Source organism: Dactylosporangium maewongense (assembly GCF_039531485.1).
Taxonomy (GTDB): domain Bacteria; phylum Actinomycetota; class Actinomycetes; order Mycobacteriales; family Micromonosporaceae; genus Dactylosporangium; species Dactylosporangium maewongense.
The window spans coordinates 1-55969 of sequence record NZ_BAAAQD010000049.1 but is presented as its reverse complement, the minus strand read 5'-3'; the positions used below and the strand labels follow the sequence as shown (position 1 = coordinate 55969).

Genomic DNA, 55969 nt, shown 5'->3' with positions numbered 1-55969 from the left:
CCGGCTGTCGCTGCTGGACACCGCATACACCGTCGTGCTCGGCGGCGGCGTGCTGACCGCCCGCCACCCGCAGCTGCACGGCGACATCCTGGCGCGGCTCGCCGCGCTGTCGCCGCACGCGACGGTGACGGTGCTGTCCTCCCTGCCGGTCGCGGGCGCGGCGCTGCTCGCCCTGGACGACCTGCACGGCGGCCACGTCCCCGCAACCGTGGAGGCCGCCGTCCGGCAGGGCCTCTGACCGTTCAGGGTCTGCCACTATCGTGTCCCGCGAAACGGGGGAACGAGCATGCGGGCCTGGACAAGGATCGTGACACTGGTGCTGATCGCGGGCGCGGTCGTGGCGGTGGCATGGGTGCTGAGCGCCCCGTCCACGACCCGGACCCCGATCGGTGGTGCCGTGCCCGACGAGCACGGCCTGCGGGTGAGCCTGACGTTCTCCAGCTGCGAGGCACTGGACCGCATCGACGTCGCCGAGGACTCCCGGCAGGTCCGGCTGACCGCGTACCTGCGCGGCCGAGGCAGCTGCGGCCAGGACCCGATGACCACGCAGACGGTGCCGGTGCCGCTGAAGACGCCGCTGCGGGACCGCGAGGTCGTGGACGGCGCGACCGGCCGGCGCCTAACCCTGTAGCCCGGGATCGCCCCGCCGATGGGGATGTGAGGTCAGGCACAAAACTGGCCGATCGGTCAGGTTCTGACCGATCGGTCAGGCATGCTGACCGACGGAGGTGACCCCCATGGCCCGCAGCAAGACCCGCGACGAGATCCTGGCCGCCGCCACGCGCCAGTTCGCCGAGTCCGGCTACAAGGGCACGTCACTGCAGGACATCGCGGCCGAGGTCGGCTGCTCCAAGGCCACGCTGCTGTACCACTTCGACGGCAAGGACGCGATCCTCACCGAGCTGTGCGCGCCCGCCATCGCCGAGCTCGCCGACCTGGACGCCCGGGTCGCCGCCACAACCGCGCCCGCCCTGGCCCGCGAGATCGCGATCGAGGGCTTCGTCGACCTCGCGATGCGATACCGCAAAGAGATCCAGGTCATCTACGGCGACCTGCCGGCCCTGCTGCAACAGCCCGCGCTGCGACCCGTACACGAGCTGACGGAACAGCTCGTCGTCACCCTCGCCGGCGGGTCCGCCGCGCCCACCGCGCTGCTCGCCGCGAAGTTCGTGCTCGCCGGGCTGCCGGCGGTGGTCTTCGCGTGCACCGAGTACGACGACGCGACCCTGCGGGCGGCGCTCATCGCCACCGCCGCGCGGGTGCTGGAACCCCTCACCTAACCGACAGGAAGACGACCGACATGGCAACCGTGCTCTACCGGCTGGGGCGGGCATCGTTCCGGCACCGCTGGCTCGTGCTGATCATCTGGGTGGTGATCCTCGGCGGGCTCGGTGGTGCGGCGGCCGCGTTCCGCGGCGCCACCTCGAGCGACTTCACCATGCCGGGCACCGAGTCGCAGCGGGCGATCGACGCGCTGAAGTCGCAGTTCCCGGAGGCCAGCGGCGCGACCGGCACCATCGTGATCGCCGCGCCGAAGGGGCAGAACCTGCAGGCGTCCAAGGACGCGGTGCAGGGGCTCGTCGCCGAGGCGTCGAAGCTGCCCGGCGTCATCGGCGCACTCGACCCGTTCCAGACCGGCGCCGTGTCGCCGCAGGGCGACTACGCGCTGGTCACCGTCCAGTTCGCCGAGCGGGCCGACAAGGTCACCGACGAGCAGCGCACCGCCTATGAGGCGAGCGGCGCCGCGGCGGAGCAGGCCGGGCTGCGGGTCGAGCACGGCGGCGAGGTCATGAACAGCGAGCCGGAGGTCGGCGGCACCGAGGGCATCGGCGTCGTCATTGCCCTCGTCGTGCTCGTCGTGACGTTCGGCGCGCTGGTCGCGGCCGGCATGACGATGCTCAACGCGCTCATCGGCGTCGGCGCCGGCATGGCCGGGCTGTACGCGCTCAGCGGCGCCATCCAGCTCACCAGCACCGCGCCGGTCCTCGCCCTGATGCTGGGCCTGGCGGTCGGCATCGACTACTCGCTGTTCATCACGTCCCGGCACCGGCAGCACCTCGTCGAGGGCATCGCGCCGGAGGAGGCCGCCGGGCGCGCGGTCGGCACCGCCGGCTCCGCGGTCGTGTTCGCCGGCGCCACCGTCGTCATCGCCCTCGCGGGCCTCGCCGTGGTCAACATCCCGTTCCTGACCGTCATGGGCCTGGCCGCGGCCGGTACCGTCGCCGTCGCGGTGCTCGTCGCCATCACCCTGCAGCCGGCGCTGCTCGGCTTCGCCGGCACCCGCATCCTGCCGCGGCGGCTGCGCAAGGCCGGGCCGGACCTCGCCGACCACACCGACGCCCTCGGGTTCCGGTGGGCGCGGGCGATCACCCGCTTCCGCATCCCCGTGCTCATCATCGGCGTCCTCGGGCTCGGCGCCCTGGCGATCCCGTCGGCGGACATGCGCATCGCGCTGCCCGGCGCCAGCGCCGGCCCCACCGACTCCCCCGCCCGCAAGGCCGCCGACCTCATCGAGGAGGGCTTCGGCCCCGGGTTCAACGGCCGCCTCGCGCTGGTCGTGTCGACCGGCTCCGCCGACACCACGAAGGCGAAGGCGCAGGAGGCGCTCGGCGTCCTGCAGGGCACCCCGAACCTCCTCGCCGCGACCCCGCCCAACTTCAGCCGCGACGGCAAGACCGCGCTCCTCGCCGTCATCCCGAAGACCGGCCCCACCGACGAGGCGACCGAGACCCTCGTCCACGACGTCCGGGCCCGCGTCAAGCAGGTCCAGGGCGCCGACATCGCCCTGACCGGCCAGACCGCCGTCGGCATCGACGTGTCGGAGAAGCTGTCCGACGCGATGCCGCGCTACCTGTCGCTGGTCGTCGGGCTGTCCGTGCTGCTGCTGATGCTCGTGTTCCGGTCGGTCCTCGTGCCGCTGAAGGCCGCCGCCGGGTTCCTGCTCACCGTCGGCGCCACGTTCGGCGTCACCGTCCTGGTCTTCCAGAAGGGGCACCTGGCCTCGCTCGTCGGCCTCGACACGCCCGGCCCGCTGGTCAGCTTCCTGCCGATCCTGCTGATCGGCATCCTGTTCGGCCTCGCCATGGACTACGAGGTGTTCCTCGTGTCCCGGATGCGGGAGGACTACGTGCACGGCGCCGGCCCGCAGGAGGCGACGATCAGCGGCATGGGCCACGGCGCCCGGGTCGTCACCGCGGCGGCGCTCATCATGACGTCGGTCTTCGCCGGCTTCATCCTGCTCGACGACCCCGTCATCAAGTCGATGGGCTTCGCCCTCGCGATCGGCGTCGCCATCGACGCGTTCGTGGTGCGCATGACCATCGTCCCGGCGGTCGTGTCGCTGCTCGGCCGGTCCGCGTGGTGGCTGCCGGGCTGGCTGTCGAAGATCCTGCCGAACGTCGACATCGAGGGCGAGAAGCTCCGCGAGCACCTCGCCGCCACCCCGGACCCGGAGCCCGTCCGCGTCTGAGCGCTAACCGGTCGCGGTGGCACGGCGGCCTCGGCAGACTGGCCCGATGACTCAGGTGAGCATCGAGCTCGACGGCCGGGGCCGCTACCTCGACGACGCGGCGCAGGTGTGGGCCGAAGGCACCGCCGCCCGCGACGGCACCGAGGTCGCGCCGCTGGAGCTGGCGAGGGTGCCGTTGCGGACGGTGCTGTCGAGCTCGCCCAGGACGATGCTGGTCGTCGCCCTGGGCGAGCGCGTCGTCGGCTTCTCCCTCATCGCACCCCACACCGAGCGGACCGCCGCCGTCCGCTACCTCGGGGTGCGCCCCGACGGCTGGGGCGCGGGCGTCGGCCGGCACCTCATGACGGCGCTGCCACCCCTGCTCGCCGCAGCCGGGTTCGCCGACGCCGAGCTGGACGTCTACGTCGACAACCCGCGGGCGGTCCGGCTGTACGAGAGCCTCGGCTGGCAGCCCCTCGGCGACCCCGCCCCGCATCCGCGCAACGGGCGCGTCGAGCAGCGGTACCGCCTCGACCTGCCCTCGTGACCCACGGCCCCGCACGGCTGCGCGCCGTCGTCCACCACGCCCCTTCCTGCCGGGTGCTGCGGCCCCGCTCGCCCGTGGCGCTCACGGTCCGCTCCCCGCTCGCCCGGCACGGCGAAGGGCGGCTCGCCGGGTCCCGGGCCGCGCTCGTCCTGTTCGGCGCGTGGTGCCGGGTCGCCGCGGTCAGCCCGCACAGCGTCGTGCACCTGCCGCTTGAAGGGCTCGACCTGGTCCTCGCCCGCTCGGACACCGGCCTGCGCCCGTCAGCGTGGAAGGGGATTCGGGCGGCGCTCTCCCCCGGCCGGCCCGCGACCCTCCGCTCCCCGGCGCCGCGCCCCTCGCCCGGCGACGACGGCGCCCTCGCGGTGACCGAGCACGCGGCGACGCTGTTCCTGCTCGGCCCGCCGCGCGCCCTGTTCCAGCTCGGCGACGCCGTCACCGACGCCACCGCCGACGTGCCCCACCTTCGCGACGTCCGCCGTTACGGCGAGGCTTTCCTGCTCGGCCTCGCCGACCTCGACATGGACGTGCTGGTCAGGGACGAGCGGTACCGCCGCCGCCACTGAACAGCTCCGCGTGCTCTTCCAGCCAGTCCCGCAGGGTCAACGCCGGCCGCCCGACCACCCGCGGCACCGTGTCGGCCACCGTGTGGTCCCACGCGCCCGACTGCCGTTTGAGCTCCAGCAGCGCCTCCAGCCGGGGCCCACCCCAGCCGCGGCGCTCGAACACGTTCCGGGTCTCCGCGACGGTACGCACGGCCAGCCGCACCGGTTCGCCGATCACCTCGCCGACGATCTCCGCCTGCCGCCGGGGCGACAGCGCCTCGGGCCCGGTGATCGTGTACCCGAACCGAGTTTCCGGCCCGGCCCTGCCCGCCGACGCGTTCACGTCTCCGGCTGTGCCCGCGATGCCGGAGCCGGCTCCGCCCGCGGCGCGCCGGGGCGTAGGACGAACCTCCCGGTCATCGAGGTCCCCGCCAGGTAGGCGCCGTAGGCCGCGACCAGCGCCCCGACGAGCCACGCCGCGAGGTTCCCGGGTGCCGGCCCCTCGTCGACGAGCGGCTTCAGGCCCAGAACCAGTGCCAGACCGGGCACCCCGCCGAACAGCAGCAGGTTCGGGTGCGACCACCGGGGAAACGGGAACGGGTACGGAACCTGCTGCCGGTACCTCTCCCACCCGAGCCCTTCGGCCGCGGGCTCCAGCACGTCACGGATGTACCCGACGATGGCGGCGATCGCCGTGGCCTGCGCAACGGACGCGAGGCACAGCAGAAAGCTGCTGAACGGCACCATCAGCAGCCACGGCGCCCACGACGCATGCCAGAACGCGATGACGAACAAGGCGCCGGATGTCAGCACCTGCACGACGAGGATCTGCTGCTGAGCGACCGCGCGACGGTCGACCTCCCGCCGCAGCGCAGCGAACTCGGCCAATGGGCCGTCAAGGTGGTCCGGCATGCCCAAAGAGTAGGTCAGCCGTCAATGTTCCGCGGCCCCCTCGGTCGGCTCCCACGCAGGCCCTGTTGATCATCAACCGGCCAGGACGCTACGGTGCGGCGGTGGGAAGTTGCGTCAACTACGTCCTGGTCCGCGACGGTGAGCACACCGTGTATTCGCAGGGCGGCGGTGCGGGCCATGGGATCGACTACATCTTCGCGGCAGGCCCGGAGGTGATCCTGCGCTTCCTGGACAACCTGGGTGACTCCGCGGGCCGGGAATGGTTCGACGACATCTATTGCGAGGGCGGTGTCCTGGTCGATGTCGACCGCCGGGTCCTGCTGCTGTTCAACACCGTGTACAACCAGGTGGTGTATCGGGCGGCGATGCTGGAGGCGTACGCGGCGACGTGGCCCGGCTGGGAGATCCGGTGGGCCTACGACGGCATCGCGGACCTGATGGTGTACGTCGGGGTCGACCCGGCAGGTGCGCACCGCGACCGCGAGCCGAAGCGGACCGAGCGCAACGAGTTCGGGCCGGACGACCGGGTCGCGGCCGTCGTCACCGTCCGGGGCGCCGACGGCCGGGTGCGCCTGTACGGACTGAACCCCGACATGGCGTGGCGGCGTTGGTTCATGGGGCCTGACCTGGTCGAGTGGGTCTGCGCCGGGCCCGAGCTTCCTGAGTCCGCCGAGGACATGCCGACCGCCGGCCTCGATCTCGATCCGGCCGCGCGGCGGGCCGGGCTGTGGACCGTGCAGCCGTTGCGTGGGCTGCGCCAGCGGTGGGCGGAGCTGTGGCCGGGGTGGACGCTCGAGTTCTGGGGCGATGACATGGCCCGTCAGGCGGTCCATGACCCGGACCGGCTCTACGACTCGATCAGGCCGAGCTCCATCGCCCGGGACCGTGAAGAGCTCGCCAAGCGGCTGCGGACCTGCTGGTCCGTCCGCTCGACGATCCTGGCGAGAGGAACGAGCGCGGAGGAGCTGCAGAGCTGGTACGACATGAACTTCGGACTGATCCGCAACTACCTGGACGCCGACGTCAGCGCGCAGGAGCTCGAGCGGCTCGCCGGGCTGCTGCGGGGCGCGTGAGTCCGGCCGACGCGGACGGGGTCGCCTCCGTGAGGCGGCCCCGTCCGGGTGCGGAGCGGGACTACGGGGCCAGGGTGCGCCAGAGGAACTCGAAGGCTAGGGCCCACTTGAAGGCCATCTGCGCGTTGTCGGCGGCGCCGCCGTGGCCGCCCTCGATGTTCTCGTAGTAGTGGACGTCGTGGGCGTGGTCGGTGAGGCGGGCGACCATCTTCCGGGCGTGGCCGGGGTGGACGCGGTCGTCGCGGGTGGAGGTGGTGATCAGGGTCGGCGGGTAGGGGACGCCCTGGCGGACGTTCTGGTAGGGCGAGAACAGGCGCAGGTACTCCCAGTCCGACGCGTCGTCGGGGTCGCCGTACTCGGCCATCCATGAGGCGCCCGCCAGCAGCAGGTGGTAGCGGCGCATGTCCAGCAGCGGGACCGCGCACACGATCGCGCCGAAGAGGTCGGGGTAGCGGGTCAGCATGACGCCCATGAGGAGGCCGCCGTTGGAGCCGCCCTCGATGCCGAGCTGGGCGCGGGTGGTGATGCCGCGCTCGACGAGGTCGGCGGCGACGGCGGAGAAGTCCTCGTAGGCGCGCGGACGCTTCTCCCGCAGGGCGGAGCGGTGCCACTGCGGGCCGTACTCGCCGCCGCCGCGGATGTTGGCCACCACGTAGGTGCCGCCGCGGGCGAGCCAGCCGCGGCCGATGATCGCGCTGTACGAGGGGACCCGCGACACCTCGAAGCCGCCGTAGCCGCTCATCAGCGTCGGGCCGGGGCCGGCAGACGGGTCGCCGACGACGAAGTACGGGACCTGGGTGCCGTCGGCGGACGTGGCGAAGAACTGCCGGGTGGTGATCCGGTCGGCGGGGAAGTAGGACGGGCCCTGCTTGAGGACGGTCGGCGGGTCGCCGCCGAGGACGCCGTGGCGCAGGGTCGGCGGCAGCGCGAAGCCGCTGGACAGCAGCAGGTACTGCTCGTCGGCGTCGGCGTTGGTGTCCCACACGTCGGTCTGGCCGAGCTCGGCGCCGCCGAGGACGGTGCGCTGCCATGCGCCGTCGACATACCGGACGGCCTCGAGGCGGCTCTGCACGTCGGAGAGCAGCACCAGGACGAGCCCGTCGCGGGTCCAGTCGCTGTACGACAGCGAGGTGTGCGGGTCGGGCGTGAACAGGGTCGTGAGGTCCCGGTCTCCGGCGAGGAACGCGGCGAGGTCGACGATGAGCAGCGACCCGGCCGGGTGGGTGACGTCGCCGACCTCCCAGTCGGTGCGGACCCGGATGAGCAGCCAGTCGCGGTGCAGGTCGACGCCCGCGTCGTCGGGCACGTCGAGCTTGGTGAGGGTGCCGTCGACGAGCAGGTGCCGCTCGGCGTGGAAGAAGTCCAGGGAGCGGCGGACCACGGCGCGTTCGGTGGCGGCGGTCGGGTCGCTGGACGCGCGGACCGACACGTCCTCGGCGGCACCCTCGAACACGACGGGCGCCTCCGCGACGGGCGTGCCGCGGCGCCACCGCCGCACCTGCCGCGGGTAGCCGGAGGCCGTCATCGAGTCCGGGCCGGTGTCGGTGCCGACGAAGATCTCGTCGATCGTGATCCAGCTGACGTCGCTCTTCGCCTCCGGCAGGGTGAACCCGTCGGGCACGAACCGCAGCTGGTCCAGGTCGAACTCGCGCACGACCGCCGCGTCGGCGCCGCCGCGCGACAGGGACACCAGCGCGCGGTGGTCGCCGGCGAGGGGGCCGCGGCGCAGGTACGTGACGCCCTGCCACACCCAGTTCTCGTCCTCGGCGGTGGCGAGGGCGTCGAGGTCCAGGACGGTCTCCCAGGCGGGTTCGCCGGCCCGGTAGTCCTCGAGGGTGGTGCGCCGCCACAGGCCGCGCGGGTGGTCGGCGTCCTTCCACAGGTTGTAGACCCGTTCGCCGTGCCAGGCGATCATCGGGATCCGGTCGTCGGCGTCCAGGACGGTGCGGATCTCGTCGCGCAGCTCCGCGAAGCGCGCCCCGCCGGTCAGGGCGGCGACGGTCTCGGCGTTGCGGTCCCGGACCCAGGCCATCGCCTCGGCCCCGTCGACCTCCTCCAGCCAGAGGTGGGCGTCCTCAGCGGTGATCGTCTCGGTCATCGGTTCAGTTTGACCGAACGGCGCCGGTCGTCGCCACGCGGACCGCCCACGTGGCGGCGAACGTGGCGGGGTCGACCGCCTTGCCCCACAGCCAGCCCTGCGCCAGCGGCACCCCCAGCGCGACGAGGACCTCACGCTGGGCCCGGGTCTCGACGCCCTCGGCGACGACGGCGAGGTGCAGGGCGCTGCTCATCGCCACGACCGCACGGACGATCTCCTCGTCCTCGGCGCTGGTGCCGAGCCCGTTGACGAACGACCGGTCGATCTTCACCCCGGTGACGGGGTGGCGGCGCAGGTAGCCGAGCGCGGAGAACCCGGTGCCGAAGTCGTCGACGGAGATCCGTACACCCAGCGCCCGCAGCTCGACGAGGACCCGTTCGGTGAGGTCGCTGCCCTCGACCATCACCGACTCGGTGATCTCCAGGACCAGGTTGGCGGCGGGCACTCTCGCCTGGCGCAGGGTGGCGCCGAGGCGCTCCGCGAACGCCGGGTCGCCGAGCTGCCGCGGCGACACGTTCACCGACATCCAGAAGTCGTCGTCGACGACGCCGTCGGCACGCCAGGCGGCGAGCTGCCGCACGGACTCGCGCAGCACCCACGCGCCGAGCGCGGAGATCAGGTTGGAGTCCTCGGCGACGGCGATGAACATGTTGGGCCCGATCCAGCCGCGGACGGGGTGCTGCCAGCGGCACAGCGCCTCGGCGCCGGCGGGCCGGTCGGTGTCCATCGCGATGATCGGCTGGTAGGCGATGCTGAGCTGCTCCTGGGCGACGGCGGCGCGCAGCGCGACCTCGATCTCGACCCGCTCGCGGACCGCGTCGCGCATCGAAGCGTCGAACACGGTCCACCGGTTGCGGCCGGCCGCCTTCGCCCGGTACATGGCGGTGTCGGCGTCCCGCATGAGCGTGTCGGCCTGGTCCGAGCCCCTGGTGGACTGCACGATCCCCATCGACGCGCCGATGACGACGTCCGCGGTGCCGCCGTCGGCGGTCACCACGACGAGCGGCCGCTCCACGCACTCCATGATCCGCCGGGCGTTGGCCATCGCCTCCGGCTCGCTGCAGCGCTGCACGACGACGAACTCGTCGCCGCCGACCCGCGCGACCGTCGCCGCCGGCAGCGCCAGCCGCAGCCGGGTGCCGACGTCGACGATGAGCCGGTCCCCGGCCGGGTGCCCCCACGAGTCGTTGACCAGCTTGAACCCGTCGAGGTCGAGGTAGAACATCCACACGCCGGCGCCGCGCTCCGGCCGCTCCTCGCTGAGCAGCCGCTCGACCATGAGGGTGAGCATCCGCCGGTTGGGCAGGCCGGTGAGCGGGTCGTGGGTCGCCTGGTGCTCGAAGCTGCGCTGCGCGGCGGCGTGGCTGTGCACCGCGTCGGCCGCCCGCACCAGCAGCAGCGCGACGATCGCGGCGCCGCCGAGGCCGAGCGTCCAGCGCAGCACGGTGGTGTCGGCGCCGAGGGTGACGGTGAGGATGAACGGCGCCGCCACCGCCGGCCCGATGACCAGCATCCGAGGCAGCGACCACGCCTGGATCGGCAGCGGTGTCGCCCGGGAGAGGGCCCGCGCGGTCGGGTGCAGCGCGGCGGCGCCGCCGATCGTGAACGCGAGCAGGAACGGCAGGTCCATCAGCGGCGGCCCGGTCACCTCGCCGTGCCGGCCGATGATCGCGAAGCCGAGGTCGCCGCAGAACATCAGCACCATCATGCCGCCGAGCAGGACGAACGCCGGCTGGCGCACGGCCGTGGTGAACGCCAGGTTGGTGACGAGCAGGACCGTGACGGTGTCCAGCAGCGGGTACAGCCCGGCGATCAGGGTCACGACGAGCGGCCGGCCCGGGATCGTCGCGGCGGGCACGACGAACAGCAGCGTCGAGGTGAGCGCCGCGCCGATGCACACGATGAGCCCGTCGAGCAGCGCCCGCCGGTCCATGCCCCACCGGTTGAGGAACGTGACGAGGGCCGCGATGAAGAACCCGAACCCGCAGACGGTGAGCGCGTCGCCGATCTGGGCGACCGGCGCCGGCTGCTCGACCAGCATCGACCGCAGGAGGATCCCGCTGATGAAGAACACCGCGGCGGCCGTCATCATCCGCCACGGCCGCCGGGGGCGCACGTCGTGCAGCCGGGGGCCGAGCCCCCACGCCAGGACGCACGCCACGCCGATGACCGCGGAGGCGAGGTCGGGTGTGACCCCGGCGGCGAACAGGGTGGTGCACAGCAGGCCGAGACCGAGGAACACCAGCCAGAGCCGGTCGCGGCGAAGGCTCACCCTGCCCCCTCCAGCCAAGTCGTGGTGCGCGTCCTATCGGCCGCCGCGACTGCCGGTTGAGGAGATCCGCACAGGCCGCGCGGGCAGGACCGCCGGTCGGGGAGGTCAGCGCAGGTCGCGCAGGGCGTCCTCGATGCCGCGGTGGAAGGTCGGGTAAGCGTAGATCATGTGGCGGAGGGCGTCGACCGGGACCTGGGCGTGGACGGCGACCGCGAGGGCGGACAGGACCTCGCCGCCGACCGGGCCGGCGGAGGTGGCGCCGACGAGGACCCCGCGGTCGGCGTCCTCGACGAGCTTGATGAAGCCCTCGTTGCCGAGCTTGTGGATCCAGCCGCGGGACGACGACGGGACCTGGCCGGTGCCGACCCTGACCCGCAGTCCGGACTCGCGGGCCTGGGCGACGGTGAGGCCGACGGCGCCGATCTCCGGGTCGGTGAACGTGACCCGCGGCGTCGCGCGGTAGTCGGCGGGCGGGCCGTCCTGGCCGAGGATGTCGCGCACGGCGATGCCCGCCTGGTACATCGCCATGTGGGTGAACGCGCCGTGGCCGGTCACGTCGCCGACGGCCCAGACGCGATCGGCGGCGCGCATCCGGTCGTCGACGGTGACGGCGCGGGCGGTGGGGTCGAGGCCGAGCCTGTCGACGCCGAGCCTGGCCAGGTCGACCTTCCGGCCGGTCGCGACGAGGAGCTTCGCCGCGGTGACCGTGGAGCCGTCGCCGAGGGTCACCGTGAATCCGGCGTCGTCGTGGCGTACCGACGACGCCTTCGCGCCGACGTGGACGGTGACGCCGTCGCGGGTGAGCGCGTCGCGGGCGAGGTCGGAGGACTCCGGCTCCTCGAGGGCGAGGAGGCGGTCGACGGCCTCGACGACGGTGACCGTCACGCCGAAGCGGGCGAAGACCTGGGCGAGCTCGACGCCGATCGCGCCGCCGCCCAGCACGATCAGCGACTCGGGCAGCGTGGCGGCCTCGATCGCCTCGCGGTTGGTCCACAGCGGGGTGCCGGCGAGGCCGTCGATCGGCGGGATCGCCGGCTCGGTCCCGGTGCCGATCACGATGCCGCGGGTCGCGTGGAACACCCGGTCGCCGACCGTGACCTCGTCCGGACCCGTCACGGACGCCCAGCCGCGGACGAAGGTGACGCCCTTGCCGACCAGGCGGTCGACGGCGACCTTGTCGTCCCACGAGTCGGTGGCCTCCTCGCGGATCCGGCGGGCGACCGGCGCCCAGTCCGCACGCACCTCTGACGTGCCGGCGAGGCCGGGCACGCGGCGGGCCTCGGCGAGCGCGTTGCCGGCCCGGATCATCATCTTGCTCGGCACGCAGCCCCAGTACGGGCACTCGCCGCCGACGAGCCGCCCCTCGATCCCCACCACGGTCAGTCCCGCCTCGGCGAGCCGGCCGGCGACCTCCTCGCCGCCGACTCCGAGCCCGACCACGATCACGTCCACGGTTTCCGCCATGGTCCTCACCCTAGGGCGCATCGCCCGCCGGAACCCTTACAAAGCCGTGTCGGGTGACCGGAGCGTGCCGTGCCGAGAGGTATGACAGCAGGTCAGAAACCCTGTCGGGCGATCGGGGCATTCTGGTGATGGGCCAGTGACTTTCGGTGTATGACACCTCATCGTGGTGAATCGAACGCATGGAGTGAGTGCGTTCGTGCTCCATGGATGGGGAGATGCAGATGATGAAGCCGATGACGGGCCGCCGTCGACTGCGCGCTGGCGCGTCGGGGCTGGTGGCCGTCGCGACGTCGTTGGGGCTGCTCGGGGTCGGCGGTCCCGCCGCCGCCGTGACCAGCCCGGAGCCGACCGGCGGGAGCCGGTTGGGCGGTGGCTGGTCAGCCGACGAGTGGCCGGCCGGCGCAGGCACCACGGTCAAGAGCGTACGGTCGATCATCAAGGCCGACAGCGGCGCCGCGGCGTCGCTGACCGGCCAGGGGGTCGGCATCGCGCTGATCGACACGGGGGTCGCCCCGGTCGCCGGGCTGCCGGCGGCGCAGGTCGTCAACGGCCCGGACCTGTCGTTCGAGTCGCAGTCGGGCCAGCTGCGCTACCTGGACACGTTCGGCCACGGCACGCACATGGCCGGCATCATGGTCGGCAACGACGCGGCGTCCGGCACGATCGGCCTGGCCCCGAAGGCGAAGGTGACCTCCGTCAAGGTCGGCACCGCGACCGGCGCCAACGACGTGTCGCAGATGATCGCCGCGATCGACTGGGTCGTGCAGAACCGCAACCACGACCCGGCGAGCCCGATCCGGGTGCTCAACCTCAGCTACGGCACCAGCGGCATGTCGGCCTCGACCGTGGACCCGCTGATGTACGCCGTCGAGCAGGCCTGGCAGGCCGGCATCGTGGTCGTCGTCGCCGCCGGCAACGACGGCAACACCACCACCGCGCTCACGAACCCGGCGATGGACCCGTTCGTGCTCGCCGTCGGCGCGTCGACCACGAACAACACCATCGCCACGAGCGATGACGACCTCGCCTCGTACACCAACAACTCCAACGCGGCCCGCAAGCTCGACATCCTGGCGCCGGGCACGTCGATCGTCTCCCTGCGCGACCCGGGCTCCAACATCGACCGGCAGTACACGTCGGCGCGGGTCGGCGACACGGGCTTCAAGGGCAGCGGCACGTCGCAGGCCGCGGCCGTCACCGCCTCCGCCGTGGCGCTGCTGCTGCAGCAGCGGCCGTCGCTGACCCCCGACCAGGTGAAGAAGCTGCTGACGTCCACCGCGACGACACTGACGACCGGCACCGCCGCGGCCAAGGGCCTGAAGGAGCTCAACGTCTCCGCCGCCGTCGCCGCGGCCACCCCGTCGGCCACGCAGAGCCTCACCAAGGGCACCGGCACCGGCTCGCTGGAGACCACCCGGGGCGGCAACCACCTGTCGTTCAACAACATCGAGCTCAAGGGCGAGCAGTCGATCTTCGGCCCGTTCAACGGCACCGCGTGGGCCAGCCTCGCCGCGCAGAAGACGTCCTGGAACGGCGGCATGTGGATGGGGTACCGCATGGCCGGCGACACCTGGACGGGTGCGGGCGGCACGGGCGGCACCGGCCAGGTCACCGGCTACGCGGGCAAGTGCATCGACGTGCAGAACCGGCAGAGCATCAACGGCACGCCGGTCCAGCTGTACGACTGCAACAACACGCCGGCGCAGTACTGGGTCCTGGCCGCGGACGGCAGCGCGCAGGCGCTCGGCAAGTGCCTGGACGTCACGGGCGCCGGCACCGCCAACGGCACGAAGGTCCAGCTCTACGACTGCAACGGCACGCCGGCCCAGCAGTGGCGGGTCAACACCGCCCGCCAGCTGGTCAACGTCAACGCGAGCAAGTGCCTCGACGTGACCGAGTGGAACTCCGCCAACGGCACCCAGCTGCAGATCTGGGACTGCGGTGACCAGGACAACCAGCGCTGGGTCCCGCCGTCGACGTCGCGCACCTGGGCCGCGGCCTCGTGGCAGGGCTCGCCGTGGACCGGCACCGGCTCCTGGAGCGACCCGGAGTGGTCCGAGCAGTACTGGACCGGTCACTACTGGTCCGGGCACTACTGGAGCGGCCACTACTGGTCCGCCGACGACTGGGCGACGTCCAGCTGGTCGTAGCCTCCCGAAAAACGAAGGGCGCCCCCACCCACGGGGGCGCCCTTCGTGCTGCTATCCGAGTGCTGCTATCCGAGTGCCGCTACCCGAGGACGGCGTCCGACAGCACGGGCCACACCTCGGCGGACCACTCGCCGAAGTCGCGGTCGGTCAGGCAGGCGCAGGCGAGGCCGGCGACCGGGTCGACCCACAGGAACGTGCCGGAGCGGCCGAAGTGACCGAACGTGGCGGGCGAGTTGCGCGACCCCGTCCAGTGCGGCGACTTGCCGTCGCGGATCTCGAAGCCCAGCCCCCAGTCGTTCGGGTCCTGACGGCCGAAGCCCGGCAGTACACCGGAGACCCCCGGGAACTGGACGGTGACGGCCTCCGGCATCAGGTCCGGGACCAGCGCCGGGTCCAGGAGCTCCTGGCCGAGCAGGGCCAGGTCCGACAGCGGCCCCCGGGCCCCGGCGGCGGGCGAGCCTTCGAGGGTGGTGCCGCCCATGCCGAGCGGTCGCAGCACGGACTCGGTGAGCAGCTCCGCGAACGTGCCGCCGGTGCGGGTCAGCACGAAGTCGGCGAGCAGCTCGAACCCGCGGTTGGAGTAGATCCGCTTCCGGCCGGGCGCGGCGACCTGCGTGTCGTCGTCGAACGCGACCCCGGAGGTGTGGGCCAGCAGGTGCCGGACCGTGGCGCCCTCCGGGCCGGCGGGCTCGTCGAGCAGGACGTCGCCCTTGTCGACCGCGACGAGCACCGTGAGCGCCGTCAGCAGTTTCGTGACGGACGCCCACGGCAGGGGGTCGTCCGGACCGGTGCGGTCGCGGATCCCTTCGGGACCCACGACCGCGACCGATGCGGTGGTGACTGGCCAGGTGCTGACGAGATCAAGTGCGCTCACGCTCTCGAACCTACGGCAGCGCGGCCCGGGCTCTACGGCAGGGCGTTCAGGAACGGTTCCTGGGTGTTCATGAACTCCCAGGAGTAGTACCGGTCCCAGTTGATCGACCAGGTCATCAGGCCGCGGAAGTTGGGCGAGGTGCCGCCGCGCAGGGTGTACCCGCCGCAGCCGGTGCCCTTGACGAGGCAGTTCACGGCCGCCTGGACGACCGCGGGGGCGACGTAGCCGTTGCCCGCGCTGACCGCCGCCGGCACGCCGAAGGCGATCTGGTCCTCGCGCAGCCCCGGGAACGTCTGACCGGTGTTGGCGACCGGGAAGCCGGCCTTCATCATGTCGGTCATCGCGATGTGGAAGTCGGCGCCGCCCATCTGGTGGTACTGGTTGTCCAGGCCGGTGATCGGGCCGGAGTTGTAGTCCTGGACGTGCAGCACGGTGAGGAAGTCCCGCACCGCGTGGATGACCGGCAGGTAGGACCCGGCCCGGTTGTCGCCCTGGGTCGTGCCGCCGTAGAACTGGTAGCCGAGCTGCACGAAGAACGTCTCCGGCGCCATCGTCAGCACGAACTTCGTGCCGTACTTCGCCTTCAGCGACTTGAGCGCGGAGATCAGGTTCACCACGACCGGGGTCGTCGGGTTGCGGAAGTCGGCGTCACCGGCGTTCAGGTAGAGCGAGTGGCCCTCGAAGTCGATGTCGAGGCCGTCCAGGCCCCACCGGTCGATGATCGCGCTGACCGAGTTGACGAACGCGTCGCGGGCGCCGGCGGTGGTGAGCTGCACCTGGCCGTTCTGACCGCCGATGGAGATCAGGACCTTCTTGCCCTGGGCCTGCTTCGCCTTGATCGCGGCGAGGAACTCCGCGTCGGACTCGACGTTCGGGCACTCGGCGACCGGGCAGCGGTTGAACCGGATGTCGCCGGACGTCACCGAGGTCGGCTCGCCGAACGACAGGTTGATGATGTCCCAGGCGGCCGGGATGTCGGCCATCCGCACGTAACCGGAGCCGTTGGCGAAGCTGGCGTGCAGGTAGCCGATGAGCGCGTGCTTCGGCAGCCCGGTGACCGGCGGCTGGGACGTGGACGGCGACGGCGACGTGGACGGGGACTTCGAGGGCGACTTCGACGGCGACGGGCTGGCGCTCGGGCTCTTGCTCGCCGTGGGCGACGCGGTCGTCGGGCTCGGCTGACCGCCGGGGCCGTCGAGGGAGATGTCGTCGGCCTGGTACGCGCCGGTGCCGTACCAGCCGTGGATGAACACCTGCACCGACGTCTGGCCGGCGGCGGTGGTGAACGGCACGGTGAGCTTGCTGTAGGCGGTCCCGCTGGTCCACGTGGACGCGCCGCCGGTGATGCCGAGGTACACGTAGGAGCCGCGGACCCAGCCGGTGAGCGTGTAGGCGGTGCTCGGCTGGACGGCGACGGTCTGCGTGCACTGGGCGGTGTCGGACGCGGTGGCGTTGCCGTTGAGCGCGTAGGACCCGGAGTGGACCGGGCTGGTCACGGCCCCGGACCCGGTGCCGGTACAGGACCACCCGGACAGGTTTCCGCTCTCGAACCCGGGGTTGGTCAGCAGGTTGGCGGCGTAGGCGTTGGTCGTGACGAGCAAACCGGTCACCAGCAGGGTCGCGGCGCCGAGGATGAGCGCTATGCGCTTGCGCTTCATGGGGGTGTCCTCCATCGACGGTGCTCGCCATTATTAGGTTTCTTTACTGTTCCTGTCCAGTGGTGAAATGATCGGCATGGACAACCTGTTCCACGACAACATGCTCTGGCCGACGGTCGTGGTGCTGCCGAAACGCACCGGATGGTCGCTGTGGGGCGGCAACGCGGACGACGGCAGCGACTTCCTGCTGCCGGTCGGGCCGCGGTACGCGCTGTTCGACACCGCCGACGGGCTCTGCGACCACGTGCGCCGCGACGGGTCCGCGCACGTGCTCTCCCAGACCTTCGGCTGGGCCGGACTCCGCAAGGGGCTGCGCGGTCCGACCCCGGACGTCTCGGAAGCCTGCGAGTTCCGGCTGGACCGCCTGGCGAAGTGGTCACCACACGAGGAGGAGAGCGCCGGCGGGCTCGTCGACTGCCTCGACCTCATCCGCGACCTGGGCCGCCAGTTCGACGACGCCCTGCTGACCGACCTCAGCGAACCGGGCGGCGCACTACGCCAGCTCTACGACAACCTGTGGGGCGAGCTGTGGGGCGACGCACCGAAGCTGCACCCCGAGCGGATCGCGAAGGCCGCGAAGCAGGCGGTCGCCCGGGTAGCCACCCTCGCCACCTGGAACCCGGCCGCCTGACCCGGCGCTCGACCGGCCTTTGCGCTGTTCATCTGCCGTTTACCTCAAACCCGCGCGGGTAGCTGCGTGCTCAGAACCTGGGCCTAAGGAGGTCGCCATGACCACGCAGACCAAGGCCGCTCCCCGCACCCGGCGGACCCGCAAGGACGATGCGACGGCCCAGCCGAAGGGCGCTGAAGCCGCCACGGCGGAGCCCACGCAGACCAAGGCCGCTCCCCGCGCCCGGCGGACGCGTCGCACCGAAGTGACGGCACGGCCGCACGGCACCGACGGCGCGGCCGCCCACCCCATGCGGACGGCCGCCCATCAGGTCACCGACCACAACAGCACCCACCTGAGCGTGCCGAAGCTGGGCACCGTCCAGCTGCCCCCGGCCGACGAGCTCGCCTTCCTGGGCGGCATCGGCGTCCTGGCCGTGCTGGGCGCCATCGAATGGCCGGTGGCCGTCGTCGTAGCGGCCGGCCACACGCTGGCGACGAACCGGCGCAACAAGGTCGTGCACGAATTCGGCGAGGCGCTGGAAAAGGTCTAGCCAGGTGGCGCTGCTCGACCTGGTGCGGACCCCGTCCCGGCTGGTGGCCGGGGCGGCCCGCGCCGCCGCCGGCCGGTCCCCGGGCGGGCCGGTGACCACCGACCGCGTCGCCGTCGACGCCCCGGGCGTCGGCCGCCCGGACGCGGCCGAATACCGGACGGCGCTGAGCACCGCGCTGCGGCAGGTGCCCGGCGTCTCGTGGGCGGTGGTCAACGCCCCGTTGCAGCGGGTCGTGCTGGGCATCACCCGGCCCGCGCCCACCCGCGCGCAGCTCACCGCGGCGGTGCGGGCGGTGCGGGAGCGGTACCCCGGCATCCACGACGGGCCGGCCGACCGTGCGCCGGCACCGGATCACCCCGCGGCACTGGAGCGGGCCGCCACGGCCCTGGTCGCCGACGCCGCCGGCCTGGTGGTCGCCACCTTCGGCCGCATCGCCCGGCACGTGCCCGGCGCCGTCGAGGCCGCCTCCCTCGTCCCCTTCGTCGACACCCAGCCGAAGCTGCGGGCCGTCCTCGAACGGGCGCTCGGCCGTGACCGGACCGACTCCGTGCTCGCGCTCAGCAACGCCGCGGCGCAGGGCCTGGTCGGCGGCGTCTCCGGGCTGGGCGTGGACGCGGCCGTGCGCGTCGGCCAGCTGGCCGAGGCCCGGGCCAGGCGCGACGCCTGGCGCGCCGAGCCGGCGCTGCTGCGCACGCCCCAGCGGGCCGCCGCCGACCCGGTCGTCACCGAACGGCCCAGCCCCCTGCCCGACGGGATCGTCGAGCACTACGCGCCGCGCAGCGTCGCCGTCGGCGCCGGGGCGGCCGGCGTCGCGCTGGCCGCCGGTGGCGCCGGGCGGGCGGCCGCGATCGCGGTGGCCGGCCTGCCCAAGGCCCCCGGGGCCGGGCGGGAGTCCTTCGCCGCGCAGCTGGGCCGCACGCTCGCCGGCCGCCGCGCGCACGTGATGGACCCGCGCGTCCTGCGCCTGCTCGACCGCGTCGACACGGTGATCCTCGACCCGGCCGTCCTGACCACGGGCCGGCTCATGGTCCAGGAGGTGCATCCCCTGCCCGGCGCCGACCCGGAGGGGGTCCGCCTCCAGGCCCAACGGCTGTTCAGCGCCGAGGCGACCGACCAGCCGGTGGAGCAGGACGGCTGGCTGCTCGGACCGGTCGACCAGTTGCGGCTGCGCGGCCGGACCGGCGTCCGGACGCGGCAGCGCCTGCACCGTGACGGCGCCGCGCACGTGCTCGGGCTCGCACACGGCACCCGGCTCGAGGCGCTGGTGAGCCTCGTGCCCCAACCGGCCGCCAGCGCCGACGCGCTCATCGCGGCGGCCCGGCGCAGCGGCACCAGGCTGATCTTCGCCGGCGGCCGCCCCCGCGGGGCCGAGCGGATCGACGCCGGCGACATTCCCGGCCGCGGGCACCTGCTCGGCAACGTCCGCGAGCTGCAGGCCGACGGTCACGTGGTGCTGCTGGTCTCCGACCAGGCCGCCGCGCTGGCCGGCGCCGACGTCGGCATCGGCGTGCACGGGCCGGACGCCCGGCCGCCCTGGGGCGCGCACGTGCTCGCCGGCGACGTCCTGGAGACCGCCGCCCTGCTCATCGACGCGATCGACGTCGCCCGGCGGGTCGGCCGGCACGGCGTCCGCCTGGCCGAGTCCGGCTCCGCGATCGGCGCGATCACCACGATCACCGGCGCGCCCCGGGGCGCGGCCCGCAGGGCCCTGCTCGCCGTCAACGGCGCCGCCGCCCTGTCCGTGGTGCAGGGCGTGTGGGCGGCCGCCGAGCTCGCCCGCCGGCCCATCTCGCCGCCCGTGTCCAGCACCGCGTGGCATGCGCTGCCCGCCGGCAAGGTCCTGAAGCTGCTCGAATCCACCGGCGGCGGGCTGCCCACCCGGGCGGCGCTGCGCCGGCACCGTCCCGACGCGCAGATCAGCCAGCCCAGGCCCAGCCTCATGCGCTCCTTCGCCGAGGAGCTGGCCAACCCGCTGACCCCGATCCTCGCCGGCGGCGCGGCCCTGTCCGCGGCGATCGGCTCCCTGGTCGACGCCGGCATCGTGCTGGGCGCCAGCGGCATCGGCGCGGTGGTCGGCGCGGTCCAGAAGACGGTGACCGACCGTGCCGTCGCGGAGCTGCTGGCCCGCTCGGCGGTGATGGCCACGGTCCGCCGCGACGGCCGGCCGGTGCGCCTGCCCGCCGACCAGCTGGTGCCCGGCGACGTCATCCAGCTGGCGCCCGGCGACGTCATGCCCGCCGACTGCCGGCTCATCGAGGCGCAGGCCCTGGAGATGGACGAGTCCTCACTGACGGGCGAGTCGATGCCGGTGGCCAAGCGCACCGAACCGGTCCTCGCCGCCGACGTCGCCGACCGCACCTGCATGGTGTACGAGGGCTCGACGGTGACGGCCGGCCGGGCCGTCGGCGTCGTGGTCGCCACCGGGGCGGCGACCGAGGCCGGTCGCAGCATGGCCACCGCCGCCCAGGCGGCACCGGCCACCGGCGTGGAGGCGCGGCTCGGGCAGATCACCCACACCACGCTGCCGATCGCGCTGGGCTCGGGCGCCGCCGTCATGGCCGCCGGGCTGCTGCGCGGCCGCCCGGTGCGCGACACCATCGGCGCCGGCGTGGGACTGGCCGTGGCCAGCGTCCCTGAGGGGCTGCCGTTCCTGGTCAGCGCCGCGCAGCTGGCCGCGGCCCGCCGGCTGTCCCGCCAGGGCGCGCTGGTCCGCAACGCCCGGACGATCGAGGCGCTGGGCCGGGTGGACGTGCTGTGCTTCGACAAGACCGGCACCCTGACCCAGGGCCACATCCGGCTGGCGGCCGTCGCCGACGCCGCCACGATCCGGCCGGTGGACGGCCTGGACCCGGCGCACCGGGCGGTGCTCGCCGCCGGCCTGCGTGCCACCCCCGCCCCCACCGGCGGCCAGCCGCTGCCCCACATCACCGACCGCGCCGTGCGCGGCGGCGCGGAGGACGCGGCCGTCGACGAGTCCGCCGGCGCGCCGGGCTGGCAGGCGCACACGACGCTGCCGTTCGAGCCCAGCCGCGCGTACCACGCCACGGCCGCGACGACGACCGCCGGCCGCCTGCTGTCCGTCAAGGGCGCGCCCGAGCTCGTGCTGGCCCGCTGCACCACCTGGCGCGCCGCCCCCCGCGAGGAGCGGCCGCTCACCGGCGCCGGCCGCCGCCGCGTCCGCCAGCAGCTGGAGCGGCTCACCCGGCAGGGTTTCCGCGTCCTCGCCGTGGCCGAGACCCACAGCCCCGCGGAGGGTGACCTGACCGACGACGCCGTGGCCCGGCTGTGCTTCCTCGGCTTCCTCGCCCTCGCCGACCCGGTGCGCTCGACCGCCGGCGCCTCGCTGGACGAGCTGCGCACGGCCGGCGCGCAGATCGTCATGATCACCGGGGACCACCCCGCCACCGCTGAGACCATCGCCGGCGAGCTCGGCCTGCTCAACGGGCACCGGGTCGTCACCGGCGCCGACATCGACGCCCTGGACGACCGGGCGCTGCGCGACCTTGTGCCCAACATCGCGGTGGTCGCCCGCGGCACGCCGGCCCACAAGGTCCGGGTGGTGCAGGCCTTCCAGGCCAACCAGCGGGTCGTGGCGATGACGGGCGACGGCGCCAACGACGCCCCCGCCATCCGCCTCGCCGACGTCGGCATCGCGCTCGGCCAGCGCGGCACCCCCGCCGCCCGGGCCGCCGCCGACCTCGTCGTCACCGACGACCGCCTGGAGACCATCATCGCCGCGCTGGTCGAGGGCCGCGCCATGTGGCGGGCCGTGCGGGAGGCGCTCGGCATCCTCGTCGGCGGCAACCTCGGGGAGATCGGCTTCACCGTCCTCGGCGCCTCCCTCACCGGCGCCTCACCGCTCAACGCCCGGCAGCTGCTGCTGGTCAACCTCCTCACCGACCTGGCGCCGGCCCTGGCGGTCGCGCTGCGCCGGCCGGACTCCGGCGCCAACGGCGTGCTGCTGCGCGAGGGCCCGGAGGCCTCGCTCGGCGCCGCGCTGACCCACGACATCGCGCTGCGCGCGGCGGCCACCGTCACCGGCGCGACCGGCGCGTGGGTCGCCGCCGCCACCCTCAGCGGCCGCGGTGTGCGGGCCCGCACCGTCGCGCTGGCCGCGCTGGTCGGCACGCAGCTCGGCCAGACCCTGCTCGTCGGGTGGACCAGCCCTGGCGTCCTCGTCGCGAGCCTCGGCTCCGCCGCCGTGCTGGCCGGTGTCGTCCAGACCCCCGGCCTGAGCCAGTTCTTCGGCTGCACCCCGCTGGGCCCGGTCGGCTGGGGCATCGCCACCACCGCCGCGACCACCACGATGCTCGCCTCCGCGGCGGCCCCCGTACTGGCGCGCCGGCTGCCGCCGGAGCTGACGGCGCGGCTCACGGAGGCGCTGCACCCGGAGCGCCTGGCCGAACTCGCCGGGCGCGTGCTGCCCGCCCACGTGCTGGCCCCGCACCCCCACTGAGGCGCGCGACAAAGTCGGGTGCCGGCTGTCCGGTCCGTCGGTACGCTCGCCGGCGTGAGCAGGAGGGTCAAGGCGCCGAGCACGGCACGGCTGCTGGGGATCCTGGCCAACGCCGCGCAGGTGCGCATCGTCGACGCCGGGCCCCACGAGGTCGACCACGCCGACGCCGCCAGGATCGTGGTCACCGGCGGCGACATCGCGGGGCTCGCGCGGGTGCTGAGCGTCGTGGACGGCGGCGTCAGGGACAGCGAGCACTGCTGGTGTGGTGACCGACCCACGATGGTCGTGGCCGGCGCCGACGGTCGCGAGCTCGCCCGGTGGACCGTGCACGGTCAGACGCGGCTCAGCGGCCTCGGTGCCCGCGCCGCCGAGCTGCGCGACGCCCCCGCGCTCATCGGATGGCTGGCGGAGCACGGCCTGACCGGTCCACGGGACGCCCAGCTCAGGGCCGCCCGTGCGGCGGCGGACAGCGAGGCGCGGCGGATTCGCTGGGTGGCGGCCGCGCCGCTCGGCCTGCAGTACTTCGCCGAGGCCGTGACCCGGCGGGAGCACCACGCCGAGGAGCGGCTGGCCGTCATGCTGGCGCGCCGGATTCCGGACCTGACGGACCGGATCCGGGCGCTGGTCACCTGGGCCGGCGTGCCGGCACGCGAGGACTTCGACACCTTCTGGCACGAGCTCGTGCCCCGGCGGCTCCTGCTCGCCGAGCCCACCGGGGCGATCTTCGACGCGTTGGCGGCGGCTCCGCTGTCGGCGGGCCAGCTCGACGGCGCGGCGGAGCTGTTCACGTGCCTCGAGTGGACCCGGCCGTTGCGGGCCGGGATCCCGGAGCCGCTGCGGGCCCAGTTGATCGCCCACGTGACCGCGACCGGGACGGAGTCGATGCTGTTCCGGATGCGGCACGGCTACGGCACCGCCCCTGGGGAGCCGGCGACGTCAGCCGACGGCCGGGAGGGCGTCACCGCGGCGCATGGCGGCGAGGTGCTCCGGCGGGATGGCGCGGCGGGTCGTGCGCCGGTAGCGCCAGACCTGGGCGGCGCCGAGGGCCCACAACACGTACTGGACGGCGAAGGCCCACTTGAACGCCGGCAGCGACGGGTGGGCGGCGCCGGCCGGGGTCTGCGCGTCCAGCAGCACGCCGATGGCGATGATGACCAGGATCGAGGCGACGAACCCGCCCACGTTGACGATGCCGGTCGCGCCGCCGATGCGGGCCGCCGGGTTGAACGAGCGGGCGTAGTCGAAGCCGATCATGGAGCCGGGACCGTTCACCGCGAGCACCAGGACCAGGACGGTGAGCACGGCGACGGGGGCGCGGCCCGGCCACAGCAGCACGACCGCCCAGGCGAGCGCCGAGCTCCCGACGATCGCCAGAACCAGGGTCGAGCGGTGATAGGGCAGCCGGCCGCAGAAGTGCCCGACGACGGGGCCGAGCACGATGCCGCCGACGGTCAGCAGCGACAGCAGGAGCGCGGCGGTCGCCGGGGCGAGGCCCTCCCCCTGCGTCAGGAACGGATAGCCCCACAGCAGCGCGAACACGCTGCCGGAGAACGACGACACGAAGTGCGTCCACAGCCCTAGCCGCGTGCCCGGATGCTCCCACGACGCCTTCAGGGCCCGGTCCGACACCGCTGGCTTCGTCGGCTCCTGTACCGGTGAGTCCCGCAGACTCACAGCCACGAGCGCGATCGCGGCGGCGCCGAGCGCGGCCGCGCCGAGGAACGTGGCGGTCCAGCCCGCGTCGCGCAGCAGCACGACCAGCGGCACCGCCGACGACAGCGCGCCGAGCTGCCCGACCATGCCGGTGAGCTGCACCATCAGTGGGTTGCGGCGCGGCGGATACCACAGCGCGACGATCCGCAGGACGCTGATGAACGTCATCGCGTCGCCGACGCCGATCAGCACGCGGGCCGCGACCGCCGGCCCGATGTCGTGCGCGTAGGCGAACAGCAGCTGCCCGGCGACCATGAGCAGCCCGCCGCCGACGAGCATGCGCCGCGACCCGAACCGGTCCAGCAGGACCCCGACCGGGATCTGCATGCCCGCGTACACGGCCAGCTGCGCCACGGACAGCAGCGCCAGCAGCGACGTGCCGACCCCGAACCGGTCCGCTGCGGCGACCCCGGCGACCCCGAGCGACGAGCGGTGGAAGACCGCGATGATGTACGCGGTGAGCCCGATGACCCACATCAGATGACGACGCATAGCGGGACTGACGTTAGCCCTGTCGCCGCCTGAACAGGGGCAGGTGTGACGCCCCTCAAGTGTGGGCTTGCGGACACCCCATACGCTGTTCAGGTCCGCTTTGCCCAGCTGCTTGAGGACCCGTGCGATGAGCGACCTGATCGCCACACCCATCCGGTGGGAGCACTCGGGTGACGGCGAGTTCCCCTACCACGCCGAGATCGACGGGCGCAGCCTCACCGTGCGGGTCAACGACTTCCCGGCGGAGCCGCTGTACACCCTCATCGTCGACGGATCCGAGATGGTCGACCTCGACGACTGGCCCACCGTGTGGCGCCGCCCGCCGGCGCCGGCGCACCTGCTGGACCTGATCGCCCGGCCGATCACCACCGACCTGTTGTGGACGTGGGCGCGGCGGATCTGCGGCGTCACCACCGAGCACCCCGCCGAGGTCGCCGCGCTGCTGGGGCTGCCCGCGCCGACGCAGGACGACTTCGGCCGGCTGTTCGTGCAGCCGAGCCCGCCCGGCACCGCGCGCCTCGAGCTGTCCTTCGACCGGGCGGGGCTGTCCGCGGTCGTCATCCACTTCGTCGAGCCGACCCTGACCCGGGCGGAGCTCGACGCCTGCTTCGGCCCCAGCGGCGACGTGCCCCGCGTCCACTGGGACTCCGCGTATGTGACCGCCCACCGGATCACCGCGCCGGACGCGCCGCTGTCGTGCACCCTGCTGGCGTCCTACGGCTCCGAGCCGGCGCCGCCGACCGGGGCGTTCCAGCTCACGCTGCGCCGCGACCACGGCTGAGCGTCAGGTTTCGCGCCGGGGCCACGTCAGGTTTCGCGCCACGGGTACACGGGCTCGCCGAACGGCTCCAGGGAGCAGTCCCAGGCGTTCCAGCCCTGCTGCGTGATCTTGCCGTCGGCGTACGCATAGGCCCAGGTGGAGCCGTCCTCGCCGGTGCAGCTGACCGTGCCGGCGCGGACGAACGGCGCCAGCTCCACGTAGAACGCGGTCGCCTGCTCCGACCACTTCGCGTCGCCCTGCTCGTCCCGCGCGAACTCGATCCAGTCACCGTCCCGCACGACCTGCGCCGCACCCACCCAGGCGAGGTCGGCGACCGCGCCCGCGTCCGGACAGATCTCCTCGCTGAACCAGCCGTCCCGCACGGCCAGCGCGGCCCTGATCGCGGTGGCGGCGGCGACGTCGTCCGCGGCCGGCAGGTGCAGCCTGCCCGTGGGCCGCACGGAGTACCCCATCCGCAGGTTCTACCACTCACGGCCGGGCGCTCGCGACATCGGCCTCGGCGACCGCCGCATCGATGCGGGCGTTGGTAAGGGCGGACGCGGCGTACCCGCCGGCGGCGAGGGTCAACAGGGCCGCGACGAGGATCGGGGTCCGCAGGTCGCCGGCGTCCGCGAGCAGGCCACCGGCGAGCGCGCCCAGCGGCATGACGCCCCAGGCTACGACCCGGTAGACGCCGATCGTGCGGCCGAGCAGCGCGTCCGGGGTCAGGCGCTGCCGCAACGACCCGTAGACGACGTTCCACACCAGGATCGCCCACCCGGTCAGCGCCCACGCGAACGCCGCCACGTACATGTTCCGGGTCGCGGCCGCGAGGAGCATCCCGAGGCCGGTGACGGTCGCCGCGAGGACCATCGCCCGCCCGCGGCCGGTGCGTCCCGCGACCCGGGCGGCGGTCTGGCTGCCGACGAGCCCGCCGACGGAGGCGGTCAGCAGGAACGCGCCGAACGCGGCCTCGGGCACGTCGAGGGTCTCCCGGGTCCACAGCGCGACGAGGGCGGTGGCCATCGCGTTGGCGAACCCGAGCCCGATCACCACGGAGAGCATCGCGCGGTGGACGGGGTGGCCGCGCACGAACCGCAGCGCCTCGCCGATCGCCCGCCCCATCGGCGCGGTCCCGTCGGCCTGGGCGGCGCGGTACGTGCCGGGCAGCGCGAGCATGAGCGCCGCGGCGATCGCGTAGCAGGCGACGTTGACGCCGAACGCTCCGCTCGCGGTGACCGCGAACACTGCGCTCGCGATGGGCGGGGCGACGAAGCTCTGGACGAGCATGTCCGCGCCCTGCAGCCGGCCGTTGGCGGCCTCGAGGCGGTCCCGCTCGACGACGGCCGGCACCATCGACAGGACCGACGTGTCGTACACCGTCTCGCCCGCGCCGAGGACGACGACCACGCCGTACAGCAGCCACAACGACATCGTGTCGGTGGCGACGGCCGCGAGCAGTGCCGCCAGGACCGCGGTGCGCACGATCCCGACGAGCAGCGCCAGCCGCCGCCGGTCATACCGGTCGACGAGGACGCCCGCGGGCAGCCCGAGCAGCAGCCACGGCACGAACCCGAGGGCCGTCAGCGCGGAGAACGCCACCGGGTCGCTGGTCAGCCGCGCGGCGAGCAGCAGGATCGCGACCCGGTACACGCCGTCGCCGAGGTTGCCCGCGGCGGCGGCCGCCCACAGCCGGTGGAACCGACTCAGCTCGATGCGTCCTGCCACGCCGCCACCCTAGAGCCCCGCGACGTCCCGCGCCGCGTCGGCGACGGCCCCGAAGTCCTTCTTCAGGATGGCGCCGTGGTTGCTGGCCCAGTGCGCCCCGACGAACGCGCCGTAGGACCAGCCGACCAGCAGCGCCCGGTCGACGCCCCGGGCCGCGAGGACGGCGTCGACGTCGCGGACGGCGGCCTCGAACGAGTAGTCCTGCGAGCGTCGCGACTTGCCGCGGGCCCGCTCGCCGTTCATGGCATCTCCCTCGGGTGTGTGGGGTTCGGGGGCTGCGGGCGTCTTTCGTCGTTTTTCGTCGTTCAGAGGCTGCGGGCGTCGATGTCGCCGTGGGCGGTGGTGGCGTGGATGGTCAGCTCGGGGGTGCCGGCGTTCTTGAGCGCGTTGTGCACCCGGCCGTGGCCCGTGCCGGCGTCCAGGGAGGCGTCGACGCCGGCGGCGGCGCGGACGGTCACGTCGCCCATCTGGGTGCGCAGGACGACCGCGCCGCGCACGGCCTCGGCGACGTTGATGTCGCCCCGCATGGTGCTGATCTCGGCCGGCCCGGTGAGCCGCCCGACCGTGACGTCGCCGTCGTGGGCGGACAGGCGCGCGCTCGCCGCCTCGTCGAGCTTCACCGCGCGGTACAGGCCTTCGGCGGCGACGTCGCCGAGCCGGCCGACGCCCCGGAACTCGGTTGCGGCGGCCTTCACCTCGACCCGCGAGCCGGCGGGGACCCGCACCGTCACCTCGACCGACCCGGCCGAGCTGCCGGCGGGGGCCTTGACCCGCAGGACACCGTCGCCGAACTCGACCTGGGTCTGCTCGGCCGACCGCACGTCGCGCCGCTTGCCCGCGTCGGCGGGAAGCACCTCGACGGTGGTGTCGGCCCGGTCGGCCGCGATGACCTGGATCCGGCCGGCGGGGACCTCCAGGACGGCGGTGACGGCGGCGGGGCTGTCGAACTGCTGCATGGCGTTCTCCTCGTGTCGTTGTTCTTTCCAACACCGGAAACGCTACTTTGCGTTCGCCCTTCGAGCAACGTCTTCGTTGCGTCCGTCTCACGTTTCCGCAGTTCAACGCACTGAATTCGTTGCATTGGGTGTACGGCTAACGCAATGCGTTGCACTTGTTGCGTTGCATTGGGCTGTCGGCGAACGCTACGCTGGACGTACCGGACGAAGGGAGACGGCGGTGCCGGGAGGCAGGCTCACACAGCAGGAGCGGCAGCAGATCGCCGGCGGGCTCGCCGACAGCCTCGCCTACGCGGAGATCGCCCGGCGCCTCGACCGCCCCACGTCGACCATCACGCGTGAGGTGATGCGCAACGGCGGCCCCACCGCGTACCGCGCCGACCTCGCCCACCGCGCCACCGAACGCCGCGCCCACCGCCGCAGGCAGGCACCATCCGCCGGACCGCGGGCCCTCGCCCAGGGCAACGGACGCGACGACGGCGCGGTCCGCGAATACGAGGAGACGTTCACCACCCTGCTGATGCAGCAGGGCCTGCCGAAGATGGTGGCCCGGGTGCTGACCTGCCTCTTCATCGCCGACGCCGGCAGCCTCACCGCCGCGCAGCTCGTCCAGCACCTGCAGATCAGCCCGGCGTCGGTGTCCAAGGCCATCGCGTTCCTCGAGCAGCAGGGCCTCATCCGCCGCGAACGCGACGACCGCCGCCGCGAGCGCTACTTCGTCGACGACGACGTCTGGTACCAGTCGACGATCGCCAGCGCCCACGGCATCGGCCAGGTGGCCGCCACCGCCCGCCAGGGCGTCGCCGTCCTCGGCCAGGGCAGCCCCGCCGCCGTCCGCCTCGAGAACATCGCCCGCTTCAGCGACTTCATCAGCGAGAGCATCCTCCGCGCCGCCGAACAGGTCCGCGAGATCCTCCACACGAAGCCGGACACGCACTGACGCCGCGCCGTTCGAGCCGCGGCGGGCGTCCGGAGTAGGGTCTCGGAGTGAACGTCGTGCACGGGGTCATCACCGCCGGCGGCCGGCTCGCCTACTGGGCCGAGACCACCCCAGGCCCGGCCTCAGGCCTGCGCCGCCGCCCCAGGCGGGCGGTCCCCCACCCGTTCGCGGTCCTGCCCCCGCTCCCCGGCGACGTCGCCACCGCCGACCTGGCCCTGCCGACCACCGGCGCCCGCCCGCTGCCCTCCCCCACCCTCACCCCACCGGCCGCCACCGACCACGACCCGGACACCACCGGCACGATGCTGTGGACCGTCCCGATCGTGTACGCCCCACCCGGCACCGACCTCGAAGCCGCCCTCACCGCCGACGACGCCCCCGACTCCGCCATCGTGGCGGCCCCGTCGATCGGCGCGCTGACGGACCTCGTCACGTTCGCCGCCGACCTGGTGCACCGGGGCCGCGTCCTCCCCGACCTCCTCGACCACCCGATCGAGGCCCGCTGGCGCCCCGTCCTGTGGGCCGACGACGCCATCACGTTCGAGTCCCTGTGCCGCTCCCTGCCGGGCGCCGCCTTCGCCGCCGCCGACTGGACCCCCGACGAGGCCGCCCGCGCCGCGCTCAACCACCAGGTCGACGCCCTCGTCCGCGCCGCCCTCACCAACCGCCCCATCGTCACCGACGCCGCGGTCCGCCAGGACAGCACCGTCCGCGCCTGGCTAGCCGCCCTCACCTCCCCCGACCCCACCCTCCGCGAACGCCCAACCCCGCACAGCAGCCCCGCACCGACCGGCGGCAGGCTGAGCAACTGCACACCGAACACCGACCCCACCCTCCACGAACACCCGCCCCCGAACAGCAGTCGCCCGCCGAACAGCAACGGCGCACCGGCTGGCGGCGCCACACCAAGCACCAGCAGCGAACCGAACAGCGGCGACGCACCGAGCAACAGCCACCCGCCAACCACCATCGGCGCACTGAACGCCTCCAGCCCGCTGAGCACCGAGAGCGGCGACACGTCAAGCCACAGCCGCCCGCCGAGCAACGACAGCGCACCGAACAGCGGCAGCGCACCGGGCTACAGCGACACGGTGAGCGACAGCGACGCACTGAACGTCGACAGCACACCGAACGGCAGCGGCGACGACGAGCCGAGCAACAGCAGCACGGCAAGCAGCAGCGTGCTGAGCAAAGGCGGCGCACTGAACGCCTCCGGTGCGCCGAGCAACGACAGCGCACCGAACAGCGACACCCCGAGCAATCGCGACTTGCCAAGCAACAGCAACGCATCAAACGCCGACCGCGCACCGGGCAGCGGCGACGCACTGACCGGCGACCGCACGCCAAGCAACGGCAACGCGCTGAACAGCGGCAACGCGTCAAGCATCAGCAGCGCACCGAGCAACGCCAGCGTCCCGATCAACAACGAACCACCGAACAGCAGTGCACTGAACGACGACCGTGCGCCAGGCAACAGCAGCGCACCGAATGGCGGCGGCGCGCCGAGCAAGAACGACACGCTCAGCAACAGTGACGCGCTGAATGCCGCCAACGTGCCGAACACCAGCAGCGCGCTGGGCAGCGGCGGCGCACTGGACGCCGACGGCACGCCGAACGGCGGTGGGCTGAGCAACGGCAGCACCGCAAGCAGTGGCGGGCTGAGCGACAGCGGCGTGCCGAGCAGCAGCGAGCCGAGCGACACCGAACCGAGCGACGGCGGTGGGCTGAGCAACGGCAGCACGGCAAACAGGGGCGTGCCGAGCAGCAGCGAACCGAGCAGCAGCGGCGGGCTGAGCGGCGACGGTGTGGGTGGCGTGGGTGGCTTGGTGGGGCGGGCCGTGCGGGAGAGCACGGACGTGCGGCGGGTGCGGGACGAGATCCGGCGGTGGGCGGAGAGTGGGCGGCCGGCGGCGGTGCGGTTGTGCTTCCGGTTGACGTTCGTCGAGGAGTTCGACGAGGACGAGGAGGACGACGCCGTCGGGGCGGCGGCCGGTGAGGCGGGGGTGCGGGTCGACGACGGGCGGGACGTGTCGGGGTGGCTGGTGGAGTTCATGCTGCAGCCGGTCGCGGAGCCCGGGCTGCTCGTGCCGGCCAAGGACGTCTGGCGCAGCGGGGCGTCGCCGCTCTTCCGGTGGGTCGACTATCCGCAGGACGTGCTGCTGGCGGACCTCGGCAGGGCGAGCCGGCTCTGGCCCGAGCTCGACGAGGCGCTGCACCAGGCGCGCCCCGAGCAGCTGCGGCTGGACACGATCGGCGCCTACGGCTTCCTGCGGCACGCGGGGATCCTGCACGACGCGGGCTTCGGGGTGCTGCTGCCCGCGCAGTGGCAGCGGCGGCAGGATCTGGGGCTGACACTGACGACGCACTCGGCGCAGCCCGCGGCCCCGGTGCTGCGGGACACGACGGCGAACCGGGCCGCGATCGTGCGCTACCGGTGGGGGCTCGCGATCGGTGACGAGTTCCTCAGCGAGGCGGACCTGCGGGCGCTCGCGCGGGCGAAGGTGCCGCTGGTGCGGCTGCGCGGCCGCTGGGTGCACCTCGACCGGGAGAAGCTCCGCGCCGGCCTCGCCTTCCTCGCCCGGGGCGGGCAGGGGCACATGTCGGCCGGTGAGGCGATGCGGCTCGTCAGGCTCGTCCCCGAGGGCGACCTGCCCCTGCCGGTCACGGGCGTCGACGGCACGGGATGGCTCGCGGACCTGCTGACGGGCCGGGCCGTGGAGCGCCTGGAGCTGCTGGAGCCGCCCGCGTCCCTCGCCACGACGCTGCGGCCCTACCAGCGCAAGGGCCTGTCGTGGCTGGCCTTCCTCGACGGGCTCGGCGTCGGGGCGCTGCTCGCCGACGACATGGGCCTCGGCAAGACCGTGCAGGTCCTGGCGCTGGAGGCGCTGCTGCGCGAGCGCGGCGCCCGGCCGCCGACGCTGATCGTGTGCCCGCTGTCGGTGCTCGGCAACTGGCGGCGCGAGATCGGGCGTTTCACGCCGGGCCTGCGGGTCGCCGTCCACCACGGCACGGAACGGGCGGCGGACGAGCTCGACGCCGACCTGGTCCTCACCACCTACCAGGTCGCGACCCGGGACGTGGACCGGCTGGCGGCGCGGGACTGGGACCGGATCGTGCTCGACGAGGCGCAGCACGTGAAGAACAGCACCAGCGCCGCGGCGCGGGCGGTGCGGCGGATCCCGGCGCGGCACCGGGTCGCGCTGACCGGCACCCCGGTGGAGAACCGGCTGACGGAGCTGTGGTCGATCGCGGACTTCCTGAACCCGGGCATCCTCGGGCCGGCGAGCATCTTCCGGGCCCGCTACTCGGTGCCGGTCGAGCGCTACGCCGACGCCGACGCGGCCGCCCGCCTGCGCCGGGTCACCCGGCCCTTCCTGCTGCGCCGGGTGAAGACCGACCGGGCGGTCATCGCGGACCTGCCGGACAAGCTCGAACGCCGCCAGTGGTGCAACCTGACCCTCGAACAGGCGACGCTCTACAAGGCGGTCGTCAACGAGCTCTTCGTGAAGCTGCGCGAGGGGCGGTCCGGTGAGCGGCGCAAGGGCCTGGTGCTGTCGGCGATGACGAAGCTCAAGCAGGTGTGCAACCACCCGGCGCACCTGATGGGCGACGGCACGCCGCTGGCGGGACGGTCGGGGAAGCTGGCGCGCCTCGAGGAGATCCTCGCCACGGCCCTCGACGCCGGGGACCGGGCGCTGGTCTTCACACAGTTCGCCAAGTTCGGCCACCTGCTGGCGCCCTACCTGGCGGGGCGGCTCGGGACCGGTGTCGAGTTCCTGCACGGGGGCACCGCGAAGGGTGCCCGGGACGCGATGGTCGAGCGGTTCCAGACCGGGACGGGGCCCGGGGTGCTGCTGCTGTCGCTGAAGGCGGGCGGGACCGGGCTCAACCTGACCGCCGCCAACCACGTCGTGCACGTCGACAGGTGGTGGAACCCGGCGACCGAGCAGCAGGCCACGGACCGCGCCTTCCGCATCGGGCAGCGCCGCGACGTGCAGGTGCACACCTTCGTCTGCGTCGGCACCGTCGAGGAGCGGGTCGACACGATCATGGCGGAGAAGCGGACCCTCGCCGGGGTGGCCGTCGGCAGCGGCGAGGGCTGGCTCACGGGCCTGTCCACCGACGACCTCCTGGACCTGATGACCCTGCGCCCGGAGGCGACGGATGAGTGAGACGAGGTGGTCCCACCAGTTCATCGCCATGCTCGAATCCTTGCGCATGGGTACGACATTTTCCGTCGGCCGCCGCTACGCTCGCGCCGGCAACGTCCGGTCGCTCACCATCTCCAGCAGCATCGTGACGGCGCTGATCCTCGACGAGGACGGTGCGACGTACCGGTCGCGCATCGCCGCGAAGGCGTTCTCCGCCGCCGACTGGGCCCGCATCGAGCGGGCACTGTCCAAGGAGGCGCGGTACGCGGCGAAGCTGCTCGCCGGGCACCTGCCGGAGGACCTGGACCAGCTGCTGCAGAGCTATGGGCTGTCCCTGTTCCCGCAGAGCCTCGCCGAGCTGGTCATGGACTGCGACTGCCCCGGCTGGCAGAAGCCGTGCCGGCACCTGACCGCCGCCTGCTACGTGCTCGCGGAGGAGTTCGACAACGACCCGTTCACCATCCTGGCCTGGCGCGGCAAGGGTCGCGACGAGCTGCTCGAGGAGCTGCGCAGCCACCGCGTGTCCGAGACCAGGCACGTGGCGCCCACAGACCCGGATCCCCAGACTGCCAGGAGCTTCTGGACCGCCGGCCCCAGGGTCACCACAAAAAACGAACCCCTGCCCGGCGCGATAGCGAGACCCGACGCCCTCCTCGACCAGCTCGACCAGCTGAGACTCACCGTCGGCCGGTTCGAGGTGACCGACCTGCTCCGTGACGTCTACCGCACACTCGGTTGCGGGGAAAACGACGGAGGCGGTACCGTCGAACCCAATCGCGGCTGAGCACAAGGCGACGCCGCGGTCACGGCCGAGAGGCGCTGCGACGGACCCGCACGGGTTCGCCACGCTCGGCCGTTGACTACCCTTGACCCAAGGGCGCCTCCTGTCACCGGGAGGTGACCTTAGGCTATGCACAAGTATCTGCAGACGCGCAACGGGATCGAGTTCGCCGTTGCCGATCTCTCCCTCGCGGCCGCCGGCCGGACCCAGATCCGCCTCGCCGAGCACGAGATGCCGGGCCTGATGGCGACGCGCCGCGAGTTCGCCGACGCGCAGCCGTTGCGTGGCGCGCGGATCGCCGGCTCCCTGCACATGACCGTGCAGACGGCGGTGCTCATCGAGACCCTCGTCGCGCTCGGCGCCGAGGTCCGCTGGGTGTCCTGCAACATCTTCTCCACCCAGGACGAGGCGGCGGCCGCGGTCGTCGTCGGCCCGCACGGGACGGTCGACGCGCCAACCGGCACGCCGGTGTTCGCGTGGAAGGGCGAGACGCTCGCCGAGTACTGGTGGTGCACCGACCAGCTGTTCGACTTCGGCGACGGCCTCGGCCCGAACATGATCGTCGACGACGGCGGCGACGCCACGCTGCTGGTGCACAAGGGCGTCGAGTTCGAGGCCGCGGGCCGGGTGCCGCAGCCGACGTCCGCCGATTCGGAGGAGTTCGCGCTGGTACTCGGTACCCTCGCCGACAGCCTCGCGAAGGACAACCGGCGCTTCACGAAGCTGGCCGCCGGCATCCGCGGCGTCACCGAGGAGACCACCAACGGCGTCAAGCGGCTCTACAAGCTCGCCGAGAGCGGTGAGCTGCTGTTCCCCGCGATCAACGTCAACGACTCGGTCACCAAGTCGAAGTTCGACAACACGTACGGCATCCGCCACTCGCTGCTGGACGGCATCAACCGCGCCACGGACGTGATGCTGGCCGGGAAGCTCGCCGTCGTCTGCGGCTACGGCGACGTCGGCAAGGGCGCCGCCGAGGCGCTGCGCGGCATGGGGGCCCGGGTTGTCGTCACCGAGATCGACCCGATCTGCGCGCTGCAGGCCGCCATGCACGGGCTGCCCGTGGTCCGCCTCGAGGACGTCGTCGCGACCGCGGACCTGTTCATCACCACCACCGGCAACAAGGACATCATCATGGCCGCCGACCTGGCCGCCATGAAGCACAACGCGATCGTCGGCAACGTCGGACACTTCGACAACGAGATCGACATGGCCGGGCTGGCGAAGGTCCCGGGCATCGTGAAGAACGAGATCAAGCCGCAGGTGCACGAGTGGACGTTCCCCGACGGGCACGCGATCATCGTGCTGTCCGAGGGCCGGCTGCTCAACCTGGGCAACGCCACCGGTCACCCGAGCTTCGTCATGTCCAACAGCTTCACCAACCAGACGATCGCGCAGATCGAGCTGTTCACGAAGCCGGACGCGTACGAGCGCCAGGTGTACCGCCTGCCGAAGCACCTCGACGAGAAGGTCGCCGCGCTGCACCTCGAGGCGCTCGGCGTCCGGCTGACCGAGCTGACCAAGGAGCAGGCCGAGTACATCGGCGTCGATGTGGCAGGCCCGTACAAGCCGGAGCACTACCGCTACTGAGGGGTCAGCTCGGCCTCCTCGCAGTACCGCTTGAAGCCCTTCAGATCCATGCGCAGCCGGGCGTGCAGTTCCGCGTCCGGCTGCGCGCCGTGCGGGTGCACCAGTCGCTCGTCCAGCTGCGCGACCGCCACCACGTTGGTGGCGTCGTCGCCGAGCGGCTCCAGCCAGTACGCCTCGACGAGCTGCGCGCTGTCCCATCGCACGTACCGCCCCGGCTCGATGTCGCCGAGGACCGCGTCGATCTCGACCCGCCGCCCACCGATGTCGAGCGCCAGGTGCGCGGCGTCGTCGCCGGCCTGGCTCACGGCGAGCACCCCGGACATGAACCGCGGATGTTCGCTGAGATGCACCAGGTGCTCATAAGCACGCATCGCCGGCACGCCGATCCGCATCTCTTCCTGGGTGACGATCATCTGTCTCACCCCCTCGAGTCAACGGTACGCCGGAACCCCGCAAACCCTGCGCGCGGCACGGGTCGCCGGTTCGGGTCGGGTATGTGGACGAGGTGACCGTTGTCAACGGTTGCGGCGCTTTCGTAGATTCAATGCCGACGATGTCGATGGTGACGGAGGCGGCGTGCGCGACCTTTTCCGGCGGTTCCCGAGACGCGGATCGCGGATCGTTTCCGATCCGATCATGCCACCGGCGGCGAAGGCCGGTTACCCGGCGCTCGCCGAGGACTTCGAGGCGCTGCGCCCGGTCGAGGAGCGGTTCGAGCGCTACGACCTCGAGGCGCTGCGCGGCCAGCGCAGCTACCGGCTGCAGGGCATCGTCGTGCTGCTCGGCTCCGCGCTGCTGACCGGGCTCGGCGGGCTGCAGGCGGTCCTGTCGGACCAGCGCTGGCCGTCGGCGGTCCTGGCGGTGCTGGCGGTCGCGCTGGCGGGGGTGTCGCAGTTCGTCGTGGACGACCACGCGCTCGCCGACTACCGGCTCGCGCGGGTCAAGGCGGAGCGCCTGCGGGCGCTGTACTTCATCTATCTCGCCCGCGTCGAGCCATACACGGGCGACAATCGGGCGCGCCTGCTGGTCCGCGCGGTCGACGCGATCGACGAGGGTGAGGAGCTGACGTGACCGACCGCGAGTCGCAGTTCCGCGACCTGTACGAGCAGCACCGCGTACAGCAGCAGCAACGGTTTCTGGAGCGGCGGCGCGACGAGTTCCGCAACGCCTACAAGCAGGGCGTCCGGCTCCGCAACGGGCTGCTGGTGCTGTCGGGTGTGGTCGGCGCGACCGCGCAGGTGTTCAGCGGGCCGGGGTCGGCGACGGCCCGCGGCGTGTGCGGCCTGGTCGCGGCGCTGATCGCGGCGCTCGCCGGTGCGGTGGCCGGGTACAGCTCGCTGATGGGGTTCTCCAGCCTGCGGCGGTCCTATGAGGACGCGTTGAAGGGGGTACGCTCGGCCGGTCATTCCTGGCGGGACGCGCCGGACGACCGCGCCGCGCTGCTGCGGGTCGAGGATGTCCTGCGGACCGAGAACGGACACTGGGGGCAGCTGGTGGTCAGGCAGGCCGACGGCACGCCCAGCGTCGAGCGGTGATGCCCGTCGTGCTGGCCAGCGGCCATCTCGTCGACGCACCCGGCCGGCCGGCACCACGGTTTCCGCAGCGGGTCGCCGGCGAGGTCGCGAGGCTGGTGGCGGAGACGTTCGACGAGTGGCGGGTCGGGCCCGGGTCGGTGCTCGTGTGCGGCGGTGCCCGCGGCGCCGACCTGATCGCCGCGGAGGCCGCGCTCTCCCGGGGCGCGGCCGTGACGCTCTGCCTGGCGATGCCGGTCGCGGAGTTCGAGCCGTCGTCGGTGGCGCTGCCGGGCACCGACTGGAGCGCCCGCTTCGAGCGCGTGCTGCGCGGCAGCGAGGTCCGGGTGCTGCACAGTACCGGCGACGCCGACGTCTTCAGTCAGACGAACCAGTGGATGGTCGACCTCGTTAAGGGCCTCGACGACCGCCCGCGGGCGCTGCTGGTCTGGGACGGCCGCAACGGCGACGGACCCGGCGGCACCGCCGACATGGCGGCCCGCCTCGGTTACGACGTGACCGACCCGCACGTCCGGGTCATCGACCCGACCGCCCTCTGACGGACTCCCTCAGAGGGCGCGCAGCGGCGCGGTGGCGAAGTCGCGCAGGCCTTCGGTGAGGTCGACGGCGGCGGTGAAGCCGAGCTCGGCGCGGGCGCGGCCAGGGGCGGCGACCACGTGCCGGACGTCGCCGGCGCGGTGGTCGCCCGTGATCACCGGTGCCGGGCCGTCCATCGCGGCGGCGAGGGTCGCGGCCATGGCGCCGACGGTGGTCGGCCGGCCCGAGGCGATGTTGTACGCCCGGAACCCGTCGACCGCCGCGTCGAGCGCCAGCACGTTCGCGGCGGCGACGTCGGTGACGTGGACGAAGTCGCGGCGCTGCGCGCCGTCCTCGAAGACGCGCGGCGCCCGGCCGGCGGCGAGCGCGGAGCGGAAGATGGCGGCGACGCCGCTGTAGGGCGTGTCGCGGGGCATGCCGGGCCCGTACACGTTGTGGTACCGCAACGCCACCACCGTCCCCGCGCCGGCGAGCGCCCACGCCTGCGCGAGGTGCTCCTGGGCGACCTTCGTCGCGGCGTACACGCTGCGCGGCCGCGGCGGCGCGCCCTCGTCGACGTCGCGGGGCTCCAGCGGTGCGCCGCAGGCCGGGCAGCCCGGCTCGAACCGTCCGGCGTCGAGATCCGCGGCGGCGCGCGGCGCCGGTGACGTCGCACCGTGGGACGGGCACGCGTAGCCGCCCTCGCCGTAGACGACCATCGAGCTGGCCAGGACGAGCCGCCGCACGCCGACGCGGGCCATCTCCGCGAGCAGCACGGCGGTGCCGAGGTCGTTGCAGCCCACGTACTCCGGCAGGTCGGCCAGGTCGACACCCATGCCGACCATCGCCGCCTGGTGCACCACGGCGTCGACCCCGTCCAGCATCGCCGCGACCGCCGCCCGGTCACGCACGTCGACGCGGTCGGCGTCCGGCGGGGGCGAGCGGTGCGCGGCCGGGTGGAGCAGGTCGAGCACGCCGACGTCGTGGCCCGCGGCGCGCAGCGCGGTGACGACGTGACCGCCGATGAACCCGGCGCCGCCGGTGACGAGGATCCGCATGCCGTCGACCGTAGGCGGCGGCGACGGCGGTCGATGGCCGCGTTCGCGGTTCGTAATGGTTGGTTCGTTCTTCGTAAGATCTTCGCCCCGGGATCCTCGATAGCGTCCGATCCGTGCCAGATGTCGTATTGCCTTGTCTGAATGAGGCCGCCGCGTTGCCGTGGGTGCTGTCCCGGCTGCCGGACGGCTACCGGGCGGTCGTCGCCGACAACGGGTCCACCGACGGGTCGGCGGCGATCGCCGAGGCGCACGGCGCGGTCGTCGTCCACGCCGCGCCGCGAGGGTTCGGCGCCGCCGCCCACGCGGGCCTCGAGGCGGCGACCGCCGACGTCGTGTGCTTCATGGACGCCGACGGCTCGTTCGACCCACGGCAGCTGCCCCGCGTCACCGAACCGGTCCTGCGGGGGCGCCTCGACCTGTCGCTCGGCCGGCGCCGCCCGACCGCCCGCGGTGCCTGGCCGCTGCACGGCAGGGCCGGCAACGCCGTCGTGGCGTGGCGCCTGCGCCGCACCACCGGGATCCCCGTGCACGACCTCGGCCCCATGCGCGCCGCCCGCCGCGAGGCGCTGCTCGGGCTGGGGCTGCGCGACCGCAGGTTCGGCTACCCCCTGGAGATGATGGTCCGCGCCGCGGCGGCCGGGTGGCGCATCGCCGAGGTCGACGTCGACTACGCGCCCCGCATCGCCGGCGGCCGGTCGAAGGTCACCGGGTCGGTCCGCGGCACCGCCCGCGCCGTGCGCGACATGTCGAAGGTGCTGGCGCGATGAGGGTCCAGCTGCTGCTGCTGGCGAAGACGCCGGTGCCGGGACGGGTGAAGACCCGCCTCTGTCCCCCGTGCACACCGGCGGAGGCCGCCGGGATCGCCGCGGCCATGCTCGCCGACACCGTCGACGTCCTCACCGCCGCGCCCGCCGCCCGCCGGACCCTGGTCGTCGACGGCGACCTGCCCGCCCCGCCCGGCTGGCACCGCCACCCGCAGCGCGGCGACGGTCTCGGCGAGCGGCTCGCCGCCGCGTACGCCGACACCGCGCTCCCCGGCGTCGCCACCCTCCTCGTCGGCATGGACACCCCGCAGCTGCGCATCGGCCACATCGTCGCGGCCTGCGCGGCGCTCGCCACCACCGGGGCGGTCCTCGGTCCGGCGGAGGACGGCGGCTGGTGGGCGCTCGGCCTGCGGGACCCGTCCACCGCCAGGGTGCTCACGGGCGTCCCCATGTCCACCTCGGACACCGGTGCCGCCACCCACGCGGCGCTGCGCGGGCTGGGCCTCGGCGTGGCGACCCTGCCGACCCTGCGTGACGTCGACACCGCCGAGGACGCCCGGGCCGTCGCAGCCGGCTGCGAACCGGGCCGGTTCACGACGGCGGTTGCGGCGTCGGTACCGGCCGGAGCCGCGACATGAGCGCGCCGGTCGCCCTCTACGGTGCCGCGCTGCGCCGCGCCGCCCGCGGAGAGCCCGCCGCGATGGACCTGGTCGACGCGGACGGTGCCGTGGTCCGCCCGCTCGACGCCGGATCGTGGTCCGGCGCGCCGCGGGCCGGCGACGCGCAGCTCGTCCAGCGGTGCACGGACGGCACCCTCGACCTCGGCTGCGGCGCGGGCCGGCTCACGGAGGCCGTCGCCGCGACCGGCCGCCGCGTCCTCGGCGTCGACGTCAGCCCGCAGGCCGTCCGGTACGCGCGCCGCCGCGGCGCATCCGTCATCCGCGGCGACCTGTTCGCCCCGCTGCCCCGTGAGGGCGACTGGACCTGCGCGCTGCTCGCCGACGGCAACATCGGCATCGGCGGCGACCCGGCCCGGCTGCTGCGCCGCTGCCGGAGCCTCATCGGCGGCGACGGCAGCGTCCTCGTCGAGGTCGACCCGCCGGGCGGGCGGACCTGGAGCGGCCGGGTCGCGCTCACCGACGCGGACCGGACCAGCACCGCGTTCGCGTGGGCGTTCGTCAGCGTCGACGACATCGCCGCCGTCGCACGCGACGCCGCCCTGCGGCTCGCCGGGACCTGGACGGAGGCCGGCCGATGGTTCGCCCACCTGACGCCCTGACGCGCCTGGCGCGGCGGCCCACGGATCCGCGCCTGACCGCGCACCTGGGCCTGTGGCTCGCCGGGGCGTTCACCGTGTGCCTCGTGACCGGCCTGATCAGCCACGCGATCCAGCACCCGCCCGGGTGGTGGCGCTGGCCCTCGCGCCCGGTCAACCTGTACCGGCTGACCCAGGGGCTGCACGTCGCCACCGGCCTCGCGTGCTTCCCGCTGCTCACCGCGAAGGTCTGGTCGGTCTACCCGAAGCTGTTCGCGTGGCCGCCGGTGCGCGGTGTGGCGCACGCCCTGGAGCGCGGCACCGTCGCGCTGCTGTCCGCCGCCGCGCTGTTCGAGCTCGTCACCGGCCTGCTCAACATCGCCTACTGGTACTCGCTGATGCCGTTCGGGTTCGTCGGCGCGCACTACTGGACGGCGTGGCTGCTGGCCGGCGCGGTGCTGCTGCACGTCGCGGCGAAACTGCCGGTCCTCCGCACGCCGGCCCCGTCGCCGTCCGCCCGGCGGTCCCGCCGTGCGGTCCTCGGACTCGTCGGGACGGCGGCGGGGGTCATCACCGTCGCCACCGCCGGGCAGACGGTCCGCCCGCTGCGGCGGCTGTCGCTGCTGGCGCCGCGGCTGCCCGGTGTCGGCCCGCAGGGTGTGCCGGTGAACAAGACCGCGGCCGCCGCCGGCGTGACCGCGGTGGACGGCGGCTACCGGCTCGTGGTGACCGGCCCCGGCGGCCGGCACGCGCTGAGCCTCGCCGACCTGGAGGCGATGCCGCAGCACACGGTGTCGCTGCCGATCGCCTGCGTCGAGGGCTGGAGCGCCGACGCCGAATGGACCGGCGTCCGGGTCGCCGACCTGCTCCGCCTCGTCGGCGCCGCGGGCCTCGCGGTGACCGTCGAGTCGCTGCAGCGCGACGGCGGCTACCGCACATCCACAGTGGACGCCCGGTTGGCGCAGGACCCGTTGACGCTGCTGGCGTTGCGGCTGCACGGCGAGCCGCTGCACCCCGACCACGGCTACCCGTGCCGGCTCATCGCACCGGACCGGCCGGGCGTGCTGCAGACGAAGTGGGTCGGCGCGCTGACCGTGATGTCGCCGTGAGGGCGCTGCTGGTGGCCCTCGGGCTCGCCGCCGCCGGCTACGGCGCCTACGGCCTGCTCACCGACGGCGGCGCGAACCCGCTCGGGCAGCTGGTGTTCGCCGCCGTGCTGCTCGCCGGCCACGACTTCCTCGTCGTCCCCGCCGTCGTCCTCGCCGGCGTCGCGCTCACCCGGTGGGTGCCGCGACCGGCCCGCGGCCCGGTGCGGGCGGCGCTCGTCGTCAGCGCCGCGGTGACCGTCGTCGCGCTGCCGTTCGTCATCGGCGCGGGCCGCGTCCCAGGCAACCCGTCCGCGTTCCCGCAGTCCTACGGCCGGGGTCTCGCGCTGGTCGTCGCCGTCGTGTGGGCGGTCGCGGGCGCGTGGACCGTCGCGAACCTGCGGAGGCGGCGATGACCGCGCGGCGGGTCGCGGCGGTCGCGTGCCTGGCCGCGATGCTGGCGGCGCTGCTGGTGCTGCCGGGCCGCTGGTACCTGCTGATGTGGCTGCCGTTCGCGGCCGGCGCGTGGCTGGTCTGCCGCCTCGACCGCCGCACCGCCCTGGTCCTCGTGCTCGCCGGTGGCGCCGCGCTGCCCCTCACCGCCGGGCTGGAGCCGCCGAACAGCAGCGACGACATGTACCGCTACGTGTGGGACGGCCGGGTCCAGCGCGCGGGGATCGACCCCTACCGGTTCCCGCCGTCCGCGCCGGAACTCACCCGCCTGCGCGACGGTTTCCTGTGGCCGGAGCACTCGAACTGGTGCGTGCCGAGCGGGTGCACGCTCATCAACCGGCCGGACGTGCCGACGATCTATCCGCCGGTCGCGGAGGCCTTGTTCGCGGTGGTGCCCGACGGCGCGCGGACCCGCCCGATGCAGCTGACCATGTCGGCGTTCGCGCTCGGCACGGCGATGCTGCTCTGGTACGCCCTGCGCCGCCTCGGCCGCGACCCCCGGCGCGCGGTGCTGTGGGCGTGGTGCCCGCTCGTCGCGCTGGAGGCGGGCAACAACGCGCACGTCGACGTCGCGGCGGTCGCGCTCGCCGCCGCCGCCCTGTACGTGCTGGCCCGGGCCGGCACCCGGCGGGCGGCGGCCCTCGGTGGGCTGCTGCTCGGGCTGGCGGTGGCCACGAAGCTCACCCCGGCGCTGCTCGGCCCCGCGGTCCTGCGGCGGCGGCTGGTCACCGTCGCGCTCGCCGCGGCCGGCGCGGTCGCCGCCGTGTACCTGCCGCACGTCGTCGCGGCCGGGCCCGCGGTCCTCGGCTACCTGCCCGGCTACCTGCACGAGGAGGGCTACGCGAGCGGCACCCGCTTCGCGCTGCTCGCCCTGCTGCTGCCCGGCCCCGCCGTCGCGCCCGCGGCCGTGCTGCTGCTCGCCGCGGCCGCCGTGCACGTGGCGCGGACCGCCGACCCGGACCGGCCGTGGCGGGGCGCCGCCGTCATGGTCGCGGCGGCGCTGCTCGTGACCGCGCCGACCTACCCGTGGTACGCGATGCTGCTGGTCATGCTCGTCGCCTACGGCGCGCCCGCCGAATGGCTCACCCTCGCCGTCGCGGGCACCTTCGCGCAGCTCGCCACGGACCTGGGCCTGGTGCAGACGACGGTGCAGCGGGTCGCGTACGGCGCCGCGCTGGTCGTGGTCGTCGCCGGGGCCCGCATAAGATCGCGGCATGCGACTCGGCGTGCTGCTGCTCCCGACCGACCCGTGGCCGCGCTCGGTCGCCCGGGCCCGCCACCTTGAGGCGCTCGGCTACGCGCACCTGTGGACCTACGACCACCTGTCGTGGCGCCGGTACCGCGACGAGCCGTGGCACGCGGCGATCCCCTGGCTGACCGGGCTCGCCGGGGTGACGAGCCGGGTGCGGCTCGGGACGATGGTCACGTCGCCGACGTTCCGGCACCCGGTGCTGCTGGCGAAGGAAGCGCTGACGCTCGACCACGTCAGCGACGGCCGGCTCACCCTCGGCGTCGGCGCGGGCGGCACCGGCTTCGACGCCACCGTCCTCGGCGACCCGGTGCTCAGCCCTCGGCAACGGGCGGACCGGCTCACCGAGTTCGTCGACGTGCTCGACGGGCTGTTGCGCTCGCAGGTGTACTCGCACCGGGGCGAGCACTACACCGTCGACGACGCCCGGATGGTCCCCGGCTGTGTCCAGCGGCCCCGGCTGCCCATCGCCCTCGCGGCCGCGGGCCCTCGCACGCTCGCGCTCACCGCCCGGCACGCCGACGCGTGGATCACCTTCGGCGAGCCCGACGCCGCGGACCAGTCCCCGGCCGCGATCGAGGCCGCGGTCCGCCGCCAGGCCGCGATCCTCGACGACCGCTGCGCCGCCCTCGGCCGCGACCCGGCGGCGCTGGACCGCATCTACCTCGTCGGCAACACCGCCGAGCGGCCCCTGGCGAGCGTCGCCGCGTTCGAGGACTTCGTCGGCCGGTACGAGGCGCTCGGCTTCACCGACGTCGTCTTCCACGACCCGCGCCCCGGCGACCCCGTGTGGACGGAGGACCCGGAGATCGCCGACGCGATCGCCGAGCGGCTCATCAAGCGGTGACGGCCGCGATGGCGGCGTGCGCGCGGTGGGTGCCGTCGGCGGGCCGCCGCCACCGTTCGACCTCGGCGAAGCCGGCCTGCGCCAGGAGGCCGGAGAACTCGTCGACGGGCCACCGGTAGGCCGTCACGACCTTGTGGTCGAACGCCTCGACCGCGTCGCCGTCGAAGAACCCGACGACCAGCGCCCCGCCCGGGGCCATGGCCCGCCGCAGCTCGGCGAGGACGCCGCCGACCTCCTGCGGTGTCCGGTGGATCAGCGAGTACCAGGACAGGATCCCCGCCACGGACCCGTCGGCCACGGGCAGGTGGTCCATCGACCCGAGCAGGTACCTGCCGCCCGGGAACGCCGCCCCGGCGTGGGCGATGAACTCGGGCACCAGGTCGATCCCGGTCGCGTCGACGCCGAGCGAGCGCAGGTGGTCCGTCATGTGCCCCGGCCCGCAGCCCACGTCGAGCACCGTGCCGGCCCTCGTCAGGTGCCGCTCGATGAACGCGAGGTCGTCGGCGTGCGACTGCTCCCGCGTCCCGAACAACTCGATGTAGAGGTCCGACACCGCCCCGTACGCCACCCGCACCCGTCCCAGATCCACCGCGTCACCCTAACGTCGAAATTTGCCCGGGGCGGCGGTGGCCATATCGGTGCGCCGGGTGCGTTCTCCTACCGTCCGGAACGAATCGGCGCGAGGAGAGGCGCTTCTGGTGACGTTTGAGGAGTTCGTCGCGTCGCGGCTGGCGGCGTTGCTGCGGTACGCGACGGTGGTGACCTGGAACCCGCACCTCGCCGAGGACGTGGTGCAGGAGGTCCTCGTCCGTGCGCAGGCGCGGTGGGGGCGGATCAGCCGGGTCGAGGCGCCCGAGCGGTACGTGCAGCGCATGGTCGTCAACGAGTTCCTGTCGTGGCGGCGCCGGGCGGCGGCCAGGCTGCTGCACCTCGGCGACGGGATCGACATGCCGGAGCCGGACCACGCGGAGCGGCACGCGGACCGCGACGCCATGATGCGGCTCATCGGGAGCCTGCCGCCACGGCAGCGGGCCGTGATCGCGCTGCGGTTCTACGAGGACATGTCCGTCGAGGAGATCGCCGACGTCCTGAGCTGCCGGACGTCGACGGTCCGCACCCACCTGAGCCGGGCCATGGACACGCTGCGCGCGGCCCTGCCCGGCTCGCTCATCACCACGAAGGAGGCACCGTGACCACGGAGCTCGAGACGCTCGTCCGCGAGCTGCAGGAGCAGCGGGCCGACGCCGCACCGGACCCCGACCGGATCCGCGGCGCGCTGCCCGAGCTGATCGCCCGGCGGCGGACCACCCGGACGGTCGTCGCCACCGTCGCCGCCGTCCTGGTGCTCGCCCTCGCCGTGCCCGTCACGTTGGCCGCCACCGGCCGGCGCCAGGCCGGCCCGCCGGCGGCGAGCCCGGGCCGGGCCACGACCCCCGGCATCGCGCTGCGGTACAGCCCGACCTGGGTTCCGGGCGGCTACCGGGAACGGCTGCGGGCGCTGGTCATCGTCGACCGGGAGACGGGGGACGACATCCTCCGCAGGTGGACCGACGGCCCGATGCTCGGCCAGTTCCAGCCGATGGTGCGATACCTGGACCTCGAGATCCTCGAGATGTCCGCGCGCCCCGGCCCGGCCCAGGACGGCGCGGTGGACATCAACGGTGTCCCCGGCACCGTGTTCGTCGGCTCGGTGCCGGACAGCAAGGCAGTGGTCAGTTGGCAGATCGACGCCACACACTCCGCCCGCGTAGAGGCTTCCCCGGCGATCTCGCAGGACGACATCCTCCGCGTCGCGCGTTCCGTGCGCCCGGATCCGGCCGTGTTCAGCCCGCCGGTGCAGCAGGGACGGCAAGGGCAACTGGCCAGCGGCAAGTACGACATGATCGCCGACGATCCCGGGCACTGGGGCACCACCTCGATCATGTCCGATGTTGTCGCGCCGCTGTTGTCGCTCAAGGTGACGGTCGGCCCGGCCTTCGACGTCCCGGAGGGTGGTGACCCGGTGCGCGTCCGTGGCGCGACCGGCCGGATCGTCGCCACCGTCCCCCCGGCGAGCAACCTCCAGTGGACGCTGACCCTCGTGGTGACGCTGCCGGACGGCCGGCCGCTGACCGTGGAGAGCAGTGTCGGCGGCGACTCGCCCGCGGCCCGCGAGGCCCTGGTCCGGGCCGTCGACGGCCTCGTCATCGACCCCGCACCGGACGTGTCGTGGGCGCAGTGACCGCGTCAGCCTCTGGCCTCGTAGGAGGCGGTCACACCGAGAGCCAGGAGGAGCCGGCAGAGCACCGCGTAGCCGGAGCCGTCGCGGTGGTCGGTGTACGTGCGGGCCTTGCCGGCGACCGGGCGCACCTTCACGCGGCCGGGCCGTAGCTCGATCCGGTCGATCGCCGCCCAGGGCGTGACCGTGGTGTCCTTGGGGCCGGCGATGCCGTCGCGGGTCACCCGGACGCCGCCGCGGGTGAGGACGGCGCCGCCGCGCACGGCGCCGGCCTGGCAGGTCACGACCGGGGTGACGGCCCGGTCGACGATCAGGCCGGCGATCGTGGGGAACCTGGGGATGGCGGCGCCGACCTCGGCCGGCATCAGCGCGGCGATCATGCCGCCGATCGGGGCGTACGGGTCGAGCGCGTTCTCGTACTTCGCGGTGACGGGCACGGTCCGGCCGCCGGCGGTGGTCAGCACGAACCCGTCGTCGGCCCAGCTGCTGTTCGACTCCCCGCCGTCGTGGCGCCACGCGTCGACCGCGTCGGTGATCTCGTCCCAGCGGACCGGCCGCGGCGGCCCGTCGGGGTCGACCTCGGCGAAGCCGCCGCCGTAGGCGTACAGCCACCGGGTGAACCGGCGGCGCCGCGTGATCAGGACGCACACCACGACGTACGGGCCCACGAGGAACGGCAAGACGCCGATGAACGGCAGCGCCCGGTCCGGGTTCCACAGCACGAGCAGGACGACGCCGGCCACGTACGCGACGGCCGGCGCCACCAGCCACAGCACCCGCCGCGCGCCGAGCGGCGGGGTGACCTCGGTGTGGTAGATGCCCAGCGGGTCGCCGAGGCCGAGCCCCTGGCCGACCCGCACCGCGTGCTCCCAGTTGGCGGCGTGGTCCTGCCGCCGGCGCTCGACCTGCTGGCCGAACCGCTCGTCCAGCCGCCGCCGCGCCTCAGGGCTCATCCCCATGCACACCTGGATAGCACCGCCGGGCAATCCCGCCTCAGCGGCCGGCGAGCCAGCTCACCCACTCCGGGATGCGGCGGAGGCTCTTCGCGGTGCCGCGGAGCCGGGCGAGGCACTCGGACGCGGACCGGGCCCGGTCGGCAGGGCCGTCGCCGCGGTGGCCGAGGGCCCGCCACAGCAGCCACTCGGCGGTGCGCAGCTGCGCCTCCACGATGCCGTGGAAGAGTGCGGGGTCCGGCGGGATCGGGCGGCCGCCCGCGCGGTGGTAGGCGGCGACGGTACGGCTGAAGGCCCGCCGCTCCTCGAAGCCCATCGCGAGGGCCGAGCGCAGCAGCTCGTGCTCGGCGAGGTCGGGGCCGGCGCCGTCCCAGTCGAGCAGCACCGGTCCGGCCGCGGTGAGCAGGACGTTGTCGGGTTTGATGTCGCGGTGCGAGGCGACCGGTGTCAGCGCCGGGCCCGGCCGGGCGAGGTGCGCCAGGGCCGCCGCGACGGTCGGCAGGTGCTCGCGGACCTGCCGGGTGAAGTTCGTGTCGTGGCCGTCGAGCCACTCGTGCCAGGCGTCGACCGGGTACAGCGCGGGCGGCAGCGGCCCGTCGGCGGCGGGTTCACGGTGCAGGACGGCGAGGGTCGCGCCGGTCCAGTCGGCGAGGTCGTCGCCGGGGTCCGCCGGGTTGTGCCCGTCGCACCAGCGGTGCAGCTGCCAGTGCTCTGTGGTGCCCTCGGCCTCGATCGCCGCGACCAGGGGTGGCAGCCGCTCGGGCCGGCTCACGCGGGCCGCTTGCTCGATCCGGGCGGCGGCGTGGTACTCGTCCCACCACCACGGCTCGTCGACGACGTTGAGGCGTTTCGCGGCATAGCTGCCGGTCGCCGTCCGCAGCCGGTACACCGCGTGGGAGACGCCCCCGTCGACGCGGACGAGCGGTGCGGCCGGGCGGCCGGCGTCGAACGCGGCGGCGACCAGCGCGGCGGTGTCTACGACGACCGCAGCCGTTCGGCGTGGGCGGCGTCGGCGGCGGCGATCCCGGCCGGGCCGCTGCGCAGCAGCCGCCAGTGGGTGACGACGCCGTCGGGTCCGGTCAGCTCGCCGGCGGCCAGCGCCCCGTCGATGCCGGCGCGGACGCGGGCCTCGTCGGCGGGCTCGGCGGCGAACAGCACCCGCAGCCGCAGCTCGTCGCCGTCGCGGACCGCCACGGTCTGGTGGGCGGCGAGCGGGCACGGCGGCTCGTGGTCGTAGGCGCCGCACAGCGCGACGGTGATCGCGCCGCCGGGGGCGCGCTCGTCGCCGGTCAGATCGAGCACCGCGGTGTGGGCGTAGGTCTCACGCATCCCAGCAGTATGCCGGGTAGGGTCCCGGTGTGCTGATCGAGATCCATGACCATGACCCGGCGTGGGCGGACGCGGCCCGGCGTGCGGTCGAGGAGCTGACCGCGGCGCTGCCCGGGCTGTTCGGCGCCGTCGAGCACGTGGGCAGCACCGCCGTGCCGGGGCTGGCGGCGAAGCCGGTCATCGACCTGATGGCGGCCACCGTCGCTCTCGACGCCGTGGTCGAGGCCGACGAGGTGCTCGGGTCGCTGGGGTACCGCCGGCTGGAGACCGGCATGCGGGGCCGGCTGTTCTACCGGCGGGACGGTTCGCCGGTCGCCTACCACCTGCACGTGGTAACCGCGGACACCTGGGACACGCGCAACGAGCGGCTCCTGCGCGACCACCTGCTGCGCTATGCGGCGGACCGCGACGAGTACGGCGCGCTGAAGCGGCGGCTGGCCGAAGCCGGGCCCGACGGCGACGCGTACACGCGGGCCAAGACCGCGCTCATCCAGCGGATGGTCGACGCGGCCCGCGACGCCCGGGGGCTGCCGCGCGTCGACGTCTGGGAGGACTGACCTCGGCACTCAGCGTGCTGACAGGTTCCTCTCCGCATGATGTCGCGCATGCGAGCGGTCATGTTCAACGCGTACGGTCCGCCCGAGGTCCTCACCCAGGTGTCGCTGCCGGCGCCTGAGCCGAAGCGCGACCAGGTGCTGGTCCGCGTGCACGCCACGACGGTCACCACCGCCGAGTGCGGGATGCGCCGCGGCGAGCCACGCTGGGGGCGGGTCATCCTCGGGATCCGGCGCCCCCGCAAGGGCATCCGCGTGCTCGGCCTGGAGTTCGCCGGCGAGGTCGCCGCCGTCGGGCCGGCGGTCAGCCGCACCAGGGTCGGGGACCGGGTCTTCGGGTTCACGGGCTTCTCCGTCGGCGCGAACGCCGAGTACAAGTGCCTGCCGGAGAAGGCGTCGTTCACCACGATCCCCGACGGGGTCGGCTACACCGAGGCCGCCGCGGCCGTCGACGGCTTCACGACCGCCTGGCACTTCCTGCACACCATGGCCGGCGTCCGCGCCGGGCAGCGGGTCCTCGTCATCGGCGGGTCGGGCAGCATCGGCACCTACGCCGTCCAGATCGCCGCCCACGCCGGCGCCGAGGTCCACGCCGTGTGCAGCGGCCGCAACGCGAAGCTCGTCGAGTCCCTCGGCACCACCCGCGTGCACGACTACACGGTCTCGGACTTCACCACCAGCGGCGAACGGTACGACGTCGTCTTCGACACCGTCAGCCGCAGCTCGTTCGCCGCCTGCCGCCCGGTCCTCGCCCCGCGCGGCTGCTACCTGCCCACCACCGGCATGGTGAACAACGTCCACGCCCTGCGCACCGCGGTCACCGGCGGTCCCCGCGTCCGCACCGGCATGTCGGTCCGCAAGCACGCCGCGCTCGCCGAGCTCCGCGACCTCCTTGCCCAGCAACGCCTCCGCGTCGTCATCGACCGCACGTACCCGATGACCGAGATCGTCGAGGCGCACCGGTACGTCGACAGCGGCCACAAGGTCGGCAACGTCGTCGTGACCGTCTGAAATCCACTGTGGCCGGTGCGGGTGCTGCGGCAGAATCCCGGGCGTGACCGACTTCCTCGTGCTGCCGCCCAGGCTCGACGCGACCGCCCGGCTGCTGGCCGCCGCGGCCCGGCGGCGGGGGCTGCCGGTGGCGCAGGGGCGGCACGAGCTGCGCGGAGCCGGGCACGTGTACGGCGGGCCGGTGTTCGCCGGTGAGGTGGCGGCGGCGCTGGACCTGGCGCTGCTGGAGCCGGCCGACGACTGGCTGGTGACCTTGCCCTACCGGTACACCTGCCGCGACATCGTCATGAGCACCGTCGGGGACGCGCGGTGGACGCGGACGCCGGCGTTCGTGAAGCAGCCCCGGGACAAGGACCTGCCGGCGACGGTCTACGCCGACGGGTCGCGGCTGCCGGCGCTGGCGGCGGACACGCCGGTGCTGGTGAGCGGGATCGTGTCGTTCCTGGTGGAGTACCGGCTGTTCGTGCTCGACGGGGTCGTGCACGCGGGCAGCCGGTACGCCACGCACGGGCGCCTCGACCCGGCGCCGCTGGACGGTTGCCGGGACCGGGACGCGGTGCTCGAGTTCGCGGGCGGACTGCTCGGCGCGTGCGCGGGCGGGCTGCCGAGCGCGGTGGTCGTGGACGTCGGGCTGGCGAGCGACGCCGACCGGGGCGAGGAGCGGTGGGCGGTGGTGGAGGCGAACATGGGCTGGTTCAGCAGCGGCTACGCCGCCGACCCGGACCGGGTGCTCGACGTGGTGCTGCGCGCGGCCGGCCCGCGCGACCGTCTCCTCCCCCGCGACGCGCCCTTCGACCGGGCGGTCTCCTGACAGCCGCTCATCGCTGGGCGGCGTCGGCTCTGCTCATCGGCGGGTAAGGCCGTCGAAGACGATGGCGAGCATGCGGGCGCGGACGTCGTCGTCGAGGCCGGCCTGGGAGGCGGCGCGGGAGGTGGCGACCAGCAGCGCGTACACCTCGGGCAGCTCGGCGTCGTCGCGGACGGCGCCGGCCCGCTGGGCGCGCTCCAGCAGGGCGCCGAACGACCTGCGCAGGCCGAGGGAGGCCTGGACCGCCTCTGTGTCGCCCTCTGTGTCCCCGCCGCCGGTCAGGTCGTGCAGCGCCTCGCCGATGGCGATCTTCGTGGCGGCGTCGGCGACGAGGTGGCCGAAGAAGCCGAAGAACGCCGCGCCGGGGTCGTCGGCGTCCAGCAGCGCGTCGGCGTGCGCGCGGAGCCGGTCGAAGCGGCGTACCAGGACCGACTCCACCAGCGCCGCCTTGGTCGGGAAGTGCCGGAAGACGGTGGCGATGCCGACACCCGCGAGCCGCGCCACCTCCTCGGTCGAGGCCGCCTTGCCGCCGGTACCGAAGACGTGCTCGGCGGCGTCGAGGATGCGCTGCCGGTTGGCCTGCGCGTCGGCGCGTGGTGGACGGCCGGGCATTCGCATCGTTCCCTTGTTCCGGAGTCGCGACTCCGTATAATCGGAGTCATGACTCCACATCGTAGTCCCCGCGAGGTGTTCCTGGCGCTCGTCACCGGCGTGGCCGAGGGGCGGTGGGAGGAGCTGCCCGACCTATACGCCGAGCAGACGCACGTCGTGCACCCGTTCGACCCGCTGCGCGGTCCGGCGCTGCGCTCCCGGGACGAGCTGCGCGCGCACTTCACGCCGACCGGCACCGGACCGGCGCTCGACCGCCGCGCCACCAACATCACCATCCACGAGACCACCGACCCCGAGGTGGTGATCGCCGAGTTCGAGTACCAGGGCACCGCCGACGGCAAACCGTTCACGCAGCCCGGCATCTTCGTGCTCCGGGTCCGCGACGGCGAGATCGTCAGCTCCCGCGACTACTTCGACCACGTCACCGGCGCCGCCGTCCGCGGCCGCCTCGACGACCTGGTCGCGGCCGTGAAGGCCCGCGGTTAGCGCCGCAGCCGTGCCGCTCAGCCCAGGCGGTCGAGGATGAGCTCGTGGATGGCCTCGAGCAGGTCGACCTCGCGCTCGGAGTGGGCGGTGACGGTGACGGCGGCGCGGCGGGCCGGGCAGATGACGGCGTACTGGCCGTAGCGGCCGTCCATCCGGTACATGCCGTCCCGGTCGATCCAGACGCCGAGCCCGTATCCGTGGTTGAACCGCTCGCTCTCGATGATGCTGCTCGTGTCCGCGAACTCCTGCGTCATCCGCCGCACGTAGTCCGCCGGGACGAGCTGCCGGCCGTTCCACTTGCCTTCCCGCAGCAGCAGCCGCGCGAAGCGGGCGAGCTCGCCGGTGCGCAGGAACAGGTCGCTCGCCGCGAACGGGAACCCCTGCGGGCACGTGTGCCAGGCCGGGTTGTGCAGGTCCAGCGGCGCGAACAGCCGCGGCATCAGGAAGTCCCGCACGTCGGCGCCGGTGGCCCGCGCGATGACCCGCCCGATCGCGTACGGCCCGGAGTCGGTGTACGCGAACCGGGTCCCCGGCACGGCGTCCAGCGGCGCGGCCACGATCTCGTGCAGCAGGTCGAGCGCGTCGACCCGCATGTCGGCGAACCATTCGTGGCTCGTGCCGCTCGCCATCGTGGCGAGGTGCCGCAGCGTGACGTCCTCGACCCCGTCGGCCGCGATGGGCCGCAACTCCGGGAAGTGGTCGAGGAGCCGGTCGTCGAGGCTGAGCCGCCCTTCGGCCTCCGCGATGCCGAGCGCGACGGACGTGAACGTCTTCGACACCGAATACAGGTTGACCCGGTCGTCGGACCGCACCCGCCGCTCGACGTCCTCGTCGCCCTCCCGGTGCACATGCACCCCGTACACGCCGAGGTCCCGCTCTCGGTTGGCTCTGATGAAGTCGTCCAGGAGCTCCTCACCCACAGCCGGATCGTACCGGCCCGACCGTTTCGACACCGCCGCCTCGCCGATCATGACCGACGCCGACCCCACACCGCCGGCACCACCTGAGGCCGATGCCGTCGCCGAGACAGCACCGGCGGGTCAGGGGGTGGCGAGGAGCAGGGCGATGCTGCCGGCGGTGTCGGTCTCGCCGAGGTCGGGGCCGCCGCGCAGCCACACCCGGAACACGTCGTCGGCGAGGGCGGTGACGCACGGGTAGGCCCTTGCCGGCGAGGACGGGTCGCGGACGCTGAACACCCGCATGTGGCTGACGAGGACGGGGGTCAGGGCGCGGAGGCGGGGCTCGTGGAAGGCGGCGACGATGAACGGGACGAGCGGCGCGTGGAGCCAGCCTCGGTGGTTCGAGGCGTACCGGTGCCACATGTATTCGCGGTGGTCGCCGCGTTCGCGGGCGGCCAGCATCTCGACTGGGCCGAGCAGCGGGAACTCCGCGGCGAGGGCAGGCGCGGTGGAGCCGGACTGCCACCGGGCGGCGAGAGCGGCGGCCGTGGGCAGGTCGGGGACCCAGCCGTCGGCGATGCCGAGCGTGCCGCCGTAGCACCCGATGTTGTACGCCTTGCCGTTCGGCGGGGTGGCCAGGTGGTCCCAGTCGTAGACCGCCACGCGCGTGGTGCGCGGGCCGGCGCCGACCACCGCGTGCTCCGACGGGCAGGCGACGTCGTGCCGCGGGGAGACCGGCAGGACCACGCCGGTGCGGTCGAACTCCACCCGGAGGGCGGCGGCGAGGTCACCCGTGGCGGGGTTCATGCCGTGTCGCCGAGCAGCAGCCGCAGGCCCGTGAGGGTCAGGCCGGGCGGGGCGCCGGTGAGTTCGAACGCGGCGTTGAGACCGGCGGGGGCGACGTCTCGCGGGCGGCGGCCGCACATGTGCAGGACGCGGGCGATCGTGACCGGGTGCCGGGTGGTGCCGTCGGTCAGCCAGAGCTGGTCGCCGCGGGTGAGGTCGCCGTCGTGGGGGCGGCCGGTGACGGCGACACCGCCATACGGAGACGGGAAGCTGTCCTCGATCAGCATCCAGGCCACGGCGCCAAGGTTAGCGAGCGGCGAGCCAGGCGGCCGCCCGGCGGGCCGAGGCGCGGGACAGCCACGCGTCCTGGACGACCTCGGCGAGCTCTGCGTAGGTCAGATCGCCGATCCGGCAGGCCCGCAGCAGCACCGATGGGTGGCCGTTGAAGTGGGCGGTGGTGAAGAACGGCGTCGACGCGTCCTGGATCAGGGCCTGCTTGTCCGCGTCGGACTCGACCCAGAAGACGATCACGTCGGGGAACCGCTCGCCGGTGACGGGGTCGACCGCGTCGGGGCGCGGGTTGCGGAAGAAGACGAAGGACTTGCCGCCGACCTGGTAGACGGGGTTGTCGCCGGAGCCGTGGACGACCGTGACGTGCGGCATCCCGGCCGCCAGCGCGTGCACGTCCTCGACCGTCGCGGGCCGCCCGTCAACCTGAGACACGCCCCAACGTACCAGCGGATCCGGGCCGTCCCGCGCCGAAGTCCCAGCCGGGGATGTCCCAGGCGGACACCCAGCGCCCGCCGGCGTCGACCTGGCCGAGCGCGTAGCCGTTGGCGGCCTCGACCTCCTCGGCGGCCCACTGCGGGACCGGCGCCGGCCAACCGTTGAACCAGGCGTGGGTGAGCAGGGTGGCGAAGGCGGTGCCGGTCATGGTGCTCAGGGCGTGCAGGCAGCGACGGGCGGCGGTGAGGTCGGGTTCGACGTACACGAAGCGGCCCAGTTGGCGCTGGATCACGCCGGCGGCGGGGGCGAAGTCGAGGCGGGCGAGGCGGTCGACCAGTGCGCCGCGGACGGGCACGTCGAGGTCCGAGTCGAGGACGTCGCACAGCGACGGGGCGGCCTCGACCGGCCAGCCGGTCGACGCGAGCTCGGGCCAGCGGCCCGCGAGCGCGAGCCGGCGGACGGTGCCGTGCGGCCGCAGCGGCCGGGGGCCGGCCAGCTCGCACGGCGGCTCGCCCCAGTCCTCGGTGCGCCACGCGTGCGGCCACGGCGGCGGCATCCGACCGGCGGCGATCAGGGACCGCGACTCGAGGTCGTTGCGGTACCGCAGCGGCACCACGGTCAGCGGCAGTTCGTCACCGGTGCGCCGGTCGTACGCGACACGGGGACGGGTGCCGTGCCGCGGTCCGGGCCCGTGGGTCGCCCACTCCTCCAGGGGCATCCGGTGCCGTTCGCCGGTGGTGGCGTAGGCGATCAGGACGTTCTCCGGCACGTCCCACGCGGGGCCCAACCAGTGCGACGCAGGATCCACGGTCACCGGAGCAGCCTGGCACGCGCACCTGGTGACCACCTGGCCACGAGCTGGGACCTGGCCGTGAGAACAAGCAGCGGCCACCGCGCGAACAGTCGCACGGTGGCCCTCTGTGCACTGCGGTGAGGCGCCACCGCGCGAACAGTCGCACGGTGGCCCTCTGTGCACTGCGGTGAGGCGCCACCGCGCGAACAGTCGCACGGTGGCCCTCTGTGCACTGCGGTGAGGCGCCACCGCGCGAACAGTCGCACG

The 55969-nt window shown here is 73.8% G+C and carries 57 protein-coding genes and 1 riboswitch (1 of these 58 cut by a window edge); of the genes, 32 read left to right on the top strand and 25 right to left on the bottom strand.

Translation table 11 applies throughout. The features are described from left to right. The 6 genes from ABD332_RS56390 to ABD332_RS56365 all read left to right on the top strand — a co-directional run. Nucleotides 1–238 carry the end of an N-acetylglucosamine kinase gene (locus ABD332_RS56390; RefSeq protein ID WP_344514797.1) on the top strand. It extends 743 nt beyond the left edge of the window, so only the last 238 of its 981 coding nucleotides appear in the window; its start codon lies off the left edge, out of view; the stop codon is at nt 236–238. Nucleotides 239–307: 69 nt separating this feature from the next. After that, the gene (locus tag ABD332_RS56385) at nt 308–631 is read left to right on the top strand and encodes a hypothetical protein (RefSeq protein WP_344514795.1); all 324 of its coding nucleotides are present in this window, start codon (nt 308–310) and stop codon (nt 629–631) included. Between the two features lie 106 nt (nt 632–737). After that, on the top strand, nt 738–1280 hold the full coding sequence (locus tag ABD332_RS56380; protein ID WP_344514793.1) for a TetR/AcrR family transcriptional regulator: 543 nt from the start codon (nt 738–740) through the stop codon (nt 1278–1280). A gap of 20 nt (nt 1281–1300) precedes the next feature. Next, nucleotides 1301–3469, top strand: a complete 2169-nt coding sequence (locus ABD332_RS56375; protein WP_344514791.1) for an MMPL family transporter — start codon at nt 1301–1303, stop codon at nt 3467–3469. A 46-nt stretch (nt 3470–3515) separates the two neighbouring features. Then, nucleotides 3516–3995 carry a GNAT family N-acetyltransferase gene (locus ABD332_RS56370; RefSeq protein ID WP_344514789.1) on the top strand — a complete coding sequence of 160 codons (480 nt, stop codon included), beginning with the start codon at nt 3516–3518 and terminating at the stop codon, nt 3993–3995. Next, nucleotides 3992–4558 carry a hypothetical protein gene (locus ABD332_RS56365; protein WP_344514787.1) on the top strand — a complete coding sequence of 189 codons (567 nt, stop codon included), beginning with the start codon at nt 3992–3994 and terminating at the stop codon, nt 4556–4558. The genes ABD332_RS56370 and ABD332_RS56365 overlap by 4 nt, the downstream gene beginning before the upstream one ends. Here the strand turns inward: ABD332_RS56365 and ABD332_RS56360 are convergent. Further along, the gene (locus ABD332_RS56360) at nt 4527–4880 is read right to left on the bottom strand and encodes a Rossmann-fold NAD(P)-binding domain-containing protein (RefSeq protein ID WP_344514785.1); all 354 of its coding nucleotides are present in this window, start codon (nt 4878–4880) and stop codon (nt 4527–4529) included. The genes ABD332_RS56365 and ABD332_RS56360 overlap by 32 nt on opposite strands. Then, complete coding sequence (locus ABD332_RS56355; RefSeq protein ID WP_344514783.1) at nt 4877–5449, bottom strand: hypothetical protein; 573 nt, start codon at nt 5447–5449, stop codon at nt 4877–4879. Before ABD332_RS56355 ends, ABD332_RS56360 begins: the two co-directional genes overlap by 4 nt. Before the next feature lie 101 nt (nt 5450–5550). On the opposite strand from ABD332_RS56355, the gene ABD332_RS56350 reads away from it, so the two are divergent. Next, a complete protein-coding gene (locus tag ABD332_RS56350; protein ID WP_344514781.1) occupies nt 5551–6522 on the top strand; it encodes a hypothetical protein in 972 nt (323 codons plus the stop codon). A gap of 61 nt (nt 6523–6583) precedes the next feature. On the opposite strand, the gene ABD332_RS56345 is transcribed toward ABD332_RS56350, so the two are convergent. The 3 genes from ABD332_RS56345 to ABD332_RS56335 all read right to left on the bottom strand — a co-directional run bounded on the left by ABD332_RS56345 (nt 6584) and on the right by ABD332_RS56335 (nt 12356). Beyond that, nucleotides 6584–8620, bottom strand: a complete 2037-nt coding sequence (locus ABD332_RS56345) for a prolyl oligopeptidase family serine peptidase (RefSeq protein ID WP_344514779.1) — start codon at nt 8618–8620, stop codon at nt 6584–6586. Nucleotides 8621–8624: 4 nt separating this feature from the next. Beyond that, the gene (locus ABD332_RS56340) at nt 8625–10892 is read right to left on the bottom strand and encodes a putative bifunctional diguanylate cyclase/phosphodiesterase (RefSeq protein WP_344514777.1); all 2268 of its coding nucleotides are present in this window, start codon (nt 10890–10892) and stop codon (nt 8625–8627) included. Between the two features lie 105 nt (nt 10893–10997). After that, nucleotides 10998–12356, bottom strand: coding sequence for a dihydrolipoyl dehydrogenase family protein (locus ABD332_RS56335; RefSeq protein WP_344514775.1), 1359 nt, complete (start codon nt 12354–12356; stop codon nt 10998–11000). Nucleotides 12357–12589: 233 nt separating this feature from the next. On the opposite strand from ABD332_RS56335, the gene ABD332_RS56330 reads away from it, so the two are divergent. After that, the gene (locus ABD332_RS56330; protein WP_344514773.1) at nt 12590–14506 is read left to right on the top strand and encodes a S8 family serine peptidase; all 1917 of its coding nucleotides are present in this window, start codon (nt 12590–12592) and stop codon (nt 14504–14506) included. A 79-nt stretch (nt 14507–14585) separates the two neighbouring features. On the opposite strand, the gene ABD332_RS56325 is transcribed toward ABD332_RS56330, so the two are convergent. Together ABD332_RS56325 and ABD332_RS56320 are read right to left on the bottom strand one after the other, a co-directional pair. Next, a complete protein-coding gene (locus ABD332_RS56325; RefSeq protein WP_344514771.1) occupies nt 14586–15380 on the bottom strand; it encodes a serine hydrolase domain-containing protein in 795 nt (264 codons plus the stop codon). Nucleotides 15381–15412: 32 nt separating this feature from the next. Further along, complete coding sequence (locus ABD332_RS56320; protein WP_344514769.1) at nt 15413–17038, bottom strand: chitinase; 1626 nt, start codon at nt 17036–17038, stop codon at nt 15413–15415. A 67-nt stretch (nt 17039–17105) separates the two neighbouring features. Here ABD332_RS56320 and ABD332_RS56315 point away from each other — a divergent pair, with 67 nt between their 5' ends. The 3 genes from ABD332_RS56315 to ABD332_RS56305 all read left to right on the top strand — a co-directional run bounded on the left by ABD332_RS56315 (nt 17106) and on the right by ABD332_RS56305 (nt 22657). Continuing rightward, nucleotides 17106–17669 carry a hypothetical protein gene (locus ABD332_RS56315; RefSeq protein ID WP_344514767.1) on the top strand — a complete coding sequence of 188 codons (564 nt, stop codon included), beginning with the start codon at nt 17106–17108 and terminating at the stop codon, nt 17667–17669. Between the two features lie 97 nt (nt 17670–17766). Beyond that, nucleotides 17767–18201, top strand: a complete 435-nt coding sequence (locus ABD332_RS56310) for a hypothetical protein (protein WP_344514765.1) — start codon at nt 17767–17769, stop codon at nt 18199–18201. Nucleotides 18202–18205: 4 nt separating this feature from the next. Next, a complete protein-coding gene (locus ABD332_RS56305) occupies nt 18206–22657 on the top strand; it encodes a cation-translocating P-type ATPase (RefSeq protein ID WP_344514763.1) in 4452 nt (1483 codons plus the stop codon). A gap of 332 nt (nt 22658–22989) precedes the next feature. On the opposite strand, the gene ABD332_RS56300 is transcribed toward ABD332_RS56305, so the two are convergent. Together ABD332_RS56300 and ABD332_RS56295 are read right to left on the bottom strand one after the other, a co-directional pair. After that, nucleotides 22990–23445, bottom strand: coding sequence for a hypothetical protein (locus ABD332_RS56300; protein WP_344514761.1), 456 nt, complete (start codon nt 23443–23445; stop codon nt 22990–22992). A 148-nt stretch (nt 23446–23593) separates the two neighbouring features. After that, entirely contained in the window at nt 23594–24862 is a 1269-nt protein-coding gene (locus ABD332_RS56295; protein ID WP_344514759.1) for an MFS transporter, read from the bottom strand. 127 nt (nt 24863–24989) lie between these two features. Between ABD332_RS56295 and ABD332_RS56290 the strand changes: the two genes are divergently transcribed. Continuing rightward, nucleotides 24990–25643: a hypothetical protein gene (locus tag ABD332_RS56290; protein ID WP_344514757.1), complete on the top strand. Its 654-nt coding sequence runs from the start codon at nt 24990–24992 to the stop codon at nt 25641–25643. A gap of 26 nt (nt 25644–25669) precedes the next feature. Here the strand turns inward: ABD332_RS56290 and ABD332_RS56285 are convergent, their stop codons facing one another. The 4 genes from ABD332_RS56285 to ABD332_RS56270 all read right to left on the bottom strand — a co-directional run bounded on the left by ABD332_RS56285 (nt 25670) and on the right by ABD332_RS56270 (nt 28306). After that, entirely contained in the window at nt 25670–26095 is a 426-nt protein-coding gene (locus ABD332_RS56285) for a hypothetical protein (protein WP_344514755.1), read from the bottom strand. A gap of 16 nt (nt 26096–26111) precedes the next feature. Beyond that, entirely contained in the window at nt 26112–27350 is a 1239-nt protein-coding gene (locus ABD332_RS56280; protein ID WP_344514753.1) for an MFS transporter, read from the bottom strand. Nucleotides 27351–27359: 9 nt separating this feature from the next. Beyond that, the gene (locus ABD332_RS56275) at nt 27360–27593 is read right to left on the bottom strand and encodes an alpha/beta fold hydrolase (RefSeq protein WP_344514751.1); all 234 of its coding nucleotides are present in this window, start codon (nt 27591–27593) and stop codon (nt 27360–27362) included. A gap of 62 nt (nt 27594–27655) precedes the next feature. Next, nucleotides 27656–28306 carry a DUF4097 family beta strand repeat-containing protein gene (locus tag ABD332_RS56270; protein ID WP_344514749.1) on the bottom strand — a complete coding sequence of 217 codons (651 nt, stop codon included), beginning with the start codon at nt 28304–28306 and terminating at the stop codon, nt 27656–27658. 220 nt (nt 28307–28526) lie between these two features. Here ABD332_RS56270 and ABD332_RS56265 point away from each other — a divergent pair, with 220 nt between their 5' ends. The 4 genes from ABD332_RS56265 (at nt 28527) to ahcY (ending at nt 35768) form a co-directional block, all read left to right on the top strand. Next, nucleotides 28527–29246 carry a helix-turn-helix domain-containing protein gene (locus tag ABD332_RS56265; protein ID WP_344514747.1) on the top strand — a complete coding sequence of 240 codons (720 nt, stop codon included), beginning with the start codon at nt 28527–28529 and terminating at the stop codon, nt 29244–29246. 47 nt (nt 29247–29293) lie between these two features. Continuing rightward, nucleotides 29294–33418 (top strand): SNF2-related protein, encoded by a 4125-nt coding sequence (locus tag ABD332_RS56260; protein WP_344514745.1) that lies wholly within the window; start codon nt 29294–29296, stop codon nt 33416–33418. A gap of 46 nt (nt 33419–33464) precedes the next feature. Further along, on the top strand, nt 33465–34181 hold the full coding sequence (locus ABD332_RS56255) for an SWIM zinc finger family protein (protein ID WP_344514743.1): 717 nt from the start codon (nt 33465–33467) through the stop codon (nt 34179–34181). 21 nt (nt 34182–34202) lie between these two features. Beyond that, a riboswitch (S-adenosyl-L-homocysteine riboswitch) is annotated at nt 34203–34287 on the top strand. Between the two features lie 20 nt (nt 34288–34307). Then, nucleotides 34308–35768, top strand: a complete 1461-nt coding sequence (ahcY, locus tag ABD332_RS56250) for an adenosylhomocysteinase (RefSeq protein WP_344514741.1) — start codon at nt 34308–34310, stop codon at nt 35766–35768. Here ahcY and ABD332_RS56245 read toward each other — a convergent pair. After that, complete coding sequence (locus ABD332_RS56245; RefSeq protein WP_344514739.1) at nt 35762–36181, bottom strand: hypothetical protein; 420 nt, start codon at nt 36179–36181, stop codon at nt 35762–35764. The two genes, ahcY and ABD332_RS56245, sit on opposite strands and share 7 nt — an antisense overlap. Nucleotides 36182–36404: 223 nt before the next feature. On the opposite strand from ABD332_RS56245, the gene ABD332_RS56240 reads away from it, so the two are divergent. The 3 genes from ABD332_RS56240 to ABD332_RS56230 are packed head-to-tail and all read left to right on the top strand — an operon-like array spanning nt 36405 to nt 37839. Further along, nucleotides 36405–36839, top strand: coding sequence for a DUF4231 domain-containing protein (locus tag ABD332_RS56240; RefSeq protein WP_344514737.1), 435 nt, complete (start codon nt 36405–36407; stop codon nt 36837–36839). Continuing rightward, a complete protein-coding gene (locus ABD332_RS56235; RefSeq protein WP_344514735.1) occupies nt 36836–37303 on the top strand; it encodes a hypothetical protein in 468 nt (155 codons plus the stop codon). The genes ABD332_RS56240 and ABD332_RS56235 overlap by 4 nt, the downstream gene beginning before the upstream one ends. Continuing rightward, on the top strand, nt 37300–37839 hold the full coding sequence (locus ABD332_RS56230; RefSeq protein WP_344514733.1) for a hypothetical protein: 540 nt from the start codon (nt 37300–37302) through the stop codon (nt 37837–37839). Before ABD332_RS56235 ends, ABD332_RS56230 begins: the two co-directional genes overlap by 4 nt. Before the next feature lie 9 nt (nt 37840–37848). Here ABD332_RS56230 and ABD332_RS56225 read toward each other — a convergent pair whose 3' ends face one another. Then, entirely contained in the window at nt 37849–38874 is a 1026-nt protein-coding gene (locus tag ABD332_RS56225; protein WP_344514731.1) for an NAD-dependent epimerase/dehydratase family protein, read from the bottom strand. Between the two features lie 113 nt (nt 38875–38987). Between ABD332_RS56225 and ABD332_RS56220 the strand changes: the two genes are divergently transcribed. From ABD332_RS56220 to ABD332_RS56190, 7 genes are read left to right on the top strand one after another with little or no spacing between them, the layout of a single operon-like run. Then, nucleotides 38988–39641, top strand: coding sequence for a glycosyltransferase family 2 protein (locus tag ABD332_RS56220; protein ID WP_344514729.1), 654 nt, complete (start codon nt 38988–38990; stop codon nt 39639–39641). Further along, nucleotides 39638–40276 carry a TIGR04282 family arsenosugar biosynthesis glycosyltransferase gene (locus tag ABD332_RS56215; protein ID WP_344514727.1) on the top strand — a complete coding sequence of 213 codons (639 nt, stop codon included), beginning with the start codon at nt 39638–39640 and terminating at the stop codon, nt 40274–40276. The genes ABD332_RS56220 and ABD332_RS56215 overlap by 4 nt, the downstream gene beginning before the upstream one ends. Then, nucleotides 40273–40917 (top strand): methyltransferase domain-containing protein, encoded by a 645-nt coding sequence (locus ABD332_RS56210; protein WP_344514725.1) that lies wholly within the window; start codon nt 40273–40275, stop codon nt 40915–40917. The genes ABD332_RS56215 and ABD332_RS56210 overlap by 4 nt, the downstream gene beginning before the upstream one ends. Continuing rightward, on the top strand, nt 40893–42002 hold the full coding sequence (locus tag ABD332_RS56205) for a molybdopterin-dependent oxidoreductase (protein WP_344514723.1): 1110 nt from the start codon (nt 40893–40895) through the stop codon (nt 42000–42002). Before ABD332_RS56210 ends, ABD332_RS56205 begins: the two co-directional genes overlap by 25 nt. Further along, the gene (locus ABD332_RS56200) at nt 41999–42394 is read left to right on the top strand and encodes a hypothetical protein (protein ID WP_344514721.1); all 396 of its coding nucleotides are present in this window, start codon (nt 41999–42001) and stop codon (nt 42392–42394) included. Before ABD332_RS56205 ends, ABD332_RS56200 begins: the two co-directional genes overlap by 4 nt. Next, nucleotides 42391–43716, top strand: coding sequence for a glycosyltransferase 87 family protein (locus ABD332_RS56195; protein ID WP_344514719.1), 1326 nt, complete (start codon nt 42391–42393; stop codon nt 43714–43716). Before ABD332_RS56200 ends, ABD332_RS56195 begins: the two co-directional genes overlap by 4 nt. Next, on the top strand, nt 43646–44527 hold the full coding sequence (locus tag ABD332_RS56190) for an LLM class flavin-dependent oxidoreductase (RefSeq protein ID WP_344514717.1): 882 nt from the start codon (nt 43646–43648) through the stop codon (nt 44525–44527). The genes ABD332_RS56195 and ABD332_RS56190 overlap by 71 nt, the downstream gene beginning before the upstream one ends. Here ABD332_RS56190 and ABD332_RS56185 read toward each other — a convergent pair. Beyond that, entirely contained in the window at nt 44517–45116 is a 600-nt protein-coding gene (locus tag ABD332_RS56185) for a class I SAM-dependent methyltransferase (protein WP_344514715.1), read from the bottom strand. The genes ABD332_RS56190 and ABD332_RS56185 overlap by 11 nt on opposite strands. Before the next feature lie 109 nt (nt 45117–45225). Here ABD332_RS56185 and ABD332_RS56180 point away from each other — a divergent pair, with 109 nt between their 5' ends. Beyond that, nucleotides 45226–45720, top strand: coding sequence for a SigE family RNA polymerase sigma factor (locus ABD332_RS56180; protein WP_344514713.1), 495 nt, complete (start codon nt 45226–45228; stop codon nt 45718–45720). Continuing rightward, complete coding sequence (locus ABD332_RS56175) at nt 45717–46748, top strand: hypothetical protein (protein WP_344514711.1); 1032 nt, start codon at nt 45717–45719, stop codon at nt 46746–46748. Before ABD332_RS56180 ends, ABD332_RS56175 begins: the two co-directional genes overlap by 4 nt. Before the next feature lie 5 nt (nt 46749–46753). Here the strand turns inward: ABD332_RS56175 and ABD332_RS56170 are convergent, their stop codons facing one another. The 3 genes from ABD332_RS56170 to ABD332_RS56160 all read right to left on the bottom strand — a co-directional run bounded on the left by ABD332_RS56170 (nt 46754) and on the right by ABD332_RS56160 (nt 49027). Next, a complete protein-coding gene (locus ABD332_RS56170; RefSeq protein ID WP_344514709.1) occupies nt 46754–47704 on the bottom strand; it encodes a hypothetical protein in 951 nt (316 codons plus the stop codon). A 34-nt stretch (nt 47705–47738) separates the two neighbouring features. Next, nucleotides 47739–48587: an aminoglycoside phosphotransferase family protein gene (locus ABD332_RS56165; RefSeq protein WP_344514707.1), complete on the bottom strand. Its 849-nt coding sequence runs from the start codon at nt 48585–48587 to the stop codon at nt 47739–47741. A gap of 86 nt (nt 48588–48673) precedes the next feature. Beyond that, entirely contained in the window at nt 48674–49027 is a 354-nt protein-coding gene (locus ABD332_RS56160; protein ID WP_344514705.1) for a hypothetical protein, read from the bottom strand. Nucleotides 49028–49056: 29 nt separating this feature from the next. Here ABD332_RS56160 and ABD332_RS56155 point away from each other — a divergent pair, with 29 nt between their 5' ends. The 3 genes from ABD332_RS56155 to ABD332_RS56145 are packed head-to-tail and all read left to right on the top strand — an operon-like array spanning nt 49057 to nt 51403. Beyond that, complete coding sequence (locus tag ABD332_RS56155) at nt 49057–49584, top strand: GrpB family protein (protein ID WP_344514703.1); 528 nt, start codon at nt 49057–49059, stop codon at nt 49582–49584. 48 nt (nt 49585–49632) lie between these two features. Then, nucleotides 49633–50592, top strand: a complete 960-nt coding sequence (locus tag ABD332_RS56150) for an NAD(P)-dependent alcohol dehydrogenase (RefSeq protein ID WP_344514701.1) — start codon at nt 49633–49635, stop codon at nt 50590–50592. 43 nt (nt 50593–50635) lie between these two features. Beyond that, nucleotides 50636–51403, top strand: a complete 768-nt coding sequence (locus tag ABD332_RS56145; protein WP_344514699.1) for an ATP-grasp domain-containing protein — start codon at nt 50636–50638, stop codon at nt 51401–51403. Nucleotides 51404–51436: 33 nt separating this feature from the next. Here ABD332_RS56145 and ABD332_RS56140 read toward each other — a convergent pair whose 3' ends face one another. After that, complete coding sequence (locus tag ABD332_RS56140; protein WP_344514698.1) at nt 51437–52018, bottom strand: TetR/AcrR family transcriptional regulator; 582 nt, start codon at nt 52016–52018, stop codon at nt 51437–51439. A gap of 42 nt (nt 52019–52060) precedes the next feature. Here ABD332_RS56140 and ABD332_RS56135 point away from each other — a divergent pair, with 42 nt between their 5' ends. Further along, nucleotides 52061–52498, top strand: coding sequence for a nuclear transport factor 2 family protein (locus ABD332_RS56135; RefSeq protein ID WP_344514697.1), 438 nt, complete (start codon nt 52061–52063; stop codon nt 52496–52498). A 17-nt stretch (nt 52499–52515) separates the two neighbouring features. Here ABD332_RS56135 and ABD332_RS56130 read toward each other — a convergent pair whose 3' ends face one another. From ABD332_RS56130 to ABD332_RS56110, 5 genes are all read right to left on the bottom strand, one after another. Continuing rightward, the gene (locus tag ABD332_RS56130; RefSeq protein ID WP_344514696.1) at nt 52516–53418 is read right to left on the bottom strand and encodes a serine hydrolase domain-containing protein; all 903 of its coding nucleotides are present in this window, start codon (nt 53416–53418) and stop codon (nt 52516–52518) included. A gap of 120 nt (nt 53419–53538) precedes the next feature. Then, on the bottom strand, nt 53539–54204 hold the full coding sequence (locus tag ABD332_RS56125) for a DUF6193 family natural product biosynthesis protein (protein WP_344514694.1): 666 nt from the start codon (nt 54202–54204) through the stop codon (nt 53539–53541). Next, nucleotides 54201–54479 carry a hypothetical protein gene (locus ABD332_RS56120; RefSeq protein WP_344514692.1) on the bottom strand — a complete coding sequence of 93 codons (279 nt, stop codon included), beginning with the start codon at nt 54477–54479 and terminating at the stop codon, nt 54201–54203. The genes ABD332_RS56125 and ABD332_RS56120 overlap by 4 nt, the downstream gene beginning before the upstream one ends. A gap of 10 nt (nt 54480–54489) precedes the next feature. Further along, complete coding sequence (locus ABD332_RS56115) at nt 54490–54906, bottom strand: MmcQ/YjbR family DNA-binding protein (RefSeq protein ID WP_344514690.1); 417 nt, start codon at nt 54904–54906, stop codon at nt 54490–54492. Beyond that, the gene (locus ABD332_RS56110) at nt 54893–55723 is read right to left on the bottom strand and encodes a hypothetical protein (RefSeq protein ID WP_344514688.1); all 831 of its coding nucleotides are present in this window, start codon (nt 55721–55723) and stop codon (nt 54893–54895) included. The genes ABD332_RS56115 and ABD332_RS56110 overlap by 14 nt, the downstream gene beginning before the upstream one ends. Nucleotides 55724–55969: the final 246 nt, after the last annotated feature.

What these genes read in the sequence shown, in the direction of transcription:
- ABD332_RS56150 (WP_344514701.1), top strand. Translation starts at nt 49,633, where the DNA reads ATGCGAGCGGTCATGTTCAACGCGTACGGTCCGCCCGAGGTCCTCACC.
- ABD332_RS56375 (WP_344514791.1), top strand. Translation starts at nt 1,301, where the DNA reads ATGGCAACCGTGCTCTACCGGCTGGGGCGGGCATCGTTCCGGCACCGC.
- ABD332_RS56210 (WP_344514725.1), top strand. Translation starts at nt 40,273, where the DNA reads ATGAGCGCGCCGGTCGCCCTCTACGGTGCCGCGCTGCGCCGCGCCGCC.
- ABD332_RS56285 (WP_344514755.1), bottom strand. Translation starts at nt 26,095, where the DNA reads ATGGGGTACTCCGTGCGGCCCACGGGCAGGCTGCACCTGCCGGCCGCG.
- ABD332_RS56295 (WP_344514759.1), bottom strand. Translation starts at nt 24,862, where the DNA reads ATGCGTCGTCATCTGATGTGGGTCATCGGGCTCACCGCGTACATCATC.
- ABD332_RS56135 (WP_344514697.1), top strand. Translation starts at nt 52,061, where the DNA reads ATGACTCCACATCGTAGTCCCCGCGAGGTGTTCCTGGCGCTCGTCACC.
- ABD332_RS56380 (WP_344514793.1), top strand. Translation starts at nt 738, where the DNA reads ATGGCCCGCAGCAAGACCCGCGACGAGATCCTGGCCGCCGCCACGCGC.
- ABD332_RS56215 (WP_344514727.1), top strand. Translation starts at nt 39,638, where the DNA reads ATGAGGGTCCAGCTGCTGCTGCTGGCGAAGACGCCGGTGCCGGGACGG.
- ABD332_RS56345 (WP_344514779.1), bottom strand. Translation starts at nt 8,620, where the DNA reads ATGACCGAGACGATCACCGCTGAGGACGCCCACCTCTGGCTGGAGGAG.
- ABD332_RS56320 (WP_344514769.1), bottom strand. Translation starts at nt 17,038, where the DNA reads ATGAAGCGCAAGCGCATAGCGCTCATCCTCGGCGCCGCGACCCTGCTG.
- ABD332_RS56275 (WP_344514751.1), bottom strand. Translation starts at nt 27,593, where the DNA reads ATGAACGGCGAGCGGGCCCGCGGCAAGTCGCGACGCTCGCAGGACTAC.
- ABD332_RS56225 (WP_344514731.1), bottom strand. Translation starts at nt 38,874, where the DNA reads ATGCGGATCCTCGTCACCGGCGGCGCCGGGTTCATCGGCGGTCACGTC.
- ABD332_RS56205 (WP_344514723.1), top strand. Translation starts at nt 40,893, where the DNA reads ATGGTTCGCCCACCTGACGCCCTGACGCGCCTGGCGCGGCGGCCCACG.
- ABD332_RS56370 (WP_344514789.1), top strand. Translation starts at nt 3,516, where the DNA reads ATGACTCAGGTGAGCATCGAGCTCGACGGCCGGGGCCGCTACCTCGAC.
- ABD332_RS56330 (WP_344514773.1), top strand. Translation starts at nt 12,590, where the DNA reads ATGACGGGCCGCCGTCGACTGCGCGCTGGCGCGTCGGGGCTGGTGGCC.
- ABD332_RS56125 (WP_344514694.1), bottom strand. Translation starts at nt 54,204, where the DNA reads ATGAACCCCGCCACGGGTGACCTCGCCGCCGCCCTCCGGGTGGAGTTC.
- ABD332_RS56290 (WP_344514757.1), top strand. Translation starts at nt 24,990, where the DNA reads ATGAGCGACCTGATCGCCACACCCATCCGGTGGGAGCACTCGGGTGAC.
- ABD332_RS56315 (WP_344514767.1), top strand. Translation starts at nt 17,106, where the DNA reads ATGATCGGCATGGACAACCTGTTCCACGACAACATGCTCTGGCCGACG.
- ABD332_RS56190 (WP_344514717.1), top strand. Translation starts at nt 43,646, where the DNA reads ATGCGACTCGGCGTGCTGCTGCTCCCGACCGACCCGTGGCCGCGCTCG.
- ABD332_RS56355 (WP_344514783.1), bottom strand. Translation starts at nt 5,449, where the DNA reads ATGCCGGACCACCTTGACGGCCCATTGGCCGAGTTCGCTGCGCTGCGG.
- ABD332_RS56310 (WP_344514765.1), top strand. Translation starts at nt 17,767, where the DNA reads ATGACCACGCAGACCAAGGCCGCTCCCCGCACCCGGCGGACCCGCAAG.
- ABD332_RS56140 (WP_344514698.1), bottom strand. Translation starts at nt 52,018, where the DNA reads ATGCGAATGCCCGGCCGTCCACCACGCGCCGACGCGCAGGCCAACCGG.
- ABD332_RS56270 (WP_344514749.1), bottom strand. Translation starts at nt 28,306, where the DNA reads ATGCAGCAGTTCGACAGCCCCGCCGCCGTCACCGCCGTCCTGGAGGTC.
- ABD332_RS56240 (WP_344514737.1), top strand. Translation starts at nt 36,405, where the DNA reads ATGCCACCGGCGGCGAAGGCCGGTTACCCGGCGCTCGCCGAGGACTTC.
- ahcY (WP_344514741.1), top strand. Translation starts at nt 34,308, where the DNA reads ATGCACAAGTATCTGCAGACGCGCAACGGGATCGAGTTCGCCGTTGCC.
- ABD332_RS56245 (WP_344514739.1), bottom strand. Translation starts at nt 36,181, where the DNA reads ATGATCGTCACCCAGGAAGAGATGCGGATCGGCGTGCCGGCGATGCGT.
- ABD332_RS56160 (WP_344514705.1), bottom strand. Translation starts at nt 49,027, where the DNA reads ATGCGTGAGACCTACGCCCACACCGCGGTGCTCGATCTGACCGGCGAC.
- ABD332_RS56170 (WP_344514709.1), bottom strand. Translation starts at nt 47,704, where the DNA reads ATGGGGATGAGCCCTGAGGCGCGGCGGCGGCTGGACGAGCGGTTCGGC.
- ABD332_RS56255 (WP_344514743.1), top strand. Translation starts at nt 33,465, where the DNA reads ATGGGTACGACATTTTCCGTCGGCCGCCGCTACGCTCGCGCCGGCAAC.
- ABD332_RS56335 (WP_344514775.1), bottom strand. Translation starts at nt 12,356, where the DNA reads ATGGCGGAAACCGTGGACGTGATCGTGGTCGGGCTCGGAGTCGGCGGC.
- ABD332_RS56195 (WP_344514719.1), top strand. Translation starts at nt 42,391, where the DNA reads ATGACCGCGCGGCGGGTCGCGGCGGTCGCGTGCCTGGCCGCGATGCTG.